The organism is Ferrimonas sp., from assembly GCF_048263965.1.
GTDB lineage: Bacteria > Pseudomonadota > Gammaproteobacteria > Enterobacterales > Shewanellaceae > Ferrimonas.
In genome coordinates this window covers 57,100-114,114 of the sequence record NZ_JBLXDO010000009.1, presented here as the reverse complement: position 1 = coordinate 114,114, position 57,015 = coordinate 57,100, and the positions used below count along the sequence as shown (strand labels likewise).

General features: G+C 58.0%; 49 protein-coding genes, 1 tRNA gene and 1 pseudogene (2 of these 51 cut by a window edge). 33 read left to right on the top strand and 18 right to left on the bottom strand.

Features of this window, described 5'->3' with window-relative positions; translation table 11 throughout:
* Positions 1-1,394: the 5' portion of an acyl-CoA carboxylase subunit beta gene (locus tag ACN0RV_RS10305; RefSeq protein WP_417347519.1), read on the bottom strand. 214 nt of this gene lie to the left of the window's left edge; only the first 1,394 of its 1,608 coding nucleotides appear in the window; the start codon lies at positions 1,392-1,394; its stop codon lies beyond the left edge, outside the window.
* A complete protein-coding gene (locus tag ACN0RV_RS10300) occupies positions 1,381-2,268 on the bottom strand; it encodes an SDR family oxidoreductase (RefSeq protein WP_417347518.1) in 888 nt (295 codons plus the stop codon). Before ACN0RV_RS10300 ends, ACN0RV_RS10305 begins: the two co-directional genes overlap by 14 nt.
* Before the next feature lie 153 nt (positions 2,269-2,421).
* Here ACN0RV_RS10300 and ACN0RV_RS10295 point away from each other — a divergent pair, with 153 nt between their 5' ends.
* Both ACN0RV_RS10295 and ACN0RV_RS10290 read left to right on the top strand, forming a co-directional pair.
* A complete protein-coding gene (locus ACN0RV_RS10295; protein WP_417347517.1) occupies positions 2,422-3,042 on the top strand; it encodes a TetR/AcrR family transcriptional regulator in 621 nt (206 codons plus the stop codon).
* 119 nt (positions 3,043-3,161) lie between these two features.
* Positions 3,162-4,925: an acyl-CoA dehydrogenase family protein gene (locus ACN0RV_RS10290; RefSeq protein WP_417347516.1), complete on the top strand. Its 1,764-nt coding sequence runs from the start codon at positions 3,162-3,164 to the stop codon at positions 4,923-4,925.
* 84 nt (positions 4,926-5,009) lie between these two features.
* Here the strand turns inward: ACN0RV_RS10290 and ACN0RV_RS10285 are convergent, their stop codons facing one another.
* Positions 5,010-6,305 (bottom strand): hypothetical protein, encoded by a 1,296-nt coding sequence (locus tag ACN0RV_RS10285; RefSeq protein ID WP_417347515.1) that lies wholly within the window; start codon positions 6,303-6,305, stop codon positions 5,010-5,012.
* A 160-nt stretch (positions 6,306-6,465) separates the two neighbouring features.
* Between ACN0RV_RS10285 and ACN0RV_RS10280 the strand changes: the two genes are divergently transcribed.
* The 3 genes from ACN0RV_RS10280 to ACN0RV_RS10270 all read left to right on the top strand — a co-directional run bounded on the left by ACN0RV_RS10280 (position 6,466) and on the right by ACN0RV_RS10270 (position 9,566).
* On the top strand, positions 6,466-6,558 hold the full coding sequence (locus tag ACN0RV_RS10280) for a YnhF family membrane protein (RefSeq protein ID WP_417347514.1): 93 nt from the start codon (positions 6,466-6,468) through the stop codon (positions 6,556-6,558).
* 253 nt (positions 6,559-6,811) lie between these two features.
* Positions 6,812-8,152, top strand: coding sequence for a CDP-diacylglycerol--serine O-phosphatidyltransferase (gene pssA, locus ACN0RV_RS10275; RefSeq protein WP_417347554.1), 1,341 nt, complete (start codon positions 6,812-6,814; stop codon positions 8,150-8,152).
* A 220-nt stretch (positions 8,153-8,372) separates the two neighbouring features.
* On the top strand, positions 8,373-9,566 hold the full coding sequence (locus tag ACN0RV_RS10270) for an amino acid aminotransferase (RefSeq protein ID WP_417347553.1): 1,194 nt from the start codon (positions 8,373-8,375) through the stop codon (positions 9,564-9,566).
* A gap of 19 nt (positions 9,567-9,585) precedes the next feature.
* Here ACN0RV_RS10270 and ACN0RV_RS10265 read toward each other — a convergent pair whose 3' ends face one another.
* Positions 9,586-10,500 carry a glycosyltransferase family 2 protein gene (locus tag ACN0RV_RS10265; RefSeq protein ID WP_417347513.1) on the bottom strand — a complete coding sequence of 305 codons (915 nt, stop codon included), beginning with the start codon at positions 10,498-10,500 and terminating at the stop codon, positions 9,586-9,588.
* Between the two features lie 253 nt (positions 10,501-10,753).
* On the opposite strand from ACN0RV_RS10265, the gene ACN0RV_RS10260 reads away from it, so the two are divergent.
* The 14 genes from ACN0RV_RS10260 to ACN0RV_RS10195 all read left to right on the top strand — a co-directional run bounded on the left by ACN0RV_RS10260 (position 10,754) and on the right by ACN0RV_RS10195 (position 26,699).
* Positions 10,754-11,899, top strand: coding sequence for a glycosyltransferase (locus ACN0RV_RS10260; protein ID WP_417347512.1), 1,146 nt, complete (start codon positions 10,754-10,756; stop codon positions 11,897-11,899).
* Entirely contained in the window at positions 11,899-13,248 is a 1,350-nt protein-coding gene (locus ACN0RV_RS10255) for a lipopolysaccharide biosynthesis protein (protein WP_417347511.1), read from the top strand. Before ACN0RV_RS10260 ends, ACN0RV_RS10255 begins: the two co-directional genes overlap by 1 nt.
* Complete coding sequence (locus tag ACN0RV_RS10250) at positions 13,245-14,600, top strand: O-antigen ligase family protein (protein ID WP_417347510.1); 1,356 nt, start codon at positions 13,245-13,247, stop codon at positions 14,598-14,600. The genes ACN0RV_RS10255 and ACN0RV_RS10250 overlap by 4 nt, the downstream gene beginning before the upstream one ends.
* Positions 14,578-15,246: an acyltransferase gene (locus ACN0RV_RS10245; RefSeq protein ID WP_417347509.1), complete on the top strand. Its 669-nt coding sequence runs from the start codon at positions 14,578-14,580 to the stop codon at positions 15,244-15,246. The genes ACN0RV_RS10250 and ACN0RV_RS10245 overlap by 23 nt, the downstream gene beginning before the upstream one ends.
* On the top strand, positions 15,243-16,328 hold the full coding sequence (locus ACN0RV_RS10240) for a glycosyltransferase (protein WP_417347508.1): 1,086 nt from the start codon (positions 15,243-15,245) through the stop codon (positions 16,326-16,328). The genes ACN0RV_RS10245 and ACN0RV_RS10240 overlap by 4 nt, the downstream gene beginning before the upstream one ends.
* Positions 16,329-16,421: 93 nt before the next feature.
* Positions 16,422-16,787: a hypothetical protein gene (locus ACN0RV_RS10235; protein WP_417347507.1), complete on the top strand. Its 366-nt coding sequence runs from the start codon at positions 16,422-16,424 to the stop codon at positions 16,785-16,787.
* A complete protein-coding gene (locus ACN0RV_RS10230) occupies positions 16,777-18,219 on the top strand; it encodes a hypothetical protein (RefSeq protein ID WP_417347506.1) in 1,443 nt (480 codons plus the stop codon). Before ACN0RV_RS10235 ends, ACN0RV_RS10230 begins: the two co-directional genes overlap by 11 nt.
* Complete coding sequence (locus ACN0RV_RS10225; protein ID WP_417347505.1) at positions 18,216-19,295, top strand: glycosyltransferase; 1,080 nt, start codon at positions 18,216-18,218, stop codon at positions 19,293-19,295. The genes ACN0RV_RS10230 and ACN0RV_RS10225 overlap by 4 nt, the downstream gene beginning before the upstream one ends.
* On the top strand, positions 19,292-21,052 hold the full coding sequence (locus tag ACN0RV_RS10220; RefSeq protein WP_417347504.1) for a sugar transferase: 1,761 nt from the start codon (positions 19,292-19,294) through the stop codon (positions 21,050-21,052). The genes ACN0RV_RS10225 and ACN0RV_RS10220 overlap by 4 nt, the downstream gene beginning before the upstream one ends.
* 232 nt (positions 21,053-21,284) lie before the next feature.
* Complete coding sequence (locus tag ACN0RV_RS10215) at positions 21,285-21,605, top strand: STAS domain-containing protein (protein WP_417347503.1); 321 nt, start codon at positions 21,285-21,287, stop codon at positions 21,603-21,605.
* An 8-nt stretch (positions 21,606-21,613) separates the two neighbouring features.
* Positions 21,614-22,429 (top strand): OmpA family protein, encoded by an 816-nt coding sequence (locus ACN0RV_RS10210; RefSeq protein ID WP_417347502.1) that lies wholly within the window; start codon positions 21,614-21,616, stop codon positions 22,427-22,429.
* Positions 22,429-24,516 carry an SLBB domain-containing protein gene (locus tag ACN0RV_RS10205; RefSeq protein ID WP_417347501.1) on the top strand — a complete coding sequence of 696 codons (2,088 nt, stop codon included), beginning with the start codon at positions 22,429-22,431 and terminating at the stop codon, positions 24,514-24,516. Before ACN0RV_RS10210 ends, ACN0RV_RS10205 begins: the two co-directional genes overlap by 1 nt.
* Complete coding sequence (locus tag ACN0RV_RS10200) at positions 24,513-25,157, top strand: hypothetical protein (RefSeq protein WP_417347500.1); 645 nt, start codon at positions 24,513-24,515, stop codon at positions 25,155-25,157. Before ACN0RV_RS10205 ends, ACN0RV_RS10200 begins: the two co-directional genes overlap by 4 nt.
* Positions 25,158-25,271: 114 nt before the next feature.
* The gene (locus ACN0RV_RS10195; protein ID WP_417347499.1) at positions 25,272-26,699 is read left to right on the top strand and encodes a sigma-54-dependent transcriptional regulator; all 1,428 of its coding nucleotides are present in this window, start codon (positions 25,272-25,274) and stop codon (positions 26,697-26,699) included.
* Between the two features lie 7 nt (positions 26,700-26,706).
* On the opposite strand, the gene ACN0RV_RS10190 is transcribed toward ACN0RV_RS10195, so the two are convergent.
* Positions 26,707-27,756, bottom strand: coding sequence for a glycosyltransferase family 4 protein (locus ACN0RV_RS10190; RefSeq protein ID WP_417347498.1), 1,050 nt, complete (start codon positions 27,754-27,756; stop codon positions 26,707-26,709).
* Between the two features lie 100 nt (positions 27,757-27,856).
* On the opposite strand from ACN0RV_RS10190, the gene ACN0RV_RS10185 reads away from it, so the two are divergent.
* Entirely contained in the window at positions 27,857-28,195 is a 339-nt protein-coding gene (locus ACN0RV_RS10185; RefSeq protein ID WP_417347497.1) for an Hpt domain-containing protein, read from the top strand.
* Here ACN0RV_RS10185 and ACN0RV_RS10180 read toward each other — a convergent pair.
* Positions 28,174-29,049 (bottom strand): gluconeogenesis factor YvcK family protein, encoded by an 876-nt coding sequence (locus ACN0RV_RS10180; protein WP_417347496.1) that lies wholly within the window; start codon positions 29,047-29,049, stop codon positions 28,174-28,176. The genes ACN0RV_RS10185 and ACN0RV_RS10180 overlap by 22 nt on opposite strands.
* 147 nt (positions 29,050-29,196) lie before the next feature.
* Here ACN0RV_RS10180 and ACN0RV_RS10175 point away from each other — a divergent pair.
* Positions 29,197-29,270, top strand: a tRNA-Cys gene (locus ACN0RV_RS10175).
* Positions 29,271-29,623: 353 nt separating this feature from the next.
* On the opposite strand, the gene ACN0RV_RS10170 is transcribed toward ACN0RV_RS10175, so the two are convergent.
* Together ACN0RV_RS10170 and ACN0RV_RS10165 are read right to left on the bottom strand one after the other, a co-directional pair.
* Complete coding sequence (locus ACN0RV_RS10170) at positions 29,624-30,139, bottom strand: hypothetical protein (RefSeq protein WP_417347495.1); 516 nt, start codon at positions 30,137-30,139, stop codon at positions 29,624-29,626.
* A complete protein-coding gene (locus ACN0RV_RS10165; RefSeq protein WP_417347494.1) occupies positions 30,132-30,896 on the bottom strand; it encodes a winged helix-turn-helix domain-containing protein in 765 nt (254 codons plus the stop codon). Before ACN0RV_RS10165 ends, ACN0RV_RS10170 begins: the two co-directional genes overlap by 8 nt.
* A 424-nt stretch (positions 30,897-31,320) precedes the next feature.
* Between ACN0RV_RS10165 and ACN0RV_RS10160 the strand changes: the two genes are divergently transcribed.
* The 3 genes from ACN0RV_RS10160 to torR all read left to right on the top strand — a co-directional run bounded on the left by ACN0RV_RS10160 (position 31,321) and on the right by torR (position 33,546).
* Positions 31,321-32,124 (top strand): multiheme c-type cytochrome, encoded by an 804-nt coding sequence (locus ACN0RV_RS10160; RefSeq protein ID WP_417347493.1) that lies wholly within the window; start codon positions 31,321-31,323, stop codon positions 32,122-32,124.
* Positions 32,125-32,153: 29 nt separating this feature from the next.
* The gene (locus tag ACN0RV_RS10155; protein ID WP_417347492.1) at positions 32,154-32,672 is read left to right on the top strand and encodes a hypothetical protein; all 519 of its coding nucleotides are present in this window, start codon (positions 32,154-32,156) and stop codon (positions 32,670-32,672) included.
* A gap of 154 nt (positions 32,673-32,826) precedes the next feature.
* The gene (torR, locus tag ACN0RV_RS10150; RefSeq protein WP_417347491.1) at positions 32,827-33,546 is read left to right on the top strand and encodes a two-component system response regulator TorR; all 720 of its coding nucleotides are present in this window, start codon (positions 32,827-32,829) and stop codon (positions 33,544-33,546) included.
* Here the strand turns inward: torR and torT are convergent.
* Entirely contained in the window at positions 33,516-34,487 is a 972-nt protein-coding gene (gene torT / locus ACN0RV_RS10145; RefSeq protein WP_417347490.1) for a TMAO reductase system periplasmic protein TorT, read from the bottom strand. The two genes, torR and torT, sit on opposite strands and share 31 nt — an antisense overlap.
* Positions 34,488-34,564: 77 nt before the next feature.
* Here torT and torS point away from each other — a divergent pair, with 77 nt between their 5' ends.
* Complete coding sequence (gene torS / locus ACN0RV_RS10140; protein WP_417347489.1) at positions 34,565-37,345, top strand: TMAO reductase system sensor histidine kinase/response regulator TorS; 2,781 nt, start codon at positions 34,565-34,567, stop codon at positions 37,343-37,345.
* A gap of 36 nt (positions 37,346-37,381) precedes the next feature.
* On the opposite strand, the gene ACN0RV_RS10135 is transcribed toward torS, so the two are convergent.
* The 5 genes from ACN0RV_RS10135 to ACN0RV_RS10115 form a co-directional block, all read right to left on the bottom strand.
* The gene (locus tag ACN0RV_RS10135; protein WP_417347488.1) at positions 37,382-38,032 is read right to left on the bottom strand and encodes a TorD/DmsD family molecular chaperone; all 651 of its coding nucleotides are present in this window, start codon (positions 38,030-38,032) and stop codon (positions 37,382-37,384) included.
* A 70-nt stretch (positions 38,033-38,102) separates the two neighbouring features.
* Positions 38,103-38,738 (bottom strand): DMSO/selenate family reductase complex B subunit, encoded by a 636-nt coding sequence (locus ACN0RV_RS10130; protein WP_417347487.1) that lies wholly within the window; start codon positions 38,736-38,738, stop codon positions 38,103-38,105.
* Positions 38,739-38,750: 12 nt separating this feature from the next.
* Positions 38,751-41,171: a DMSO/selenate family reductase complex A subunit gene (locus tag ACN0RV_RS10125; protein WP_417347486.1), complete on the bottom strand. Its 2,421-nt coding sequence runs from the start codon at positions 41,169-41,171 to the stop codon at positions 38,751-38,753.
* Positions 41,172-41,229: 58 nt separating this feature from the next.
* Entirely contained in the window at positions 41,230-43,203 is a 1,974-nt protein-coding gene (locus ACN0RV_RS10120) for an MtrB/PioB family decaheme-associated outer membrane protein (protein WP_417347485.1), read from the bottom strand.
* Between the two features lie 12 nt (positions 43,204-43,215).
* Positions 43,216-44,145, bottom strand: a complete 930-nt coding sequence (locus ACN0RV_RS10115) for a DmsE family decaheme c-type cytochrome (protein WP_417347484.1) — start codon at positions 44,143-44,145, stop codon at positions 43,216-43,218.
* Positions 44,146-44,568: 423 nt separating this feature from the next.
* On the opposite strand from ACN0RV_RS10115, the gene ACN0RV_RS10110 reads away from it, so the two are divergent.
* The 5 genes and pseudogenes from ACN0RV_RS10110 (at position 44,569) to ACN0RV_RS10090 (ending at position 48,441) form a co-directional block, all read left to right on the top strand.
* Positions 44,569-45,114, top strand: a complete 546-nt coding sequence (locus ACN0RV_RS10110; protein WP_417347483.1) for a sugar O-acetyltransferase — start codon at positions 44,569-44,571, stop codon at positions 45,112-45,114.
* Positions 45,115-45,190: 76 nt separating this feature from the next.
* Positions 45,191-46,003 carry a helix-turn-helix domain-containing protein gene (locus tag ACN0RV_RS10105; protein WP_417347482.1) on the top strand — a complete coding sequence of 271 codons (813 nt, stop codon included), beginning with the start codon at positions 45,191-45,193 and terminating at the stop codon, positions 46,001-46,003.
* Complete coding sequence (locus ACN0RV_RS10100) at positions 46,000-46,656, top strand: LysE family translocator (RefSeq protein ID WP_417347481.1); 657 nt, start codon at positions 46,000-46,002, stop codon at positions 46,654-46,656. The genes ACN0RV_RS10105 and ACN0RV_RS10100 overlap by 4 nt, the downstream gene beginning before the upstream one ends.
* A gap of 1,104 nt (positions 46,657-47,760) precedes the next feature.
* A pseudogene (locus tag ACN0RV_RS10095) lies at positions 47,761-48,033 on the top strand (methyl-accepting chemotaxis protein); the annotation flags it as partial.
* Positions 48,034-48,039: 6 nt separating this feature from the next.
* Positions 48,040-48,441 (top strand): CZB domain-containing protein, encoded by a 402-nt coding sequence (locus tag ACN0RV_RS10090; protein WP_417347552.1) that lies wholly within the window; start codon positions 48,040-48,042, stop codon positions 48,439-48,441.
* 42 nt (positions 48,442-48,483) lie between these two features.
* Here the strand turns inward: ACN0RV_RS10090 and ACN0RV_RS10085 are convergent, their stop codons facing one another.
* The 4 genes from ACN0RV_RS10085 to ACN0RV_RS10070 all read right to left on the bottom strand — a co-directional run bounded on the left by ACN0RV_RS10085 (position 48,484) and on the right by ACN0RV_RS10070 (position 52,420).
* Positions 48,484-48,834 carry a DUF2750 domain-containing protein gene (locus ACN0RV_RS10085; protein WP_286342805.1) on the bottom strand — a complete coding sequence of 117 codons (351 nt, stop codon included), beginning with the start codon at positions 48,832-48,834 and terminating at the stop codon, positions 48,484-48,486.
* A 9-nt stretch (positions 48,835-48,843) separates the two neighbouring features.
* A complete protein-coding gene (locus ACN0RV_RS10080) occupies positions 48,844-49,227 on the bottom strand; it encodes a DUF3069 domain-containing protein (protein ID WP_417347480.1) in 384 nt (127 codons plus the stop codon).
* Positions 49,228-49,304: 77 nt separating this feature from the next.
* Positions 49,305-50,792, bottom strand: coding sequence for a VWA domain-containing protein (locus ACN0RV_RS10075; protein ID WP_417347479.1), 1,488 nt, complete (start codon positions 50,790-50,792; stop codon positions 49,305-49,307).
* Positions 50,789-52,420, bottom strand: coding sequence for an AAA family ATPase (locus ACN0RV_RS10070; RefSeq protein ID WP_417347478.1), 1,632 nt, complete (start codon positions 52,418-52,420; stop codon positions 50,789-50,791). The genes ACN0RV_RS10075 and ACN0RV_RS10070 overlap by 4 nt, the downstream gene beginning before the upstream one ends.
* A gap of 149 nt (positions 52,421-52,569) precedes the next feature.
* Between ACN0RV_RS10070 and ACN0RV_RS10065 the strand changes: the two genes are divergently transcribed.
* The 3 genes from ACN0RV_RS10065 to dauA form a co-directional block, all read left to right on the top strand.
* On the top strand, positions 52,570-52,974 hold the full coding sequence (locus ACN0RV_RS10065; RefSeq protein ID WP_417347477.1) for an SWIM zinc finger family protein: 405 nt from the start codon (positions 52,570-52,572) through the stop codon (positions 52,972-52,974).
* Positions 52,975-53,076: 102 nt separating this feature from the next.
* Positions 53,077-56,412 carry an EAL domain-containing protein gene (locus ACN0RV_RS10060; protein WP_417347476.1) on the top strand — a complete coding sequence of 1,112 codons (3,336 nt, stop codon included), beginning with the start codon at positions 53,077-53,079 and terminating at the stop codon, positions 56,410-56,412.
* Between the two features lie 125 nt (positions 56,413-56,537).
* Positions 56,538-57,015: the start of a C4-dicarboxylic acid transporter DauA gene (gene dauA / locus ACN0RV_RS10055; RefSeq protein WP_417347475.1), read on the top strand. Its footprint extends 1,256 nt past the window's final position; the window shows 478 of its 1,734 coding nt (coding positions 1-478); it begins with the start codon at positions 56,538-56,540; its stop codon lies beyond the right edge, outside the window.

Here is a 57,015-nt window from a genome sequence, read left to right as displayed (position 1 = left end):
TTGCCGGCCTTGGCCATACGTGCCTGGGTGACGCTGCGCAGCACCTGGCCTGCCTGTGCCGGGCCCATGACCGCGGTGCGACTGTTGGGCCAGGCCAGGATAAAGCGGGGATCCAGACCACGCCCGCACATGGCGTAGTTGCCTGCGCCATAGGAGCCGCCCACCATCAGGCTGAGTTTGGGGACGGTGGCGTTGGCCACCGCCTGAATCAGTTTGGAACCGTGCTTGATGATGCCGCTTTGTTCCGCATCGGTGCCCACCATGAATCCGGTGGTGTTGTGAATGAACAACAGGGGCAGTCCTGCCTGTTGGCACAGCTGTATGAATTGGGCGGCTTTGCAGGCACCCTTGGCGGTAATGGGACCGTTGTTGCCGATGACGCCCAGCTTCTGCCCTTCGATGGCCATGTGGCCGCACAGGGTCTGGGTGTCGAACTGGGCTTTGAACTCCAGCAGCTCCGAGTCATCTGCCAGACGGGCCAGCAACTCCCTGACGTCATAGGGACGCTTGGGATCCTCAGGCACTATGGCCATCAGATCGTCAACGGGGTAGCAGGGGGGCTTGCCTGAGGGGGGCGGCTCCAGTTCGAATCTCTGGCACAGGGTAGGGAGCAACTCCCTGGCCTGGCGAATGGCATCTCGGTCATCCAGGGCCAGGTATTCACCACTGCCTGCCTGACCCAGGTGCATCTCGGCACCGCCCAGGGTTTCGTCGTCGGCCTCTTCGCCGGTGGCGGCCCTGAGCAGGTGGGGGCCGGCCAGGTACATGGTGGCCTGCTGTTTCACCATTATTACATAGTCGGACAGTCCGGGCTGATAGGCACCGCCGGCGGTGGCTGAGCCGTGGACCAGGGTGATCTGCGGAATGCCGGCGGCGGAGAGCCGCGCCTGGTTGGCAAAGGCCCGTCCCCCTTCGATGAAGGTGTCTGTGGCGTAGTTGAGGTTGGCGCCGCCACTTTGGGCCAGGGTCACCAGGGGCAGTCGGTTCTCCAGGGCGATCTGCTGCATTCTGAGCTTCTTCTTCAGCCCCATTGGCGAGACCGTGCCCCCCTTGACCGCGTAGTTGTCCGCGACCACTACACAGGGTATCCCCTGGATACGGCCCAGGCCGGCGATGCAGCCGCCGCCGGCACCACGGCCATCGCTGTCGTCGTCCATCTTGAAACCGGCCAGGGCGCCCAGTTCCAGGAAGGGGGCGTCCCTGTCCAGCAACAGGGCCAGCCTGTCCCTGGGCAGAAGCATCCCTCTGGCCTGATAACGCTCACGGGCGGACTCCGCCGCGTCTTCCACATGAGCCAGGACCTGCTGTACTTTGGTCAGGGCGTCGGTCATGGCATTGCGGTTGGCATCCGCCTCCTTGCCAGCGAGGCGCAGCCGACTGTCAATCCTGGTCATCCTTGCCTCCCTGCAGCACCTCGGGCGCTTGGGCTCGGTGGAAGCCGTCGAACGCCTGGGTATTGATGGCCTGCTCCCGTCCTATGGGCCAGGTGGCCGAACCCAGGGAGGCGCCGCCGTCCACTTTGAGGGTGGAACCATTAATAAAGGCCGCGCCCGGGGAGAGCAGGAAGGTGACCGCCGCCGAAACCTCTGCCTCGGTGGCCATGCGTTTCAGAGGTACCTGGGCCTGCAGCTTGGGGATCAGCGAGCGCATCGGTTCCTCATAGGTATCCATGCCGCTTGAGGCGACCCAGCCCGGTGCCACAGAGTTGACCCGGACTCCGCTGTGGCCCCACTCCCAGGCGGCGGTTTTACTGAAGTTCTCCATTCCGGCCCGGGCAGCCCCGGAGTGGCCCATGCCGGGCATCCCGTTATGAAAGTCGGCGGTAATGTTCACCACACTGCCGCCAGCCTGTTTCATCCATTGACGGTAGCACTCCCTGGCCATCAGGAACCCTCCAACCAGGTTGGTGTTGACCACGGCACTGAAGCCTTTGAGACTAATCTGCTCCAGGGGAGAGGGGAACTGGCCTCCGGCGTTATTGACCAGGCCGTCGATTCGTCCGTGCGCCTGAAGGATAGCCCCTATGGTCTGGACCACACCGGGTTCATCTCTGATGTCCAGAGCATAGAGGCTGGCCTGGCCGTCATCGTCCCGAATCTCTCCACACACCTTTTCCAGCTTGTGAGTGGTGCGGCCAATGAGAACCACCTGAGCGCCCAGAGAGGCCAACTCGTGGGCAATGCAGCGGCCGATGCCGCTGCCGCCTCCGGTGACCAGTATTACCTGTCCATGGAAAAGCTCTGGGCGGTAGATGCTCTGATAATGCATGGGGACTCCTTGTCCGTCGCTGTCTATGTTGCTGCATTTTTAACCTAGCCTAGCAAGCGCTTGGTTTGCAACTCTGTGACGCCGACGTTACTCTCTGGATAGTAAAACATCGCCTCAGGTGGCGGTTCAGTTGCGAGAAATGCGGAGAGTAAGATGACTCAGGGTGTGGAAAAGTCACTGATAGAGCAGGGGGTGTTGGTGGACCCGGATAGCGCCAGAGGGAGGCTGCTAACCCAGGCTGCAAGGCTTTTCCGGCAAAAAGGGTACCAAAGCACAACAGTCAGGGATCTGGCCAGTGCCGTGGGCATTCTCTCCGGCAGTCTGTTTCATCACTACAAGAATAAGGATGCCATTCTCAAGGCGGTGATGGTGGAGGGGATCCATCACACCATGGCGAGAATGCGTTCTGAACTGGCCGAGGAGCATACCACCCAAGGTCGCCTGCGGGCGCTTATCGCCTGTGAACTGGATGCCCTCAATGGTGACTGGGGGGACGCCATGGCGGTGGTGATCAACGAGTGGCGCTTCCTGTCTGATGGTGGACAGCAGGATATTCTGGCGCTCAGGGAGGAGTACGAACAGATGTGGCTGGAGATCCTCCTACAGGCCAGGAAAGAGAGGCTGATCACAGCATCCCCCAAAGTTCTGCGTAAACTGCTCTACGGTGCCATCACCTGGACCGACAAATGGTTCGACAGCACCGGTGAGCTCAGCTACCAGGAGCTCACCGACGCCATTTTGCAGTTGGCGATCAAACCTGCCTCAGATCCCTGAGGGGTAATGGAGAAATCATTTTGCTCCACAACCCCGAATTACCTTGATCTCCCCGCCATTATCTCTGAAACTAAACGGGTGTTTTAAATTTGTGTTTAATACCCAGTCAGGAAGAAGAGATGCAATACAACGCCCCCCTTACCGAGATGCAGTTTCTGCTCAAGGATGTGTTTAAGGCGTCTGAGGTGTGGCAGTCCGTGCCCGCCTTGAGCGATGCCATCGATATGGATACCGCTGCCGCCATCCTGGAGGAAGGGGCAAAGATCACTCAAAACCTGATTGCGCCGCTCAACCGTGACGGTGATGAAGAGGGCGTGCGCTTCGAACAGGGCATGGTTTACACCCCAAAAGGCTACAAGGAGGCCTACCAGACCTACGCCGAGTCTGGCTGGGTGGGTTTGTCCGGAGAGCCTGAGTATGGCGGCATGGGCATGCCCAAGATGCTGGGCGTCCTGTTCGATGAGATGGTTTACTCCGCCTCCAACGCCTTTGCACTGTACGGCTCACTGACCGCCGGCGCCGCTCTGTGTATCGCGGCTCACGGCGATGAGGCGCTGAAGCAGACCTATCTGCCCAAACTCTACTCTGGGGAGTGGAGCGGTGCCATGGACATGACCGAGCCACAGTCTGGTTCGGATCTGAGCCAGCTGCGCACCAAGGCGGTGTCTCAGGAGGATGGTAGCTACCTGCTGACCGGTTCCAAGATCTTTATTACCGGCGGCGACCACGATCTGACTGAAAACGTGGTACACCTGGTGCTTGCCAAACTGCCCGATGCTCCAGGTGGCAGTCGCGGCATCTCCCTGTTCCTGGTGCCCAAGTTCAAGGTGAACCAGGACGGCAGCGTCGGCGAAGCCAATGGCGTTACCTGTGGTGCGGTAGAGCACAAGATGGGCATCAAGGCCTCGGCTACCTGTGTCATCAACTTCGACAATGCCCAAGGCTACTTGGTGGGCCGGGTGAACCGCGGCCTGATCGCCATGTTCACCATGATGAATTATGAGCGCCTCTCCATCGGCATCCAGGGACTGGGTTGTGGTGAAGCGGCCTATCAGCTGGCGGCCGATTACGCCCGTGAACGCAAGCAAGGCAAAGGCAGTGGCCGCGGATTGGGCGGCGAAGCCGATCCTATCGTAGTTCATGGCGACGTACGCCGGATGCTGCTGGACATCGCCTCGGTAACCGAAGCGGGCCGTGCCCTGTCGGTGTACACCGGCATGCAGCTGGATCTGGCCAAGCATGGTGAGGGTGAAGTTAAGAAGCAGGCTTCGACCCAGGTTGCGCTGCTGACGCCGCTGGCAAAAGCCTTCTTTACCGACAAGGGGCTGGAGTCCACCATCGCTGCGCAGCAGGTGTTTGGTGGCCACGGTTACATCCGGGAATGGGGCGTAGAGCAGTTGGTGCGCGACGCGCGTATCGCTCAGATCTACGAAGGCACCAACGGCATCCAGGCTCTGGATCTTCTGGGTCGTAAGGTGCTGGGTGACAAGGGCCAGGCCCTGTCCGAGCTCAAGCGTCAGGCGGAGCAGGAACTGGAAGGCCTCGGCGCCCAGTGGTTTGGCTATCGCACTCAGCTGCTGGGACTGTTCGACGCACTGCTGGAGAAGGCCGCCGAACTGGTCAACAGCAGCACCCGCAACGATGCGGTCAACAGCGCCGCCACCGATTACCTGCACGCCACAGGCTATGCCATCTATGGCTGGATGTGGCTGAAGATGATCAAGGCGGCGGAAGAGGGTGAGATGGAGGAGTCCTTCGTTGCCCGTAAGGGGATGCTGGCCCGCTACTATTTTGAGCGTCAGCTGCCTCGGGCCGATTATCATCTGCGGGTGATCCATCAGGATCCCGAAGTGATCATGTCCATGCCTAACGACTGGTTCTGATTCAGTTTCTTGTAAAAACGGCGCCCGGGTGGCGCCGTTTTTTATGGCTTAAGCAAAAACCAAGGGCGCCTGCTTGCAGCCAGCCTAAGAGCCCAGCTGAAGGGGGCTGGAGGCCGCCTGAGGCTGCCAGATGGTGGCATGGCTGGCATCAAGTACCTCATCGATGTCACTGTCCCAACTGGTAATAAGCCGGATGCGCAGGTTGTGGTTGATGGGCAGGGCCTCCAGTGGCGGATTCTGTTTCAGTCGGGCATCCACTTTGGCAGCGATGGCGGTCAGTTGGTTTCTGGGCACCTCGCCATGGTGGTCGAAACAGGCGGTCAGCACCACCAGCTGATCACCCAGGCGGCTGACGAAGTCCTCCTTACGCACCACATTTCGTAACTGCTCCGCGCCCCAGCTTAATAATCTGGAGAGGTGATCCTCGCCGATGGGATCCTCTCCCAGGCTGACGAAGTCGACAAACAGTAAGGCGGCGACCTCCTCTTTGCGCTGCAGCCTGGCCAACTCCTGCTCAAGACGGCCAGCCAGCTGCTGAGGCTGCTCCTCCTCGGCAAACAGTGCGTCGGGCAGGGGCGGGGCCACGTTCAGCAGAAAACCCTCGGGCAGACCATGGATGGAGATCACCAGCGCTTCCCTCTGACCATTGCCCAAGGTGCAGATCTGCTGAAGGTGGACAGGCTGTTGACGACTGATGGCCAGGTTGGCGCCACTGACCTGGGGAAACAGCCGATTGATGGGCTGATGGATCATAGCGTTGAGGGGACTGCCCAGCAGGTGACTGAGGCCGGGCGAGGCCCACTCCAGCCGCTGCTGTTCGTCGACAAAGGCCAGGGCGAGGGAGGGGTGCTGGGTGATCTTCTGCAGCCTGACCAGCTCACGATGCTCAGCCTTCTGGCGGATCTCTGCGGCCAGTCGGCGTGCCGAGGTGGCCATCAATGTCTTGGGCAGGCTGTGCTCCTCCACAAGGTTGTTGTGCAGGGCGATCAGGTGATACTGACGATGATCCTGAGTGTCGCTGAGCCTTTGCGCCAGATAGCTTCTGACCGGCAACTGCTGCAGCAGACCCCAGTGGGTAAATCGCCGCATATTGTTGCTGAATACCATGAAGTCGGCATGTTCACCCGAGGGGTAGAGCAGCCGGCAGGGGGCATCTTCAAGGGGGTAACTGAACCCGGCCTTGGGGCTGCCAGCTTCACTGATGGCCAGCAGGTAGACCTGGTTGTCGACAATTTCAGCCAGAGCGACCCAGGGCCAACCCTGGAGCCGGTACAGGCTTAAGCCAATGTGATGAAGCAAGGCTTCGCCTTCGGCAGGCTGAGCCAACCGACGCCAGGCTTCTATCTCCTTTACCTTGTCGTGCAGGAGCTGATTGTCCATCTGCACCCCCGTCCCAATGATCCCTGGGTAATGTCCTAGTATGGTTATTCAACCTCTTGATACCATAAATATTGGCCTCCACATAGCCCCTTCAGCTTGATTCCTTTCGATCCTCTTGCCAATAATGAAACTGAACTCATGAACAAAAAGGAGAGAGACCATGAGTCAGGAGATGAAGTTTGCTCTCATCACCTCGGCAGCTATTTTGGGGGGAATTCTCGCCCTTGGATTGGTGGCCATTACCTACGCCTGAATCGGATGCCGGGTGACGTCCCACCCCAAAGTGGGTCCTGGCATAGCTCAAAATCCGTTTTTTCTGTTCAGTAAATCAACATTTAGGCTTCTGTTGAAACCTCTCCTCTTGCCCGTCAATCAAGGGTTTGCTTTACTACTTGGCTAAATCGGACCTGCGTTTATCCCGATCGGCACCCAGTCACCCACCGGGTGCACGACAATCAGGGATACGCCTATGACCCATGCTATGGAGTACCGTCATTACCATGAAGATGGCGCCCTCACAGACCCCCGCCTGGCTTCTCGAGTTGCCCGGCACGGCGATCAGTGCTGACAATCTCGAGATCCTGCTGGATACCGCCAGTTTTAAGAGTCGACTGCTGGAAGGGATACGAACGGCCAAGACACGCATCTATCTGGCTGCCCTCTATCTTCAGAACGACGAAGCGGGCAGGGAGGTACTGAATGCGTTGTACGAGGCCAAACAGGCGAATCCTGAACTGGATGTTCACGTGCTGGTGGACTTCCACCGCTCTCGCCGTGGCCTGATTGGTAAAGGGCCCCAGGTAGGCAATGACCAGTTCTATCGCGATACGGCGGCTCGTTATACTCACCAAATTGAGATTCACGGTGTTCCAGTGAAGAACCGTGAGTGGATGGGCGTGCTGCACCTCAAGGGCTTCGTCATCGACGATACCGTCTACTACAGCGGCGCCAGCATCAACAACGTCTACCTGCATCAGCAGGAGAAGTACCGCTATGACCGATATCACCTGATCCACAGCCAGCCTCTGGCCGACAGCATGGTGAACTACATCAGAGATAACCTGATCGCCAGCAGTGCGGTGATCTCTCTGCTTTCGCCGCCACTGCCTACTCTCAAGCAGATCAAGAGCTCGGTACGCCAGTTGCGCCTGCGCCTGGCCCGTGCCCGTTATCAGGTTGACGGTCAGCAGAGTGACGGGGCGATGATTTACCCCCTGTCCGGCCTCGGTCGGACGGAAAACCTGCTGAACAAAACCATTGAGCGATTGCTGAGCGAAGCCAGAGAGCGGGTGTTTATCTGCACCCCCTACTTCAATTTGCCCAGGTCACTGATGGCGGCCATCTCCAAGCTGATAAAGCGTGGGGTTAAGGTGGACCTGGTCGTCGGCGACAAGACCGCCAATGACTTCTACATTCCGCCAGGCCAGCCGTTCAGTCCTGTGGGCGCTTTGCCCTATCTGTATGAGCAGAATCTGCGGCGTTTTGCCAAGCGTCATCGCCGGGCGATTGAAGCCGGATTGCTCAACCTTCGCCTGTGGCTGGACGAAGGCAACAGCTACCACCTCAAGGGGATGCAGATTGACGATGATTACTATCTGCTCACCGGCAACAACCTGAACCCCAGAGCCTGGGCGTTGGATCTGGAGAACGGCCTGCTGATCCAGGACCCCAAGGGAGAGCTTACCGACGCCTTTACCCATGAGCGGGAGGCGATCCTGACCCACACCAAACGCCTGAACAGCTATGATGCCCTCGAGAGCCTGGACCATTACCCGGACCCGGTGAAGAAGCTGTTGAAGCGGTTGCGCCGGGTCAGAGCGGACCTGCTGCTCAAGCGGATTCTCTGACTCTTCTGCAGCAGCCAGATGCAGCTGCATAAATAGTCAGTGACGCTCCACAGAGCCTGATCTCCTCCGACCAGAGATGGTCAGGATTTCAAAAAGTTATAGATAACCCATCAAATCCGTTTGATGGGTTGTTTTTTTGGCCCTTCGGCGGTGACGATGGTGCCAAAAATGCAGGTAAGGTGATATAACTTAGGCCACCACTCACCCTCGAAGAAGCTGCATAATGTTTGAGAACATCCCCCAAGCCCCTGCCGACCCCATTCTTGGCCTGAACGAGGCCTTTAAAACCGATCCCAGACCCAATAAGGTGAATCTTGGCGTCGGTGTGTACAAGGACGCTGAAGGTCAGACTCCCGTCCTGAAATGCGTTAAGAAAGCGGAAGCCAGGCTGCTTGAGCAGCAGAAAACCAAGAGTTACCTCTCCATCGATGGTCTGCCTGAGTATGCCGCTGCGGTTCAGGCCCTGCTGTTTGGTGCCCAGAGCGCCATCATCAGCGGTCAACGGGCGCGCACCGCACAGGCTCCAGGAGGCACCGGAGCCCTGAGGGTGGCGGCGGATTTTGCCAAGAACAACCTGGAAGCGCGCAAGGTGTGGATCAGCAACCCCAGCTGGGCCAACCACGCACAGATCTTTGAAGCGGTTGGCTTCGAAGTCGCTCATTACCGCTATTATGACGCCGAGTCCAAGAGCCTGGACTTCGATGGCATGAAGGCGGATCTGCAAGGGATCGATGCTGGCGATCTGGTGATCCTGCACGGTTGTTGTCACAACCCCAGTGGCATCGACCCCACAGAGGCTCAGTGGGCTGAGCTGGCGGACGTGGCCAAGGCGCGCGGCTGGCTGCCGCTGTTCGATTTCGCCTATCAGGGTTTTGCCACTGACGTGGAAGAGGATGCGACCGGTCTGCGCCTGTTTGCCGACCGCCTGCCCGAACTGCTGGTGGCCAGCAGCTTCTCCAAGAACTTCGGCCTCTACAATGAGCGTACCGGCGCCTTTACCCTGGTGGCCTGCGACAGCGATGAGGCCAACCGCGCCTTTTCTCAGGTCAAGAAGGTGATTCGAGCCAACTATTCCAACCCGCCAGCACACGGTGCCATGGTGGTGGCCACCATCCTGGCGGATGAAGAGCTCAAGGGGCTGTGGCTGGAGGAGCTGGCTCAGATGCGTCAGCGCATCAAGGAGATGCGCACTGACTTTGTGGCTCGCCTGAAGCAGGCGGGCGTGGCAGGCGATTTCAGCTTCATCGAGCAGCAGAACGGCATGTTCAGCTTCTCCGGTCTGAACCCAGATCAGGTGGCGGCGCTGAAGGAGGAGTATGCCATCTACATCGTCCGTTCAGGCCGCATCAACGTGGCCGGCATGACCGAGGCAAACATCCAATATCTGGTGGACGCCATCGCCGCAGTGCTCTAACCCCAGGTTAGACCTTCTATCAGGGCCGACTGCTGACCATCTGGATCATCAGTCGGCCTGCTCGTTTTACCCCCCTCTTGTCGTACCGGTTCCAAAGCGCCTTGAGCTGATAGATCAGCGCCCGACCAAACTTCCGCTGCTCCTGATACCACTCTGCGTAGCCCAGGTTGATCCTTGCTACGGCGCTGTGGATGGCTGCGGGGTGTTTGCCAAAATCGGTCTGGTGTCGCTTCAGGATCTCCGCCATGGCGTTAAGTCGTTTGAGTCTGGCCATGGACATGGATCCCGGCCGCATCAGGTAGTCACAGTGACAATCGGGCAGGGCGATGGTGGGGTATGCCTTGGCGATCTTCAGCCAGAGTTCCCAATCCGATGCTGACGCCAACCGGGTGTCAAACCCTCCCACCGCTTCGATGGCTTGACGCCTTGCCATTACCGTGGAGGTGCCCACCACGTTTTCTGCCAGCAACTGTTGCGGGGTGACGTAGTTGGGCAGGACCGGCGTGTAGAGTCGAAAGTCGGGCCAGAAGCTGAAGCAGTCGATGATGGCCTCGCCATCGGGTCTGATGTGCATGTAGTTGGTGAAGCACATCGAGGCCTTCGGCCGATTTGCCAACGCTTGCCACTGATGCCTCAGCTTGTCCGGGCGCCAGGTGTCATCGGCATCCAGGAAGGCCACCCAGTCGCACTGGGTCAGGGCGATGGCCGCGTTCCGGGCGGCGGAGCAGCCCACCCCCTCCAGGCGAATGCTGTGCAATCTGGGGTGGATCATCTTTTGCCGCTGAAGCCACTCAGTGGTGCCATCATCTGAGCCATCGTCTACCACCCATACCTCTCTGGCTGGTAACGATTGTTTCCAAACCGAAGCCAGGGCATGGGGTAAAAAATTCAGACAGTTATGACTGGGTATTACGACACAGATACTGGGTTCCATTTGCAACTCCTGTGGATGGTGGTGCCACTGACTTTGCAGGATGGATGCCACAGAGATTAACCACCTGAATTATGGAGATAAAAACTGACCTCCGTTGTCTAGTTCGCTTTCTTGGCCGGATTCGGAAGGGCTTTTTGCAGAATGCAATGAACCCGGAGGTATCTTAGTAAAACATCGTTAAATCAATATGATAAATATTGGCCCGCTTCTTGTTTGTGTTTGGCTACTGTCCACACACCGCCTGGAGCGGACCATGAAAAGCATCGCCTACGTCATTCCCAGCTTTCCCGTGTTATCGGAAACCTTCGTGGTCAATGAGATGACCGCCATGGCTGAGCTGGGGCACAGGATCCTGCCCATCGCTCTGGAAACCTGCCCCCAGGTGGACAATGATTTGCATCGCCACTGGATGCGCCACCTGGTCACCCCCTGGAGCACCGACTCGCTTTCTTTGATGTCGGTGCTGGTCAAGGCACCTCTCAAGCCAAAACTGTGGCAGTTTCTCGCCAAACAACAGGGTTTCAGCATGCGGAGTTTGTTGCTGTTGGGGGCGCGTATCGCTGCTCAGGCAAAAGGTTGTGATCATATCCATGCTCATTTCGCCCAGCACAGTGCCGCTGCCGCCATAGTTGCAGCCCGGCTTTTGGGTGTGACCGTCTCCTTTGTGGGTCATGGCGCCGATGTCTATCGGGCTCCTGCGGACCTGGAACTGAAGCTTCGCCACAGTGATCTCTCCATAGCCGTGTGCCGGGAGATGCGTGAGATGTTCTCTCCGCACTGTAACGGCATCACTGCCCTGGTGCCTTGCGGTATCGATACCCGGAAGTTCGGCTGCCTTCAGCTTGGCAAGCAGCGCAAGCGCTTGCTGTTCGTGGGACGGCTGGTGGAGAAGAAGGGCCTGGATACCCTGTTGATGGCCATGGCACTGATTGGCGATCCGGATCTGGAGCTGGATGTGGTCGGGGAGGGCCCCCTCAAGGCGCAGTGGCAGGCTCTGGCCAGGGCCATGGGGCTGACCGGGGTGCGATTCCTGGGGGCGCGCCCACAGAGCTGGCTGGCCAGTGAAGGCGGTCACTATCTGGCGATGGTGGCGCCTTACCGGGTCGCTAAAGATGGCGACAGGGATACCGGTCCGCTCATCTGTAAGGAGGCGATGGCCATGGGGCTGCCAGTAATCGCATCCAGTCTGATGGGGCTTAAGGAGTTGGTTTCATCCCGCACCGGGTTTCGGGTGCGTCCCGATGATCCTCAGGCACTGAAACGGGCGATTCGAAGTCTTATGAACCTGTCGGAAGGTCGGCGCCTGAAACTGGGGCTGAAGGGGCGTGAGCGGGTCAGGCGTCACTATGAACTGAGACTGCAGGCACGCCGGCTCTCCTCCCTGGTTGAGGCGCTGTGATGCTGGGGCGCGCCGTTGGCCATTACGCCATTGCCGGCATCAGCCAGAAGGCTGTGGGGCTGGTGCTGATTCCCATCACCGCCCACTTTCTTGGGGCCCAGGGGTATGGCCAGCTGGCGCTGCTGGTGGCCCTGGCCAATCTTGGGAGCATAGTGGCGGCTCTGGGCCTGCCCGAGTACATGCAGCGCTATGCCTATCGCCGTGCCAACTGCCATCAGGGCGCCGTTGTGGGAGCGCGCTGGGCCATGATCCTACTGTTGTTTTCCCCGTTGCTGGCCTGGGCCCTGACCACTTTAATGCCCGGCAACCTGCATTGGAGCTGGGTGCAGTGGCTGCTGGTGAACCTGTCCCTGGGTGCCCTGATGGGCTTGCGTCTGGTCCTGTTGAGGGTGGCCAATCGATCAGGCCGCTATCTGGCCCTGGTCGCCTTACATTCAGGCTGTCACCTGACTCTGACTCTGTTCGCCCTTGGCGCTGATTTGGGGCCAGGTGGCATGATGGCCGCCGGTGCTCTGGCGACCATCCTCGCCCTGGGAGTGGAGGCGGGCAGCTTCTGGTGCCGCCTGGTGTTGCGACCCCTACGCCGGGTAGGCCCCATTCTGGCCTACAGCCTGCCCCTGGCGTTGTCACTGGCGGCCACCTTCGTCCTCAACGGGTACGAACGCCCCTGGTTGGCGCAAGTGCTCTCCCTCGAAGAGCTGGGGGCCTATGCGCTCATTGGTCAGCTGAGCCTGTTGCCTGCCTATGCCATGGAGCCCTTTATGCTCTGGTGGGGTCCCAAGCGGCACGTGCTGGCCAGTCAGAAGGGGTTCGATGAGATTGCCCGCCGGGTGGATCTGGCCTGTGTGGCGCTGATGTTGATGATAGCCCTGGCCGCCCTGGTTTTGCCCTCCCTGGTTAGGCTCCTGTTTGAACCTCAATTTCACTGGGCCATCGAGTTCCTGCCCTGGTTGTTGGCTGCGACGCTGTTCCGTCAGTTATCCGCGATGATGAACCTGGGGTTGTACCACCGAAGTACGGGTAATCTACCACTGTGTCTGAATCTGGTGCTGGTGGTGCCAGCGCTGGCGCTGATCCCCTTTGTGATTCAGCCCTGGGGCGCCCAGGGGTTGGTTTGGCTGCTTGCGGGACTGATGGTCGCCAAGTTTTTGATGACCCTGCTCATTAGCCAGTACCTCTTGAACCTGCCTTACGCCTACCCCTGGTTGTTGGTGACTCTGTTGCCCCTTATGGCCGGGCTGATGGTGTCCCCCTTGTGGTTGGGGCTGGCAGTGTCCCTTTGCCTGTTGATTCTTATCCGGCGACCCAGAGGCCAGGGGGTACTCGCCTTTATGGGAGGGGTAAAATGAACCGTGCCCTTCTCGCCCTGGCCTGCGCCGTTCCCCTGTCTCTGCTGGCCGTGGCGGAACCGCTGATTCTGGCACTGGGCTGGGCTGCGGCCTTCGGGATGCTGGTGATGGCCCGCGTCCCGGTGATCTTCTGCCTGGCCTTTGTATTGCTGTCTACCTTCCGCCTTCATGAGCTGGACCCCAGGCTGGTGTCACTTCGGCTGCCTCAACTGTTGGCGATGGCCTCCCTTGGGGTGCTGATCTGGCAGTTGGTGGTGGTTAAGTCCGCCAAAATGCAGCTGTACTCGGAGGCCTGGTTTCTGCTCGGACTGTTTGCGGTGACCACCGCCGGTATGCTGTTGGCGACCAACTTTGGTCTGGCCTTCGGCTACTGGAGCGGAAACTGGGTCAAGGTGGTAGTGATGTGCCTGGCGATCTCCTGGCTGCTGAAGGATCGCAGACAGCTGGCTATGGCCGGATGGCTGATCATCGCCTCGGGCGCCCTGGTGGCCTCAATGGCGCTGTACAACAGCGCTCACGGGTTGGAGGTGGTCGAGGGCACCCGGGTCACCATTGGCCGCAGTTGGGGCTCCATGCTGGGGGATCCCAATGATCTGGCCCTGGTTTTGCTGCTGCCCATGAGCTTTGCCCTTAACCGTGCGCTGGCACCCTTACCGGGTCGGTGGCCGGCAATCCTTACCCTGACGGCTCTGGTGTTTGCGCTGTTGGCTACCCAGAGCCGTGGTGGCCTGCTGGGGCTTTGCGCCATCACCGGCTGCAGCATGCTGCTTCGTTATCGCCTGCCCAGGTGGGTCTGGTTACTGGCTCCTTTGGCGCTGGTGGTGTTGATGAGCCTGGCTGGCATCAGTGAGCGCCAGAGCGGGGGGGCGGCAGAGAGCGGCATTGATGAGTCTGCCATGGGGAGACTCTATGCCTGGCAGGCGGCCATCTCCATGGGGTTGTCGCACCCGCTGTTTGGTGTGGGTCTGGATAACTTCTACTCCAACTATTTTTTTCACTCTCCCCATTGGGACGGCCGTAACCACGCGGTGCACAGCAGCTGGTTTCAGGTGCTGGCAGAGGCCGGGATCCTGGGGCTACTGCTGTTTGTCGGCTTTGTGTTGGGGCTGATACAACGCGCCCGGCGTCTTCGCCGGGCGCTGGCAGAAGGGGAGGACGCGGATGCCCTCAGCTGGGCTTCGGCGCTCTACTCAGGGCTTATCGGTTTTGCCGTCAGTGCCACCTTTCTCACCCAGGCCTTTACCTGGCCGCTGTATGTCATGGCGGCCCTGGTGTGGGCCGGCTGTCGAATCTACCTGAGCGTTCCTGAACCTTTCCAAGGAGGAAACCATGTTTCTTACCCCTGCGCTTAAACAAAAACTGCGCCCCTGGTATCACAGACTCCGGGGCATTCAGATGCCACCCCTGACCCTGGTCTACCGCCCCCTTGGCTGGCTGCTGGCCATGGCGGGCACCATATGTAGCGAAATGGGGCGTATCATGCTGTGGACCCCACTGTTCAGAGCCAAAATCAGGGGCGGAGAGGGGGTGTTTCTCTACTCGGGTCAACCGCAGATACTGGGCCCTGTCACGGTTGAGCTGGGAAGGGGATGTCGGGTCAGCGGTGTTTCCACCCTGTGTGGCCGTCCCGGTTCGACCCTGAGAGTGGGAGATAACGTGGACATCGGCTGGCAGAACACCATCGCCTGCGGTACCCACGTGGTTCTTGGGGACAACGTTAGGTTGGCGCCCAGGGTCTTACTGGCAGGCTATCCGGGGCATCCTCTGGAGGCGGAAGCCCGGGCGGCCGGGGAGGCGGAGCGTCCGGAGCAGGCGAGGGCCATAGTGCTGGAGCGGGATGTCTGGCTGGGTACAGGGGTCATGGTGATGGCTGGCGTGACCATTGGCCGTGGCACCGTGGTGGCAGCTGGCGCCGTCGTGACTCGAGACCTACCGGAGGGGGTGTTGGCCGGGGGCAATCCTGCACGGGTCATTCGTCAGCTGCAGGAGGCATCATGAAACTAAAGATGCTGATATTTGGCGAGGACTGGGGGCGCCACCCCTCCAGCAGCCAACATCTGGCTCTGGCCATCCGTGACCAGGTGGAGATCACCTGGGTCAACTCCATTGGGCTGCGCCAGCCGGGAATGAGTGACCTGGGGCGCTTGCTGAAAAAAGGGGTGGCTACAGGTCGCCAGAAGGGGGAGAGGGCGCCATTTACTGTGGTAGCGCCCAAGTTGTGGCCTCTGGCTACGCACCCCTGGTTACAAACCCTCAACCGCTCTCTGCTTAAGGCTCAGCTGTCGGAACTGGGTCCGTTTGACTACGTCTGGTGTGCCCTGCCCAGTGCCGTTGAGTACCTGGACCTGTTTCCGGGCAGTCAGGTGATCTACTACTGCGGGGATGACTTTGATGCGTTGTCCGGCGTCGATCATGAAAAAGTCGCGCCGCTGGAGCGACGACTGCTGAATAAAGCCCATCTGGTGTGCTGTGCCTCCGAGGCTCTGCAGCAGAAACTGGGCTGTAAGACCTGCCATGTGCTGCCCCATGGGGTGGACCTGACCCATTTTTCCCACCCCCGGCCGCGCCCTTTGGACCTGCCTGACGGGCCGGTATTGGGGTTCTATGGGGCCCTGGCCCCCTGGCTGGATTACCCACTGCTGGCAGATCTGGCGGATCGGATGCCAGAGTGCAACCTGGTGCTCATCGGTCCTAATCTGGCGTGTCCTGAGGCCTTGCTAGAGAAAACGAACGTTCATTGGCTGGGGCCCAGGTGTCACGATCAGCTCGCAGCCTACGCACAGCACTTCGATGTTGCCCTGCTGCCTTTCAGGGACTGCCCCCAGATCACAGCCTGCAATCCCTTGAAGATGAGAGAGTACCTGGCTGCAGGATGCAGCGTGGTCTCCACCCGGTTTGACGCCGCCATCGAGCAGGCTGGTGTGGATGTGACCTCTGGCCGGGAGGCGTTTATGGAACAGGTGCTGAAGCGGCTTAATCATCCGGCCTCGCGCCTGGATCAGCGCAGGTCGGTTGTTGGGCAGGGGTGGAAAGATCGTGGCAATCAGCTTTTGCGACTGTTGCAGTTTGCAAGCGCATGACAGGCTGGCTATTTATGTCATTGAAAGTAAAGAATAAACAATAGTGGCACGGGGTGTGCACTTCATCGGTATCTCGCCCGGTGGGAGAAACCGATGAAATGGATACCCCTAGTGCTGCTATTGCTCCTTGGAGGCTGTGCATCCACCGCCCCGGAAGGAGGCCAGTTACAGGCACCGTCTGCGCCCAAGGCGATGCTGACCTGGCCAGAGGACGGTCGTGTGCTCCTCTGGTTGCAGGGACAACTTCCCTCAGAACTGTTTCGGGCTCAAAAGATGACGGTGGAACTTGGCCCTTTGCCGGATGCCCCGGCCTGGTACTCCGCGTTTGTGGCTGAGCAGAGGTTGGCTGAGCTGGAGGATGCGCTGCGATCCATGGGTTTCCAGGGCAGGGTAGAGGGCAGCTATCTGCCTTCTGCGAAACCGGATCAGGTCCGGCTTGGAGCCTCCTATGCCTATTGAACAGGCACTGGTCTTCGCTTACCGCTTGCTCTATCAGTTGTGGCAAAAACGTTACCTGGTGGTGGTCCCGGCTTTGGTGACCAGCCTGGTGTTGGCTGTGCATGGGTTTTCAGGTAAGGCGAAGTATCAGAGTCAAACCTCGCTGCTTCTGCAGGAATCCGCCCTGTCCAACCCCTTTCTGAAGGACCTTTCTGTCTCGGTGCGACTCAAGGAGCGCCTCGATGGCCTGAGAGCGCTGTTGCACAGCCGTTATGTGATGGCCGAGGTGGCCGGTGAAGCCGGCTTGACCTCAGACGCCATGGCAGACAGTCAGAAGGAGCTGGTCTACCGCAGGCTGGCGTCAGCCACCCATCTGCAACTCAGCGGTGACTCCCTGGTCACCATCAGGCTGCTTTGGGACACCCCGGAGCAGGCAAAGCATCTGTTGTCCCTGATCAGTGACAGCTTCCAGCAGAGGCTGATGGATCCGGGACAGCGTGCGGTAGACAACTCCGAACGCTTCCTTTCCGAGCAGCTGTCCCTTCAAGAGCGAAGCCTGGCTGAGGTGGAGGGGAAGCTGGCAATGTTCAAGCAGGAGCACGCCAACCTTCTGCCCAATCTGCTTGGGGCAAACAATATGGCCCTGCTGGAGGCCGAGGCGCAGATTCGAAGCAAACTGGTTGAGCTTGAGGGAGCCCGGGCCCAGCTGGTGCAACTGAAGAGCCAGTTAAAGATGGCCAATCCCATCGTCAGCGAGATTGAGAAACAGATCGTGTCGACCCGGGCCCAGCTGGCACTGCTTAAGAGTCGTTACACCGATCGCCATTCCAAGGTGAAAGGGGTGAAGGCCCGGTTGGCTCAACTGCAGCAGGAGAAGCAGCGACTGCTTCAGGAAACCGCCTCGGAAGAGGACAGGCACCTGGAAGAGTTGTGGCAACTGGCCACCACCTTCAAACCGGGGGAGGGAGACAGTCAGGCACCTCTGCTGGTGTCTCAGCTTCAGTCGCTGCAGGAGTCCAGCAATCTGGTGGTGACCCTGGAAGGGGAACTGAAGGTGCTGGAAGACCACAAGGCGTCCATCCTCGCCAGGATGGGCCGCAGTGCCGAAGTGGAGCAGCAGTTGGCGGAGCTGGAGCGCCTGGCCGAAGGAAAGCGCGCCCTCTACAGCGAATTGCTGGAACGCTACGAGAAGGCGCGCGTGACCGGCCAACTGGGCCGATTTGAAGCTCCGGAGAAGGTCAGGGTCATCGACAGGCCCAATTTCCCTTCAGGCGCCATTGGCGCGCCCTGGTGGCTGATGGGGGTGTTGGGCCTGTTTGGGGGGGCCGGCGTTGGGGTGGCATTGGCGGTTCTCGGACTGCTGCTGGACAGACGAATCTATCGACGCGAGCAGATCGAGGCCCTGAGCGGGGCACCCGTGCTGGCGGAGTACCTTGTGGAGGGAGAGAGATGAAAAGACCTGTTTTGGTTCAATTGGTGCAAAAGATGGCCGTGGGTGGCCTGGAGACCATGGCACTGACTTTAGGAGAGCGTCTCGAGGAGCACTTCGAGATCCACTACCTCTCCCTGGAAGGGCAGGCTGAAGCACTGACCCGTCAGTGGCCTCGGCTGTCGCAGCTTAAGCATTTCAGTGCGTTCGACAAAGAGGCAGGCGTTGACAGAAAACTGGTGACGTCACTGCGTCGCTACCTGAAAGAGCACAAGGTGACTCATCTGCACAGTCATCACATAGGTCCCCTCATCTATGGCGGAGCGGCGGCCATGGGCCTGGGTATCGACCATGTTCATACCCATCACGATGGCTGGAGTCTGACACTCGGGCGGCAAAAGCAGTTGACCCGTTTTGCTGAAGCCCTGTTTCGTCCGGCGATGGTGGCCGATGCTGAGACCGTTGCCCGACTCTATCAGCAGCAGGGGTGCAGAATCGAAAAGGTGATTCCCAATGGGGTCGCAGCATCTCGTTTCCTGCCCTCGGATCAGCAGGCGGCGCGACGCCTGTTTGGCCTTCCGGGTCGGGCCTTGCTGATGGGAACGGCCTGCCGCCTGGAGCCGGTAAAGGGGGTTGACCGTCTTATCGCCCTGCTGGCCCAACTCCCCGAGGATGTGCATCTGGTGATCGCCGGGCAGGGCAGTGAGAAGCAAAATCTGGAGGCGATGGCAGAGAGCATGGGTGTGATGAAGCGATGTCATTTCCTCGGGCAGATTGAGAGGATGGAGCAGTGGTATCCGGCCCTGGACCTGTTCTGCCTGGCCAGTCACAGCGAAGGGGCACCCATGTCCTTGCTGGAGGCCCAGGCCTGTGAGGTCCCGGTTATCGCGACAGATGTCGGCAACTGTCGCAATATGGTGTGTACCAATATGGGTCATATTGTAAGTGGCCACCAAGTGGAAAGCTGGATCCGGCCGGTGCGCCGGTTGATGGCATTGAGCCGCCAGAGTCGGGGCGTGTTGAGACGGTTTGTGTTGAACCAGGGTAGCGACACCACCATGGCTCAGCAGTATCTCTCCCTGCTGGAGGAGAAGGCATGATGATACTGTCGCTCTGGATAGTGGTTACTTCATTGTTGGTGATGAATCTGTTGCTCTATCCCAGGTGGATGGGGTGGTTGGCCGCGCGCAAAAATCGAACATTTTCCCCGTTGCGGCGTGTCAGGGTGGAGCGCATTACCCTGGTAATCCCCTGTTATAACGAAGCCCGGGAGCTGGGATTTAAGCTGAACAATCTGCTCAGGCTCACCCACCCCCTGTGCCAGGTTGAGGTGGAAGTGTTGCTCGACGGCTGCCGGGACAACAGTGGGGCTGTGGTTCATCAGTTCCAAGAACGCTTTGCTGAAAAAGGCATGCGCCTGCACAGCAGGGAGTTTGCCGACAATCGCGGTAAGGTTCATCGGCTGAATCAGGCGTTGGCCAGGCTGAAGGGGCGTCCCGGCGAGCTGGTGTTGTTAAGTGACTGCAGTGCGCTGCTGGGTCGTGACACTCTGCAGCTGGCCGAGCAGCGATTTAGCGACCCCCACCTGGGGGCCCTGGCCGGTCGTTACACCCATGGAACCGACAGCCGACTCGCCCGCCATTGGTCAGGGCTCAATCGCTGCCGGGCAGGGGAAGCGGCCTTTGGCGCGGTGATGGGCGGGCCTGGGGCGCTGCTTCTGCTGCGAAGCGAGTGCATCACCGAACTGGCTCCGGATTGCATCAACGATGATTTTGAACTGGTGATGGGGGTATTGAGGCAGGGATATCGCACCGGCTATGACCAGAGAATGCGGGCGGTGGATGTGGCGCCCCGATCGTCAGAGCGCCTTTTCGGCCAGAGGATGCGTATCGCCGCTGGCAACCTGCAGCAGTTGGCTTCACTGATGAAAACCCTGCCCATACTGCCTGTTGGTGCGCGCATGGCCGGCCTGTTGGGCAAGGGGCTTCGTGCCTTCGTTCCCCTGCTGATCCCTCTCTGGGGCCTGCTGACCCTGCTGTTGCCCACCCTGCACCCTGATACCGAGCCTCTGTTCTGGCCCCTGCTGTCGATGGTGTCAGCCGCGGCGCTGTTGGCCATGCTTAAGCCCAAAAGCCAGCTTGGCATCATGATGACCGCCGTCTGCGGTGCGTTTTTGGGGGGCTGGTGCCGACTGACCGGCACCCGTGTGGGTTGGAGCAGCATAGAGGGGGGATTCCAGCCTTTGATGGTTCGGGTCGTTAAGCGAGGCGTCGACCTGCTGGTGGGGGGAGTGTTGCTGTTGCTGTCCTTGCCCCTGTTTCCTCTGGTGGCGCTGATGATCAAGCTGGATTCCCCGGGGCCGGTGTTCTATCGGCAACTTAGAATTGGGGCCAGATATGAAGACAGGACGGAGCTGTGTTACGTAACCAAGTTTCGCTCCATGGTTCACGGGGCCGAAAGCAGGGGAGCTCGTTGGGCAACCAGGGGTGACAGCCGGGTCACCAGGGTGGGCCGTTTTATCCGTGCTACGCGTCTGGATGAGCTGCCTCAGCTGTTTCAGGTGCTCAGTGGCGAACTCTCTCTGGTGGGCCCGCGCCCGGAGCGTCCTCAGATCTGTGGCGAACTGGACGCACAACTGCCTTTCTACCTGGAGCGCACCTTTGAACTTCAGCCCGGGATTACCGGATTGGCCCAGGTGCACCAGGCGGGTGACACCAGCCTGGAGGACGTCAAACAGAAGCTGCTCTATGACCATGCCTACGGCGCGGCTCTGTCGACTCCGGCAACCTACTTTGCCATGGAGTGGCAGGTGCTGAGGAAAACCGTGATGGTGGTACTGGGCGCCAAAGGGCATTGAGGCAGCGTCTCCTGGACTGTCGTTGACGGATCCAGGTCGCGAGGCTATCTGACTGTGAAAAGGGGGCTTTTAGCCCCCATCATTTTGCAAAACCGCCGTTGCAAAACGCATTTGACTCAAGGTGGCCCATGTTAACGCACTGAATAATTTGGAATATTATGGTTGGCACTCTCTTTGCTGAACACTAAGGGTCGGAATTGTTCCGGCCCTTATGTTTATTGGGAGAGTGATCATGGCTATTCAACTGGATCAGACACTGGCACCCACTAAGGTGGCTGCACCCCAACAGTTCGATATCGACCATATCGGCCCCATCAAGGAGAGTTTCGAAGACCTGCTGATGGACAGCAGCCAGCTGGTGGTGGTTGATCTGTCCCTGACCGAATTTATCGACTCGTCCGGCATCGGCGCCATCATCTACCTGTTCAAACGCCTCAAAAGCCAACAACGAGTGCTTCAGCTGCATGGTGTGCACGGACAGCCCAAGCGCATTCTCACCATGCTTCGAGTGGATCGGGCCATCCCTTTCGTGGGCGGTGAGGTGGCCGCATGAGGACGCTGATGCTGGTTGTCTTGCTCAGTGGGTGTGCGCAATGGCCTGAAGAGGGGCAGGGCGGCATGGCGGATGAGAAAACACCCTGGGAGAGTTACCTCTACACGCCGGCGTTTCTTCAGGAGCAGCAGCAGTTGAGGCAGCGCACGGTGGAGGCTCAGATGGGGCTGGATCTACTGCGCCTTCGTGGTTCCATGGCCTGCCTGCCTGCCCGTCAGATGCAGGCGGAACTGTTGCTGGCCCGGGTCAGGGGGGAATTGGCGGAAGGATTGTTTGCCGATGCGACGGAAAACATGTTGATCCTTGAAGATCAGGTTCACCGTCTGGGGGTTCGACTCAACCATGTCACCGCTAAGCTCGGTTGCCATGCCCATCGATCATCAATGGTGGTGGCCTCTAACGCGGGCTTGGATGGCCAGGGAAAGGCAAATGGCCTGCTGTATTCGGAGCAGTTTGCTGATGACCGAACCGAGTTATTGCCCCAGTTTCGTCAAAGGCTGGCCCACTTGGCCCTGGAGATGAAGGCCAACCCCCACTGGCACCTTAAGGTGACCGGACACGCTGACCATCGCGGCAGTGAGGCGTACAACCATAACCTGGCGGAACAACGGGCCCTATCCGTGTCCCAATTCCTTGAGGAACAGGGTGTGCCCCGACATCAGATTACCCTGGAAACCAAAGGGGAGTCTCAGCCGGTCGGAGACAACAGTACCCGTACCGGCCGATTGGCCAATCGCCGAGTCACCCTGGAGCTGTCCACCGGTGAGGCTGATGCTGCCCAGGTAGCCCTGCGTCACTGGGACGATGCGTCGAGGAGAAAGTGATGAGATACCTCTGCCTGCTTGTGATGCTGCTGGTGATTTGTCCTCTTCAGGCCCAGGAGGAGCGCCGCCTTAAGCCGGGTGACAGCCTGATGGTGCTGCTGCCTGGTGAGCCTGACTTTGACCAGCCTTTTCAGTTGGACAATCAGGGAAAGATTCGCCTACCGGAGGCGGGCAGAGTGGCCCTGAGGGGCAAGACCCTGGAGCAGGCCAAGGCCACGGTGAAACTGGCACTCTCCAGTGTGTATCTGAACCTGGACCAGTTTGACCTTGAGCTGGAGGCGCCCCAGTTGCTGATTCGGGTGTTGGGCTATGTGGATGCACCGGGGGAGGTGTTGTTGCCTGCGGACGGCAATGTTCAGATGGCCATAGAGGCAGCCGGTGGCCTGCGCCCCGGTGCGCAGCTGGATCGCTTGCAGGTTCAGCGAGGTGAGCAGACCATCCCCTTCGACTATAAAGCTTATCTGGACAGCGGCGCTGACAGCCTGTTGCCGCCGCTCAAGAGTGAGGACAGGCTGTTTGTGCCCGCTTCGCCCCTGACCGGTAATGTGGAAGTGAATTTTGATGCCCGGTCATTGATTGCTGGTGGCGATGGTGCCGGCAAACGAGAAGCCATTACCCTTTTTGGCGAAGTTCGGAACCCCGGCACCTTCTCCATCAAGGGCGAGATGAATCTGGTGGATGCCCTGATGCGGGCCGAAGGGGTGACCCGCTATGGCGACGTCAGTCACATCCGGGTGATCACCGACAATGTGCCCTACCTGTTCGATCTGAAAAGTTACCTGGATGAAGGGGAGGCTCAGACGCTGCCCCCGGTAGGCCCGGGGACCCTGGTGTATGTGCCCATTCAGGTGGACGTGGTGTCCAACACCCAGCGAACCGTCTATGTGATGGGCGAGGTTCAGCAACCCGGGGCCTATGAAACCGGGGATCAGGTGACTTTCCTGGACCTGCTGGCCAATGCGGGGGGGCCGACCCGCTTCGCCGAGACCCGCAATATCCGTCTGCTGCGTCAGAATCAGAGTGTGGTCGAAGTGGATCTGCTCTCTTACACCGAAAGCCGGCAATCGGCACCGCTACCGAACATCGAGCCTGGCGATGTCATCTTTGTTCCGGAGAAGACCGACGTCAATGAGAAGTCCTGGCTGAAGATCCCGTCCGATCGGGCGATTAAGATCGTCGGTGCCATGAATAAGCCGGGCCGGTATGAGTGGGACGACGCCATGTCCTTCCTGGACCTGTTCGCCCATGCCGAAGGCCCCAAGCAACATGCCAATCTGGCGGAGATCGAGATCCTGAAGGAGAGTGGCGAGAAGCGTCTGTTCGATCTGGACAAGTTCATTAAGCAGGGGGGCAGCTATTCGGCTCTGCCGGACCTGGAAGCCGGGGACACCATCATAGTCAACGAGTTGCCCTGGGATCCCACGGACAATAAATCCTCCTGGATTCGCCAGGGCCCGGACAGTTCCATCTATGTGTTCGGTCAGGTGGCGTCTCCCGGTCGTTACGCCTTTACCAGCCAACTGAGTTTCCTGGATATCCTCGCCGCGGCGGACGGCCCAACCGATGAGGCGGACCTGGGGCAGATACGCATCACTCACAGAGACGGCAGTCAGGCCAGAGTCACCCAGCTCAACCTGGCCCGCTACTTTGAAACCGGCGATGAGAGCGTTTTGCCCAAGGTGCTGCCGGGAGACACCATCTTTCTGCCCCAGCGGGACAGGCAATGGCTGGAGAAGCCGGCCGAACAGGTGGTTCGTCTGATGGGGGCAGTCAACAAGCCGGGGCGTTACAGCTTTGATGACACCATGAATCTGTTGGATCTGCTGGCGGAAGCGGGAGGTCCCAAGGAGAACGCCTACATTGAGAAGATCATCGTGGTCCAGCACAGCTGCTGTGATCCCCAGGCCAGGGTGTTTGATCTCAAGGAGTTTGTCATGAGGCCCAACTATGCGCAGATTCCGGTGTTGCGTCCCGGGGATACTGTGTATGTGCCCAACGAGGAGCAGTCCAACTGGCACGTGTTCATCAATGGAGTGCGGGATGCATTGAGCATAGTCGCGTTGATTGCCCTGGGAGGTGCCATATGACGTTGAAGCGTGACCCTTTCTCTTCTTTGACCACCATGGTGGAAAGCAGGGCGGTATCCAGCCTTGCCATTGCCGATCTCGGCGGGGGCAGTGCCGCCTGGGTTAGTCAGGCTCTGGCATCCCGGCTCCAATCGCTGGGCGGAGAAACCCTGATGGTCGGTTTGGCAGAACAATCCGGGTCTAGCTGGAGCCTGGACGACATCAGTGCGCACACTGCCATTGGCAGCCAATCTGGATTGGCTTACCTTGGCGCTCCCCAGCAAAACAAACCTCTTCAACTTAACAGCCTGGTCCAGGCTCTGCTGAGGTGGCAGCAGGAGTTCCGTACCGTGGTGGTCCATGCTGGTTCGGCCCTGGAGGAGAGAGGTATCCTGGCGATTTCAGGCTGTCAGTGGGTGCTGCTGGTGGTGGATGGAGGCCGCGATGAGGAGGAGAAACTGAAGAAGCTGAAGGTGCGCCTGAGCCACCAGGGGGTCGCTCTGATGGGGGTCGTACTCAATCGCAGTGCGCTGCCTACCTTGGGGCGGGAACTGGCCTGTACGTTGTCGCGGCGACTCCCTCGGCTGTCACACAAAGCCTGGTTTGGCCGTTTGCAGAACTGGTTGAATGAAAACCGCTTTCTCAATGGGCGTTGGAGTTAAGGCGTTGTTGTTTGTGGAGCAGGAAAATTAATCAAAATTTTTAGTTACTTCCTAGTAAAAGCGCCTTTGAGTCACCTACAATTTTATCTGTAGAGGCATCGAGGGAGCTTTGCCATGGCGGACTTACAGCACCGCGTACTGCTGATTGAAGACACCGAGTCTCTGGCTCGGGTGTACCAAGCCTATCTGAAAGAGAGCAGCGTGCGGGTGGAGCATGCCACCACCTTTGCCCAGGCCAAAGAGAGCCTGATCAGACAGCTGCCCTCGCTGGTTCTCCTCGATCTCCACCTTCCCGACCAAGATGGCATTGATCTCCTGAGGATGCTGCACAACAGCGGCTGTACGGTACCGGTGATCGTGATTACTGCCAACAGCTCCGTGGAAACCGCCGTAGAGGCGATGCGGCTTGGCGCCTATGACTTTGTCACCAAGCCGGTGGAAGCGCGGCGACTGCAGGTCACAGTGCACAATGCGCTGAACTACTATGCCCTCAACCGACTGGTTGACCAGCTTGAAAACCGCCAGGCCAGGGCCAGCTTCCACCAGTTTGTGGGGGCCAGCACTTCGATGCAGGCGGTGTATCAGATGATAGAGCGCAGTGCCCGCAGTCGGGCCACGGTGTTTGTACTGGGTGAAAGCGGCACCGGCAAAGAGTTGTGTGCCGAGGCATTGCATCAGGAGTCGGCGAGAAAGGACGCCCCCTTCATTCCCCTGAACTGTGCAGCCATTCCAAAGGAGCTGGTCGAGAGCGAGCTGTTTGGCCATGTAAAGGGGGCTTTTACCGGTGCCCAGAAGGAGCGCCAGGGCGCCGTCATGGCTGCCAACGGTGGCACCCTGTTTCTGGATGAGATCTGCGAGATGGAGCAGGATCTACAGGCAAAATTGCTTCGATTTCTGCAAACCTCGACCATTCAGCCTGTTGGCAGTGACGAACGAATCAAGGTGGATGTCCGCATCGTCTGTGCCAGCAACCGCGACCCCTGGAAGGAGGTGGAGGAGGGCAGATTTCGTGAGGATCTTTACTACCGTCTCCATGTTCTTCCCATTCATCTGCCGCCACTGAGGCAGCGGGGAGACGACATTCTGCTTCTGGCGAAGCGCTTCCTGCAGAGCTATGGGGCCGAGGAGGGCAAGCGCTTCGTCGGTTTCAGTCGACAGGCGGAATGGATCATGAGTAAATTTGGCTGGCCTGGCAATGTTCGGCAGTTGCAGAACCTGATGCGTCAGCTGGCGGTGATGCACCCCGGTGGCAAGGTGGCCAGCGAAGACCTGCCGCCACCTCTTAACCAACTTGCCTGCGAAGAGGGCTCCGAGGGGGCAGCACAGTTCCAATGGGCCCGCCCGGCTCAGCAGGGTGAGGGGGCTCAAGCCGCAGAGACCGCGGTGGAGATCCCGGAGCCGCAGTCGTTGGCGGACATCGAGAGGCAGGCCATTGAGGAGGCGATCGAGCGCTGTAATGGCAACATCACCCAGGCTGCCAATCTGCTGGAGGTAAGCCCTTCGACCATCTACCGAAAAATGCAGGTGTGGCAGCAGGTTTAGTGCCGGTTTACCCCTGTTGGTTTGGGTCGGCGCTATCCTCAGGAAGGCCGGACTCAAGGACGCACTGGCGGTAAAGATCCAGACACAGCCTCAGGCTGTCGTTGCCACTCCAGTGGTGGCTTATACGCTCTCTGGCATTGGCACTCATTCTAAGCAAGTGCTCCCGGGGGCGTTCTGCCATCTGGACGATGGTCCGGCTCATGGCTTGCATATCGCCGGCATCAATCAGCATACCCACCTGACTGTCCACCAGCTGCGACAGGTCACCCACATCGAATGTGATCACCGGAACGCCGCATGCCATGGCTTCCAGCACCACCATGGGCAACCCCTCGTATCTGGAGGGCAACACCAGCGCGTCCAGCTCCACCAGCCGTTGGGGCAGATCGCTGACCTGGCCATGGTGGACTATGCCACTGCCCTCAATCAGGTCGGCCATTTCGCCGTCACCAAAGCTGTGCCAACGGAACTGGGGGTGCGAGCGCGCTAGGGCGACGTAGCGGTCAAACCCCTTGTCGGCGCACAGGCGTCCGGCAAAACCCAGGGTGAAGGGGCGCCCAAAATGGCTTTTACAGAATGCCGGCTGGCTGACCCAGTTGCGGATTAGCCGGCAATCACCGCCAACCCTGGCCTGAATGGCTCTCGAGACCGCCAGGTTAAGACTGAGGGGCGAAGTGATCAGGTCGGCCCAAAGGTAAAGTGCCAGTTTGCCGCTTCCTGGATCGCCATTGTGGAAGGTGGTGACGCAGGGGTATCCACTGCCCAGAGTTGCCAGGCGGCACAGAATGGATGCCTTATAGCCGTGGGCATGAAGTACACCCTGGCTGTGGTGATGTTTCAATTGGGAGAGCTTTTGATGCCAGGGTCCATTAAGTTCAATAAAAGCAACTTTTTGCATCTTGAGTTGCAAAATGAAACTAGACTCTGGGTAGGATGAGATAAGGAGCACTTCAACCTTACAACCCGATCGCTTCAACCCGTGGTATAGCTGGCAGACATGCGCCTCGATACCGCCGTAGTGGCGGCCATCCAGGACCAGTTTGATGGTTGGTAGCATAGGACAATTTCCTGCAAGAGTGGACCAGTAGTGAAACTTCCTGCATTGATAATGCCAAACTGCGGTACAGGAGCGGAAATTGCCGAAACAAGGAGGGATGATGGCAGTGATTCTCAATGAAAACGCCATAAGAAACCTGGCCAGTGACGCCGGCGAGGACTTGCTGGGGGAGCTGATAACGGTGTTTATTGATGAGATGGGTTACCGTAAGACCCAGGTGGAGGAAGCCTGTCTGTTGTATCAATATCAGGAGTTGGCTCACAGCATCAAAGGGTCAGCCCTCACCTTCGGTGCAGAAGCGCTGGCAGAACTGGCTGAGGCCATTGAGCGTCGCGCCAAAGGGGGCGATGACCTGGTGAAGGAGCAACTTCCCGAGCTGGTGGCCTGCCTGATTGAAACCCGTGACCGATACCAGAGTTACCTGGACAGTTTGGATTGAGCCTGAAGGATCTCATGCAGTGCCTGACCCAGTAGCACCGGGCTGTGATACGGGGAGTCCAGAGGCGCCAGGGGTCGATACTGGGTGTGGCTGTCCTGGTTATCTGACTCGCCATTGCACAGCAACAGGTCTACCTCGATGCCGGTCAGCCTGGTTAACAGCGCTCGCTGTTGCTGCGGCGGACACTCCCCGACGGCACCGGACTCAGGTGCCAGGTTTGCGATCATCACCAAAGGCACCTGTCGTTTCAGGAGTGCATGGCGTATCTCAGGCACCAGCAGAGGCGGTGCCAGGCTGGTGATGATGCTGCCGGGTCCTATTACCACCATATCGGCTTGTTGCAGTTGTGCCAGCGCTTCGTCGCAGGCGGGCACTGTGGGGTGGAGGTCGAGTTCTTTGGGGAGTGTGGCAGCGGCATCAATCTCAACTTCACCGACCCTGGTGCTGCCGTCCTGATAGCGGGCTTTCAGCTGGGTGGGCAACTCTGACATCGGGATGAGCGCATGGGGTACCTCGAGCAGTCGACACAGCAGCTCAACGGCATCGCTGGGCCGGACGCAGAGATTATCCAGAGCTTGCAGCATCAGGTTGCCCAGGTTGTGTCCACTCAGGTCAGACTGGTCGTCGAAGCGGTAATCCAGCAGCAGCCTCCCCAGGTGATCTGCGCCCACCAGGCTGCTCAGGCAGTTTCTGATGTCGCCAAAGGCGATGCCGCCGAAGCTCTCTCGCAGGCGTCCGGTTGAGCAGCCATTGTCCGTAGTGGCAATAATGGCGGACAGGTTCATGGGGTAGGGGGAGAGGGCTTGCAATACCCGGCTTAAACCGTGCCCTCCGCCCAGGGCAACAACGTTCATACAGTTGACCGCAGACTAGTCATATATAGTTGAATAATGACGCATATCTGCATGAGTTCAAATTTATTGCCCTAAAATTTCCTAATTGCCTTGAACCCTGGGGCCGGTTCTGATTTAATGCGCTGCGTTCGACGACAGGTCGGATATGGCGCGTTGGCAGAGTGGCTATGCAGCGGATTGCAAATCCGTGGACCTCGGTTCGACTCCGGGACGCGCCTCCACTTCCAAACAGAAAAAGCTACCTTCGGGTGGCTTTTTTTGTTTCTAAGGCGTGTTGCTAAACAGGATTGCAAATCCGTGTACCCTAGTTCTGCCAATCCACTCAACATTGGGACGCGTCCATACGAAGAGAAACGGCCACTGTTGAGTGGCCGTTTTTTTGGGGAGGGGGTTATTGAGTTCGACTTGCGTTTTTAGACCTTGGTCTATACTTATGGGCCGGCCTGAGAAACGGCCCTCATCATTGTTCTGGCAAGGAGGCTCACGATGAACGCACTGCAGTTTTTTCGCTTGTACCTTTTCTCGTTCGCTTTGATGTTGTTGTTTATCTTACTTATTCCCACCCTTAAGTAGATCAGTCTACTATCCGGCAACCACAAACGGCGTTAGAGGGTTGAAAGAAGACTGCGGCGTAGCCCTCATCGTCGTGCCGTTCCAACAATCTGAGTGTCAGGTTGTGGGCGCCAACGTTGGCCAGATTACTCTTGGCAAAGGAATTCAGATACTGCATATGGGGTACAGGCTCAGCCTCGGGCTGATAGTACTCTGTCTTCACCTCATCAATGGCCATCTCAAAAATATTGTCCTTGGCCGAGCCATCTATGATGCGGCCACTCATGGAGATCAACGAGTTGGCATCGCCATCCCGATCAAAATAGCGATAGCTGATGCTGGCCTGGTCATCCTTTAGAACAAAGTCCGCAATCAGGTAGTGCTTGGCATCCTCATTGGCGGTGCGGTCGTAGAGTTCGTTACGGCAGTTCAGCGTCAAATCGGCGCTCATTCCGGCACCCAGTTTATTGGAGACTAGTACTGCCACAAGCAGAAGCAGTACAAACAGATTGATCATTCTGAAATGGGATTTATTCACAAATGGATACCTGCTTTAGCCAACTGGGATTGATGAACTCAGGAGAGGCTCGAAAGTCACTGATCTTCATGTTTCTGATATCGTGACTTTTCCCCGCGCCAAACATGGTGATGTTCAGCATCTGCTGGTCATGGGAGAGTGCCAGCTTGACCTTTTTCCAGGGAGAGTAGACACATCTGGCAAAATGGTTGGTAAGAGAGTCAGAGTACTTCTGCATCGCCTTGATGTTGGCCTGGGAACTGGTGACGATCTCAATTTCGATCATCTGACCAAAGTCATTGTGCACCTCCTGAATGGAGGTTGATATCGGCGGCGTCTGGTAATGATGGCTCAGCGTCTGGTAGAGCAGGGGAATGGACACCAGCAGAACGGCCACCACACTGAGAATCTGCATACTGCGGACAAACTTAGGGGAGAGTCGCTTCCCTTCAGCTTTAACCGGCACGCTTTCGCTCTGGCCCTGGCCCATTGGCACAAACTGATAGCCCTCCTTGGGAACAGTGTGAATGGCACTGGCCGCAGGTTCGCCAAGAGTGTGCCTGATCGTGAAGATCGCTTTTACCACAGCGGATTCGCTGATCAGTGGGGCGTCGCTGTCGCCACAACTGAGCTGATGTTTACTGAGGGTCACCCCAGGGTTATCAATCAACTGGGTCAATACCAGCAGCTCGCTGCGAGTCAGCAACTTTGTTTCGCCAGACTCCAGATGTTGCAGGCAACCCTGATCTGGAATGAATCTGTACTGTCCTAAATCCATAGGGATATCTATATCTATTTAAACAATTGCTTAGGTCATTGTAGGTACCAAGTTTAACAAGGACCGTGATCAGACTCCCTTTCTATTCGGCTCGCTGCTGACTTAGTTCCAAACTGTTAGCGAGCTCAACATAGTCAATCATAACCAGCCGTGATCAATGTCACATCCATTACTCTTATTCTCCGGGAGGTAATCGCCAATTACCGCTAATAAGCAGTGTATTAATTTCCCATCCGGGGTAATGCCAGTGAATTATTGTTCTTTAGCAGATGCTAAAGTTTTGGGAGCCGAAATATTAGTTTGTTCTTAAGTGCCTAGATTACCGGGACCGGGCTCACATTATCAAGGGGCGTAGATTTCTAAAGTTGATACCGAGGCCACTAAAGAGGGCCACACAACTGAAACCTACCAAGAGGTAATGATGATGAGTATGGACCGTAGAAACGCACTGAAAAACATTATTGGTATCACCACCGTAGCCGCTGGCGCGACCCTGGTACCTTCATTCTCCGCTCAAGCTGCTCCTGCACTGGAACCTAAGCAGCGCCTTAAATATGCAAGACTGGATCCTGCTGCCGTCGCTGCTATTGCCTACCGTGAAGACGTTCGCTCCCTGGGCTGCATGTACCAGGTATTCCACGCTATTGTAGAAGCGCTGGCCAACTCCGACAGTGATGATGCAGAGAAATTCGCCAACATTCCAACCGCTCTCTCCGTGTATGGCGGTGGCGGTGTGGCCGGTCAGGGTACTGTCTGTGGTAACAACAACGCCACGGGTATGCTGTACAGTATCCTGAGCATCAATGGTGAAGCACCCAAGTCTTTGGGTAAAGTTTCCGCTTACTATGAGCAGACCATGCTGCCTCGCAACGACGAAGCATTCCTGACTGCAGTAGGTGCTACTAAAGAAGACTTTGATGCGAAAGTTGCTGTTCAAACCGAAGCTCACAGCCTGTTGTGTCACGCCTCTCTGACCCGCTGGTCTGACGCTGCCGGTATCCCAATCTCCGCTAAAGGCATGCGCTGTCAGCTGCTGTCCGCTTCCATCGCTTGGCGCACTGTTGAACTGCTGAACGCTGAGCTGGCCGGTGATGATATCTCAGCTATTCCAGGTGACACTGCGGAAACCTCCGAGTGCCTGGGCTGCCACACCAAGGGCGAGAACCCAATGGGTAACGCCTCTGTAATGGCACACATGGAATGTGATACCTGTCACGGCAACCTGTAATTGTTAGCCATAGCGATAGGAGAATCCTTATGAAAAGAACATTGATCGCATTAACATTGGCTAACCTCGCCCTGGTGGGTTGCGGTAGCGATGACAACAATGAAACTAAACCCATTGATCCGCCACCACCACCACCACCAGCCACTGTGGAAATTGGTGATGCCACTACCATTGCGGTTGCAGATGTAGCTGTAAATGAGGCTAGCGGCGTGGTTACCTTTACCCTGGCTAATGAAGAAGGCACTGCCATCACTGGTTTGGCTGCTGACACTGCAGCACTATCCCTGAAGTATGTGGGACTTCAAGCTCCGGTCGAGTGGAATCACATGGTCGATAAGATGGGATTGATCTCCCACGAATCTCAAGTCTTCGATTGCGCTGGTGAGACCTGCAATATCGCCATCGTCGAGGGCGAGACCAAGGGCAGCTACACTCTGACTCCAGATGGTTTTGAATGGAGTGCAGAACCTCAAAGTGTTAAGAGCTTGATTTCAGTAGCAACCGAGACAGTCACCGTAGACCCCATCCTGGTAGATAGTGGCGCATAATAATCATCATTGCTGAAAACTTTAGCCGACCTTCGGGTCGGCTTTTTTGTGACCAATCGATAATGCCACAACTCCCACTTTCTGCTCTTACCACTTGAATCTGCCAACGTCTGCGATAAAAATCCTTCACAGGATTATCACATTGGACGCCGAAATGAATCAGACAGGGCAACGGATACTGGTGGTGGAGGATGACCCGGTCACCCAGATGCGTCACGCCGGCTACTTCAAGCAGGCCGGGTATCTGGTGGACACCGCTGACAGCGCGGCTCAAATGCGCCAGCGCATGGCAGCAAACCAGTATGACCTGTTGTTGCTTGACGTGAACCTTCCCGATGAGGACGGCATGATGCTGACCCGTATCCTCAGGTCTGAGTCCGATGTCGGCATCATCCTGGTGACCGGTCGCAGTGATTCGGTGGACAAAATCGTTGGCCTGGAGATGGGCGCCGATGACTATGTCACCAAGCCGGTAGAGATGCGCGAGCTGCTGGTCAGGGTTAAGAACCTGTTATGGCGCATGAGTCTGGTGAAGCTGAATGAGCAGCAGCCGGGGGACAGCAGCGAGTGTCATTTCGCCGGTTGGCGGTTCTCAACCGCCAGCCGTCAGTTGTGGCGGGGTGAAGAGCAGGTCAAGCTGACCAAGGCGGAGTTCGAGCTGCTGCATGCCTTCGTCTCTCATCCACAACAGGTACTGCCAAGAGAACGGTTGCTGACTCTGATCTCTCATCGTGTCGATGCCCCTAACGATCGCACCGTGGATGTGCTGGTGCGGCGTTTGCGAGCCAAAATGGAGCAGGGGGAGGGCTATCCAACCCTGTTTGTCACCGTTCACGGTGAAGGTTACCTGTTTGGATCGGCCGTCACCTCGTAGACCGGCATAAAGCCGGGGCTGGAGAGGCTGTCATCCACCAGGTCCAGATGATAGCCGGGAGTCAGGCTGATGATGCTGGGCCCCATCACCCTGGGCAGGGTTTCACCCTTTTGCCAGCGGTGGGCTGCGTCGATGGACATCTTGCCCTGAAGCCGCATCTGATCGGAATTTGCCATCAGAATTTTGCCTCTGAGCAGGGCCCGGTAGACGCCGTGGGTCAGGTAACTGCTCAAGATCCTGGTTTTCCCCTCGGCAAGGGGCTGACGGAGTTCATTTACAGCCACCTCCGTCGACACTGCGCCGCCGATGATCAGTTCCGGAACCGGGTTGTCCGCCAGGTAGTCTTTGAGCAACTGCCGCTGAACGGCGGCACTGTTGCTTCCATAAAGCTCACCAACCACTTCGAGCCTGTCCGGCTCGACGGCGTCACTGACCCCTTTATTGATAAACTGATTGCCTCCCCGTCCGCGGGGACCATACATGATCAGGGTTTTTACCCGGCTGTTTGGTTTAAAGCGGTTATTGATGAACAAGCCCAGGTTCTTACCCATCTCATACCAGGATACACCCACGGTGGCGATTACAGAGTCCGGCTCTACCTGGTTGATGACGGCCAGAGTAGGGGTCTTACTGAACTGGCTCTTGATTCTTGGATCAATCTGATAGCTGACACTGCCCAGCAGAACCAGATCGGCGCCCCAGGCTTGGCATTTGTAGAACTGCTCAACCTGGGTATCCTGATTGGCGTACCCTCCGGCTTCCATCACCTTTAGTGCCATCCCATATTCGTTAGCGCGCTCGGCCATGCCCTGGTTGACGCTGATCCAGTAACTGTCTTTCAGGTGTGGATAGAGGGCACACACCTTAAAGGGAACTGCATATAGCGGTTTGGAGGCAAGAAACAGCGTGGCGAATAGCGCGGCACGGGATGGGGTTAACACAGGCAATTACCTGATTTGGGGTACACTATAGGTAGTGTATCAGAGATGCTGCTGTCACCTTGAAACTCAATCGATTTTTGCCTAGTCGCTCACTCACTGCCAAGTTGTTGCTGGCCTTTCTGGCGCTGGCTTCTTTGTCGGTGCTCTCCTCCCTCGTAGGCTGGCTTTCCCTGTCGGAGCTGAAAACTGGTCATGATGCCCTGGCCCAGCGGGCGGTTCCTCTGTTTAACCAGAGCCGGACCCTGGCGGAACTGGGGGGGCGGATTGTGCTTACCGGCCAGTTCCTGACCCAGGTGGACGACCCCGCCGAACTGATTCGAACCGAACAGCGCCTGAAAAGTGATATGGATGCACTGAATCGCCACATGGCTGAGTTTGGCCAGATTGGCCCAAACAGCCAGGTGAGCGCGCCGCTACTGGCCACCAGCGAGCGGGTCGAGGCCCTGCTCTCTGAGCAGGTACAGCTGGTGGGGGAAAGGCTGGCTCAGGAGCACAATTTTAACCAGGGGTTGGATCGCATTAATCAGGTTGCCCTGGACATGGCCAACCTGGTCGACTCTCAACTGGCCAACGCCGAGACCGCCATCGTGGCCCGCAGTATCGGTCTGTATGAAACCGGGGATGAGAGGGTTCGTCATGCCGACGACCTCATTGAGGTGGATCTGCTTCAACTCAGGCGCATGAGTGAACTCAAATACAACCTGGTGCGTCTTCGTCAGCAGTTGGTGCTGCTGCCTCAGGCCATGGAACAGCAGTCAGTGAAAGCCCTGGGCCAGAAATTTGAGAGCCTGAGTGGTTATCTGCCTTTGATGATCCAAGAGGTGAGGGACCCCGAGCGCCGGAAGGCCATGGAGTCGATGATGACCCGGTTGGCTGAAGGGAGAGAGCTTTATCAGCTCAGAAGCCAGCAACTGACCTTTGCGCCCAGGCTGGTGTCGTTGAGTAGCCAGGTGGAGCAGGAGTTTGCCCGGTTGAACAGCCGTATGGACGACTTATTGCTTAGGGCCAATAACGCCATCAGCGACGCGGGCAAGCAGGCTGATGAAGCGTTTCGCTGGTCTCAAATCACCTTGGTGGTCCTAGGTCTTCTGGCTCTGGGCATCGGCTTGCTGCTGGTCTGGCAGGTGGTGCTCAAGGATGTGGTGGTCCGAATCAACTACTACACCAGTGCGTTGCTCTCTTTGTCCGAGGGCAAGGTGAATGTTGAGGTGACGCCCAAGGGAGAAGATGAACTGAGTCGCCTGGCTGGCGCCATTCGCACCTTCAAGGAGAACGTCATCGCCAGGCGCAAGGCGGAAGCCGAGCTCAGGCACCAGCATAAGGTGCTGGAGCAGACGGTCTCCGAGCGAACCGTTGAGTTGTCTCTGGTAAACCGCAAGCTGGCGGAGCAACTTAAAGTCTCAGCCAAGGCCACTGAGGAAGCCGAGGACGCCAGCCGGGCCAAGAGCAGTTTCCTGGCCACCATCAGCCATGAGATCCGCACCCCGATGAACGGCATCCTCGGCATGGCCCAACTGATGGAGTCGGATAATCTGACCTCGAAGCAGAAGGGGCAGTTGGCGGTGATTCAGCGCTCCGGTGAATCTCTGCTGGAGGTGATCAACGATGTGCTGGATTACTCCAAGATTGAAGCCGGAGAACTGGAATTGGTCGCCGCCCCCTGCGATCTGGTCGGTTTGGCCAGGGAGGTGGTGGATACTCTGGGCTCCGTAGCTTCAGGTAAGGGCCTGGCGCTTGAACTGAGCATTGAGAAGGGAGTGGCTGCCGCTTATCTGTGCGATCGCGCCAAGGTACGCCAGATCATGATGAACCTGGCGTCTAATGGAGTGAAGTTCACCTCCCATGGTCGTGTCGATCTTGCCCTGGCCGTGATGGGTGATCAGCTGTGCTTCCGGGTCTCGGATACCGGGCCTGGTATTGAATCCGACCGCCAGGAAGCGATTTTTGAACCTTTCCGCCAAGCCGATGCACACCACACCCCTGGGGGGACCGGCCTGGGGCTCTCCATCAGTCGCAGGCTGGCTGAGGCGATGGGGGGCACGCTGTCCGTTGAGAGTCAGCCTGGGCAGGGGGCCACCTTTACCCTGATGGTGGATCTGCCGCCTTGCGATGCTCCGGAGGTGGGGGTGAATCAGATAGAGATGCCGCCGCCAGGCTACCTGCTGGTGGTGGAAGACAACCCCACCAACCAGCTGGTGATAGCGGGATTCCTGGAGAAGTTGGGGCAGCGCTATCTGTTGGCGTCTGACGGCAGAGAGGCCCTGGATGCTCTGGGGCAGGGGCCTTTCGATCTGGCCCTGGTGGACATCAACCTGCCGGATATCAGCGGTGAACTGCTTCGGCCCCAGTTGGTTGACAACCATACCCTTGAGTATGGCCAGCCACTTCCCTGTCTGGCGATGACCGCCCATGCTTTCACTGAGCAGGTTGAGGCGTTTATCGCCAGTGGGTTCGACGGTTTTATTGCCAAGCCCCTAAAGTTGGAGGAGCTGGCCCTGGTACTCTGCGGTCAATCCAAAGTCAGCCTGGCCAGGGAGGATCAGGGCAATCATGAACTGCTGAACCGGCAGCAGCTGGAGCAAGACCTGTCCGTCCTCGGAGCCGAGACCCTGGCAACCATGTGTCACCGTTTTCAAGCGGATGCCGAGCAGTTGCTCGCCTGTGAAGATGAGCAGTGGAAAGGGGCGATTCATCGCCTTAAAGGGGGGGCAGGGGCCGTGGGTATGAACGCCTTGGCGCAGGCTTGCGCCGAGCTGGAGCTCTCCGGTGACTGGGGCGAAGCGGCTCGGGAGAAACTGACTCTGCTGAGTGAAGCCAGTGTTGTGGCGTTCGATCTATGGCTGAAGCAAAAAGGCTGACCGGGAAACGGACGACCCGGTCAGCAACGACGCACTCTATTGGAAGAGCTGCAGGGAAAGGGGGGAGATATCCAACTCCTGCTTCAATCCTTCAAGCAGGCTAGAGACCAGCAGGGCAATACCCTGGTAGTAGGGGGTTTGCGCACCTTCAACCATCAATTCACAGAATCGGCCGCTCCAGGGCAACAGGTGTTCGCGGAGCAGGTCTTCGGCGACCTTTACCGGTACGCCATTCTCCTGTTTGAGCTCCTCAGCCAACAGACTGCCCAGGACGGAGAGCATCAAACCAATATGGTCGATGGGCTCTTTGCTTTGGGTCGAGACCTGAATGCCATGGTGCTGGCAAAATGCGGCAAATGCTTCGGTAGAGGGGCCGCACAGCAGCCTTTTTTCATGGAGGTAGGGAGAGCCCCAGGGAATGGCGCTCAGTTCACCCGGGCCCAGAAAAAGTTGCGTATAGTCGATTTTAAGCTGAGGCAGCAGGGCGTCATCAGACTCTGTCAGTGCCTGTTCCAACAACGCTAACCCCCGGCTTCGACAGGATTGCTCTCCGGTTTCCGGCCAGCTCTTCGCAACATCATTCTCTCTGAACTGCCCCAAAAGGAACTCGCTGGGTTCAAAATAGAGCGCGTGGTAGAGGACATTGGCCTGCGCCTGATAGCAGCTCAGTTGTTCCTGATTCAGCATCGCCTTATCTCACTTTGTTTGTAAGGAAAAAAAGGGGAGCCTAAGCTCCCCCTCCTTGGGGTGTAACGTCTTACACTTCCGCTGAATTTAGTACCTCACCTTCACTGCTGCCACTGGGGCGAGTGAGTCGGTTAGGCGTGATCAGCAGGTTGGGTGTAGTGACGTCGGCGGACGGCATGGGCGCAAAGTTTGGAGCCAGTGCTCCAGGATACTTGGCTTTGAGCTCGTCCATTGGGCCGAAGTCCAGGGCACGCATGGGGCAAGACTCCACACAGCTGGGCTGCTTTCCGGCCTTGATGCGGTCGGCACAGCCATCGCACTTGGTCATTACACCCTTGGCGCTGTCGATCTGAGGGGCGTCGTAAGGGCAGGCGCGGGCACAGCTTTCACAACCGATGCAGATGGTTGCGTCCACCATCACCAGACCATCTTCGCGGCGCTTATGCATGGCACCGGTTGGGCAGGCCTTGGTACACACCGGCTCGGAGCAGTGGTTACAGCCCAGAGAGGTGTAGTAGGCGAACACATTCTGGCTGACGGTACCGTCAGCGGATTCACTCCAGGTACCACCGCCATATTCATACACCCGGCGCCAGTTCACGCCTACCGGCAGGTCGGAACGGTCTTTACAGGCGATTTGACAGGTTTTGCAACCGGTGCACTTGCTGGTGTCGACGTGAAAGCCGTATTGAACATTAGTACTCATTGTTAACTCCTATCAAGCCTTACGGATTTCAACCAGGTTGGTGTGCTGGGGGTTACCCTTGGTAATTGCGGTAGTACGGTGGGTGGTCAGTACATTGACACAGCCGCCCTTATCCACGTTTCCGCCCTGGAACCAGGCACCCTGGCCCACAGCTGCCACGCCGACCATGATGCGGGGGGTCACCTTCACCTCTACCTCGATGGTGCCGCGATCGTTGAATACGTGAACCTTATCGCCGGTTTGCAGCCCGCGCTTGTTAGCGTCAATGGGGTTCATCCATACCGCGTCCTGTACCGCCTCGCGCAGCCAGGGGACGTTGTGATAGCTGGAGTGCGCTCGGCCCTTGGTGTGGTAACCGAACAACTGCAGCGGGTAGGTCTTCTTGGTTTCGGTATCCTCATAGCCTTCCCAGGTAGGTACATACTTGGGCAGGGCGGAGATAACGTCTCCCTCTTTGAGCTGCCAGGTTTTGGCTTTTTCGGCCAGACGAGAGGAGTAGATCTCAATCTTGCCGGACGGGGTGCCCAGAGGGTTGGCATCGGGATCCTTACGGAAATCTTCCAGGACAATGTAACTGCCGTTGGGCAGGTACTTACGGTGGATGCCCTGTGTCAGCATCACCTCTTTCTCAGGCAGGTCCGGGGTGGCGGCCTTGGCCTCCGCATAGAACTGGTTCAGCCAGTCTTCCCTTGTTTTGCCTTCGGTGAATTCCGCTTCTACGCCCATGCGCTTGGCCAGATCAACACAGACTTCATAGATGGGGCGGGCTTCGAACATGGGGCCAACACTGGAGCTCATCTGTACCAGGGTAGCGGTGTCGCCGGCGGAGTAGCTCTGGTAGATCAGGTCTTCGGACTCCAGCCAGGAAACATCAGGCAGCAGGATGTCGGCGAACTTGGCGCTCGGGGTCATCCAGTTGTCTACAACCAGGATGAATTCGCACTTGCTCTCATCCGCGATGATCTTGGTGGTCTTGTTGACGTCGGAGTGCTGGTTGATCAGGGCGTTACCGCCGTAGTTGATGATCGCCTTGATGCTGTTGCCCAGCTTGCCATCGCCGTTCTCGTCCAGATCCACACCTTGAACACCGTCGGCCAGTACGGTCATGTTCTCACCGTCTTCGATGGCCTGGGTGAAGGTGAAGAAGGAGATCGCCTTCTTGACAGGGTTGGAGCCGGTGGGCATGAAGGGCGCGGTCAGGTAGGAACCCTTACACAGGCCACCACAGTTGGTGCCTGGCAGACCCAGTTGACCCAACAGAATGGGCAGCATGTAGCCAGCACGGGTGTTGTTTTCACCGGCCGCCTGACGGTTCAGAGAGGCAGCAATCTGGATGAAGGGCGCTTTGGCGTCGGCCAGTTCACGGGCAAGTTCCACGATGATGTGTTCTTCGATACCGGTGATGGCGGAGGCCCAGGCTGGCGTCTTGGCATTGGCACCCGGGGTCAGGTCACCAATGGTGGTGTTGTCCAGGATGTAGGCTTTGTAGCTCTCTTCATAGCCTACGCCTGTGGGCATGGTTTTCTCATCATAGCCGACACAGTACTTGTCCAGGAACGCCTGGTCTACGCGGTTCTTGGTGATCCACTCGAAGGCCAGGGCCTCAAACAGGGCAGCATCAGTACCAGGACGGATGGCGATCCACTGATCTTCTTTACCCACGGCGGAATCGGTGTAGCGCGGATCGATGATGATGGTCTTGAACTGCTTCTGACGCTTCTGCATCAGGAAGTCGTAGGCCTCACCGGAGCCGCTCATGCGGATCTCGGAGGGGTTGTAGCCCACCATCAGCACAAGATCGGAGTTCTGCATCTCAGAGACGCTGCTGCCTTGCCAGCCAGGACCGGCGGAGCCGTATGTCTGGCCCGCGGCTTCATAAATCTGAGACCAGCTGTAATCGCCATAGGCATTCAGGTAACCGCCCTTGAGGTTCATCAGGCGGTACAGACACTGCTTACCGGAGAAGTGATAACGGGCACCGGAGTTGTAGGTGAAGTGGATGGACTCGTTGCCGTAGTTGTCGATGGTGGCCTGCAGTTTTTCCGCGACCAGATCCAGGGCTTCATCCCAGCTGATGCGTTCGAACTGACCGCTGCCGCGGGGGCCGACACGCTTCATGGGGTACTTGAGACGATCCGGAGCATAAACCCGTTTACGCAGGGAACGGCCACGCAGGCAGGCACGGACGTCGTGGTTACCGTACTCGTCTGTGGTGGTGAACTCAGACTCGATGCGGGTGATGATGCCGTCGCGGCTGTACACCTTAACCGGGCAGTTGGAGCCACAGTTCACCAGGCAGGCGCTCCAGTTGAGTTTTTCCTCAACGGGCAGCACTGGCGGTGGCGTGGTTTTGGCGGACTCGGAGCTACAGCCGGTAACGGCGGCTGCGGCACTCATTGCGGCGCTCATTTTTAGAAAATTGCGGCGTTCCATAAGTTACCTCTTTTCTTTATCTGGGGGAGGGGAGCGTTCTCCCCTCCCTCCGGTTCGTTCACAAGGAGATGGAGTAGCTCAGCATCAGCTGATGGGCGTTGTAGTTGTGGTCCAGGTCACCCAGGGTGACCAGGCCATCTACCGCGTCCACGGCTACACTGGCGTAATCTGTGTCGTAATAGCGCTCATAGCGGTAATCCAGGCGCAGGTTGCTGCGCTCGCTCAGACGGTACTTGGCAAACAGCCCTACAGAGTGGCTGTACTGGTAGTAATCGTCGAACTGGCTGTTGGCCGCGCCGCTGTTGCTGGAGCTGCTGTCGCTGTTGGCGAACAGGTAGTCGCCGCCCACAGTCAGCTTGTCCTGAAGCAGACCGGCATATTCGAAGCCCGCGCCCAGGGAGACAAACTCATCGTTTATCTCTGCATTCCAGCTGTCCCCGCTCTGGTCAGCATCGATCCACTGCTGGCCGGCAAAGCCGTACAGGGACAGTTGCTTATTCACCAGGTAGCTGATGGCCAGTTGGTAGCCGTAGTCAGTGGCGCCGGTCAGGCCCAGCTCGGTATCCGTGTAGTCGTCGTCGGCGAACTGAAGATTCAGCTCCACCGAGAGAGACGCCATGGGCTGATGGCGAAGTTTCACTTCGGCTTCGATGCGGTCGCGATCCGCCAGGTGGTACTTGCGCAGCAAGGGGTTCTCTTCGCTGGAGCTGAGATCGTTGGCCTGGTAGCGGCTGCCATCACGCTGGCTGATGCCGCCCTTCAGCTCCACTTTCCACAGGTCCAGGTCGGTGATCTTCATCCCGGCCCACAGCTGATGCTCGTCGGTGGTCTCCCGGGCACTGTGGCTGCGCTCTTTGCGGTCAAACTGGTAGCCAGCATCCAGGCGGTAGCCCTTGGCCAGGCGGTACTGAACCTTGGCGCTGCCACGGGTGTCCTCGCTGTCCAGCAACAGGTTCTCTGAGACCAGGCCCGTGGTGGCATTGAAGTCGTACTGGGGAAACTCGAAGCTGGAGCTTTGGTTGTCCCGCTCGCTGTAGCGGCCAGCAAGCTGAACCCGCAGACGGCTGGTGGCCATCAGGGTGTAGCGGGCGTCCATATCCAGGGTGTCCACCTGACCATCCCAGCTTTGAATCGGGCTGGTCTGGGCATTCACCAGGGCGTTGTCCTGAATCATCCGGCCCAGGGAAACACGGCCATCGAATACGCCGCTTTGGCCTCGGAGATTACCGGACAGGGTGACCTGGTGTGCTTCGTTATCAGGCTCGGGGGCCAGCAGGCTGCCGTAGGTGTTGTGGTACACCTCCTGAGTGTCGTTGTCATAGACGCTGCCCAGGTAGGAGAGGGCGGCCAACCAGTTATCGCCTGCGACACTGGTGGCGGCGGTCAGCTCGTCGGTACGACTGTCTACCGGCTTGGCCAGGTTGACCGGGCTGGGGGTGGCCACAGAGACCACCTTATGGCCTTGCTTATCTTCTGTGCGGTAACCCAGGTCGCCATCGACACTGAAACCGGCCAGATCGGTGGAGGCGCTGATGCCTACTGAGATGCGATTACGCTCGATGCCCAGTACCGGTGAGTAGGGCTGGCCGCTGACCAGCTCATCACTGCTGAAATAGTACGGGGTAGACGCTTTGTCGCTCTCCAGCTTGTTGAGCTGACGGTAGTCGGCATAGAGTTCGACGGTGCCGTTGCTGGTGGAGAGGGCGGCATCGCCGTTGTCCAGACCTAAGTTGTGGGCGGTGGCGGTGGTGCGCCAGCCGTTGTCGCTGTTAGCGGTAACCCGGCCATTGAGGGCGCCAAAGGCACCGTCCTCTTCCTGGCCCAGGGCGTTACCGGCGTGGACATCATCCAGCTCGGTGTAGCCGGCACCAATGGCAATGTCGCCACTGAGGTGGGAAGGCGCGACGCAGCGCTTGCACTGCCACTTTTTGGCGCTGACCTTGTCGGTGTTGGCCTTGGACAGGCTGAAGTCGGCGGCCAGAACCGGTGTGGCGGCGGTCAGTATCGCCAGGGTGATGAGATTAAGTTTCATGAGTCTCTCCCCTTAGCGCTGAAGCGCTTTGCCTTGTGGATGGTTGGAGCCGTGCACCTGGGTGTGGCAGTTCAGGCAGCTGCCGCCGGCGGTAAAGGCAGAGTCGCCTTCGGCGCCATAGGCGCGGCTGGCGTGGACATTGCCACTGTGGCACTGCTGACACAGAAGAGGGGCACGCGCCTTGAGCAGGTTGTCGTTCATGCTGCCGTGAGGGGTATGACAGTTGCTGCAGTCATCGATGACCGGCTCGTGCTCCCACAGCTTGGGACCACGCTTATCGGCGTGACAGCTGTAGCAGGTGTCATTGAGGCTGATGCGATTGAGGTCCGCATCGGTCTGGCTGCCGTGGGGGTTATGACAGTCGCTGCACTGCATCTCATCCCACTTCATCGGGTGGCTGGAGCGCTGATGCATCTGCATCTTCTGCTCGGTGTGGCACTCGGTACACACGCCGTTCTGAGCCGTTTTGTCCAGGATGGGATCGTTGGCCACGTGCACCTGGTGACAGCTGGCGCAGGCCACCTCCTCCAGGTTGTGGGTGGAGGCATGCCAGCTCTGGCGCTCGGCGTCTTCATGACAGCTGAGACAGACGCTGTTCTGAGCCTCGGCGGTGGTCATGGCATCTGGGCCGAAATCGATCATCGGTTCCTTGCCGCCGCGGTTATGCTTGCCCTGAGGGCCGTGGCAGGCTTCACACTGGAGACCGGCCATGGGGCTGTTCCCGGACGTGGCGCCATGGACACCATCGAACAGGGCCATCACCTTGTCGTTTTTCTTGTGGCACATGAGGCAACTGTCTGCACCCTTGGTGGAGTAGTTGCCCTGATTGAACTTATCAATCAGTGTCTCCATTACCGCATCCTGGCTCTGGTCGCTCCAGGGAGCGGCACTGGTACCGAAAGCGGTGGAGACCAACAGTGCGACTAGCAGAGGACGTTTCATCAGTATCACTCTCTTGTCTGCTTGGGAGTTGTGAGCGGAAAACGTACCGCTCATTGGTTTTGTTTATAAGTTCAGAATAGTCGGCGGGTGTGAATAAGTTGGGCAGGGTTATGAAAGATGAAAAATGGCTTGTGAAGAAATATGAACAGACGCCGGGATAGTGTGAGTTAAGCCAAAGTTTTGACGCTTTGGCTGTTTTTTGATTGCCTGACAATGTTCAGAACCGTGAACTACCTCAATAGGAGTAAGTGATCTTTTTTCTGGTAAATAGAGCGGTTAATGGTTGAGTGAGAGGCGTTCTCAGTCAGGAGGCTGCCATCATAAACAATATTAAATCAGTGAGTTAAATCTACTTTGTTCGTGAAGCCTTTCCTCTAAGGTATGATGTTGTTTTTCCAGATGTACTCAGGAGTTAGGACGAGCATGACCGAGTTGGAGAAGATGAGGGCGGGAGAGGTGTACTCTATGTTCGATGATGAGCTGGATCTGATCAGGGCCAAGGCCGAACGGCTGATCTTCCAGTTCAACCATGAGCCGGACCGACAAACACGCCGGGCCTACCTGGAGGAGTTGGGGGTCGATATGCACCCCAGTGCTCATATTCAGCAGCCCTTTACCACCTGTTACGGCTGCCACATCAAACTGGGTGCCAACAGCTTCATCAACTGGGATGCGGTGATCCTCGACCACGGCGGTGTCACCATAGGAGAGCAGGTGCTGATCGGTCCCAAAGTTCAGATCTACACGGTAAACCATGCCCTGGATGCCACGGAGCGAGCTGCCGGTAACGAGCAGGCCCAGCCGGTGGTGATTGGCGATCGTGCCTGGATCGGCGGTGGGGTGATCATCCTGCCCGGTGTCACCATAGGTGAAGAGGCCATAGTGGCTGCCGGTGCCGTGGTAACCCGTGATGTGGCACCGGGGGATCGGGTCGGCGGCAATCCCGCAAAATCATTAGCCAAGAAATAAGAAAGTCAGAAATGTACAAGCCCGGTAGAGATGGTCATGCTGAAATGGGCCGACCAATAAAGATTGAGGGGACAGAGTGAATCGGGTTTGTATCAGGCAAAGCGATATTGAAGGGGTCGGCCTTATCGACGCCAGCTACGGCAACTTTGCCTTTCGCCGTCATTATCATCTGGAGTTTCACATCGGCCTTATCGTCGGCGGAGCCCAGCGTTACCATTGTCGCGGTGCCAGTCATCGGGCAGCGCCGGGTCAGCTGGTGATCATGCCGCCGGACCAGCTCCATGATGGTCAGGCTCATGATGATGGGGGCTACCGTACTAAGGTGTTTACCCTGGGCACGCCCTGGCTTTCTCGTTCGCTGGGGGAACTGACCCATGAGCAGGAGCTGGGGTTTCTGGAGCATCAGGTTGACGACCCTGCGCTGTATCGGGGACTGGTGATGGCCCACCGGATTCTTGGCGACAGCCATCAGGCCAATTTGACTCGAGACTGCCTGCCTCTGGAGATGCTGGAGCAATTGGTGAGCCGTCATGGCTCTGTGCGGCTGCGCCGCTCCCCCAGACTGGGCAGCCGGGATCTGGATGAGATTCGCGATTATATGATGGACAATCTGGATCAGCCCATTCGGCTGGCGGATCTGGCCAAGCAGTGCGGCCTGACGGAAGTGGGATTATCACGTGCCTTTAAGTCCACCACTGGCCTGCCACCTTATGCCTGGCTTTCCCGCTTCCGGTTGGAGAAGGCGATGGAGTGGCTAAAGGCCGGGCGTTGCGTCACACAAGTAGCTCAGTCTGTGGGCTTTTACGATCAGGCCCACTTCTCTAAAGTGTTCAAACAGCAGTTCGGCTTGACTCCGGGTCAGGTACGGGGCCGGGGAGGTGAGCCATGATCGCCTCTGAATCCAGTTTGCTGCTCACCCTGGCAACGGTGCACGCCATCGCTCTGGCCAGCCCCGGGCCGGATGTGGCTCTGGTGGTGCAGAGTGCCACTCGGTACGGTCGGCGCACCGGGTTTCTTATCGCCCTGGGGCTGTCCATGGGGATACTGCTTCACTCCATCTTCAGCCTCACTGGAGTCAGCCTGCTGATTCAGCAGCACCCCTTGTGGTTTGTGATCATCAAGCTCGCCGGTGGCAGTTATCTGCTGTGGCTGGGCGTGGGGGCTCTGGGCTACGTGCTCAGACACAAAGGGGAGGGGCGAAGCCTGGCCAAGGTCGAAGTAGAGAGGGGCCTGGAGGCACCTTTCAAGGCATTCGCCCGTGGGTTTGTCACCAATCTGTTGAACCCCAAGGCGCTGGTGTTTTTTGTGTCGCTGTTTTCCACCCTGGTGCCAGCTGATCTCTCCATTGAAGGCAAGTTAGGCGCCCTGGGGATACTCTGGTCGCTGTCACTGTTCTGGTTTGCTCTTCTGGCTCAGCTGCTTACCTCCAAGGCACTGCAGATGAGGTTGCAAAAGGCGGCTTTGACTCTCGATGGCATCTGTGGCGCAGTGTTTGTGTTGGTGGGCGGCGGTATCCTCTGGAGCACATTGACCTCGTTATAAGAAAACGCTCCCTTGGGAGCGTTTTTTGTAAGAGCACCAGTTTGGGCACCCCTTCAAGCAGTGGGACCTTACTGCTCAGATCTGCCAGACTTGGGGCGACCAGCCTATAAGGGGGTGTCAGCCCCTGCTTTGACAGCAGCCCTAGCCCAGTGGCAGTGGCCAAGGGTGGTGTCCGTGCTCAAGCCAGTGAGCCGATTGCATACGGAGTGCCGGTAGCCAGTTTTCCACGGCGTTGGCCGCTTCCGATCACAGGGTAAACTGATATCGGCCAGGGGCCACACCCCCGACCTTATACTCCGGCGAACCTAACCGCTTCTGCACCCATTGAGAGATTACCTGCGGGGCCAGACTGAGCGTGCGGCTTACCCCTTTATAGGCGGCCTTGACTGTACGTTTTATCTGCTGTCCTTTTACCCGTTTCAGGGAGGTAAGCTCCAGATCGTCCGGTGCCATTACGGGCACGGACAGGGTGAGCTGGATGGGTAACTCGTTTTGCGCTGCAGTAACCCGAGAAAGGCTCTTCTTGTTCAGCGCTCTGGGAGCGTACTTCGTTGAGCGTTGGTTACGATGAGGGATGCATCAAATAATTTACAACTTCCTGAGCTAGCGCTGATTTTGGTTACGAAGATGTATGCATGTGCCCACTTAAGGATATCCTTATATGGAGACTATATTGGGATTAGCCTTATGTTTATGACCGTCAAGCAGCACCGACTAGCCAAAGATGCGGCGGAGTCGACGTTGCAAAAGGAAATTCAACAGAATCAGCAACAGCTGGTTGATCTGGAATCGCGTAACCGTCAGTTGGAAGAAGAGGTTGCCAAGCTCTCTCATGAGAACAACCTTTGTCGCGACCTGATGGCCACCTACCTGAGCAGTGGAGAGATGCTGCAGCAGATCCGCTCCGCTCTGGCCGATAACACCGGCAAGCTCAGGGAGGAGGAGGAGGAGTTGTCCGCCATCGACGCCACCTTCAGTGCAACCCGTGAGGCCATTGGCCGGCTGGATCAGCGCAGTCAGAGGGTGTTGTTGGAATCCCGGCGTAATGTTCAGGCGGTATCGGAACTTGAGAATTCCACGTCTGGCATCAATACCCTGGTGTCCACCATCCAGGAGATCGCCGACCAGACCAACCTGTTGGCCCTGAATGCCGCCATTGAAGCGGCTCGTGCCGGTGAAGCCGGGCGCGGTTTTGCTGTGGTTGCAGATGAAGTCAGAAACCTGGCCGCCAAGGCGTCAGACGCCAGTGGTAAAATTGAAGAACTGCTGCGGGAGGTGCTGGGGCAGAGCCAGCAGCTCAAAGAGAGTGCTGCAGTCAGCCAGGAGTGCATCGAGGAGGTCTCCGCCTCATCGACTCAGATCGGCAAGGTGGTGGATGAGGTGATGAATCAGGCGGCCCATATGAAGCGGGTGATCGGCAATGTCTCCACCACCACCTTCCTGGATACCGTCAAGCTGGATCACGCGGTGTGGAAGCATGGCGTCTATGAGCAGGTGGTTAACGGCCGACTCGATGAGACTCCGTGTAACCATAAGAACTGTCGGTTTGGCTTATGGTACGCAGATGTCGGTCAGCAGAGCCAGTATCGAAACCTGGCTGGCTTCGACCGTGTGGACCTGCCTCATCAAAGGGTGCACCAAACTGGCATCGAAGCGGTCGAAAAGGCCAGGTCCGGGGATCATCAGGCCTATGTATCGGCGCTGTCTCAGATGGAATCTGCCAGTGTCGAGGTGGTCAGAGCCCTGGAACAGATGGCCACGGAGCTAACCGTAAAAGAAGCGTAAAAAAAGAGGGCCTGTGGCCCTCTTTTCATTACAGCGTCTTTATCAGGCCTCGTAGAGCTTGGCCAGCTCCATGGCGTCCAGCTCAGGAGCATCGCCATCCACAGGCCAGTCGCAGCCAACCAGAACATTGTCCTCATTGAGGTCATTGAGCCAAAACTCAAAGAAGTCTTCCAGAGGAATAAAGCTGGCCTGATACTGGGACCAGTCATCCACACAGTGCGCCTTGGCCCCCTCTTCGGTAGACCACAGCGGTAGTACGTCGCTCTCTTCAAACTGGGAAGAGTCGCAGATAACCCACTCATCACCCAGGCTCAGGCCCCAGAATCCTCGGTTTTCAAAGGTGGCGGCAACAAAGGCCTTAACGGACTCCGGGGTGGTGTTCATCTTGATCATACTCTCTCCTTAGCCTTCGAAGGGCTCATTGAGCTGACGTTTCAGTACGGGGTTGCGTCGGGCAGCTTTGATGTTCTTCAACATCAGCTTGATGCCGCGGGCCAGCACACTTTCCAGGTGGGAAGCGCGCTGCTCTTCGGAAATGTCGGCGTCCTGGGTCAGGCGCAGGGTCTCTGCGGTGGCACCGAGCAGGTTGTAGGTGACAGAGGCGTGCAGGCGCTCAAAGTTACCCAGAATGTTCTGGGCGCTGGCGGGCAGACGCTCAAAGTCGTGACGCAGGGGTTGCTCAACCGCCTCGTAGATGGAGCGCAGGCCATCGTAGGCCTCGTTCTCCAGGTTGTAGAAGTCGGCAATCTGCTGAAGCTCGGGCGCCAGATTTTGGGTATCGGTCATCATCTAATCCTGTTTGGGGTTACCCCCTGAAAAATTTGCCGCTGATGGTACCAGAAAGCGAAATTAAATAGCAGGGCTCAGGCAGAGCCCTGAATCCCTTGGGACAATATCGCCGCCTCTGCGGAGATCCGGGTGTCTGCATCCGGGTCTCTGAGCCGTTCGGTAATGGCGCCACTCTCGCCGTCATAGTGCCACTGGCAGTCAAACAGGGACTGGTAGCGATCGTTGCCAACGATCTCGCCAATCACCACAGCATAGAAGCGATTGCCACGCTCTCGCATGGTGCACATGGCCATCTCCTGCTCGCTGGGAAGATTGGCCATCACAAAGTCAGACAGCATCACCAGATCCGCCAGCCTGAAGGCGTTCTCCTCCATCAAGTCTAACGCCGACTCCAGCGCCGGCACCACATCGGTTCCGCCGTAGAAAGATTGTCCCAAAAATCCGAGCAGGGCGGGCAGGGCGTCTCCACTGGAAAGGTTCAAGGTGGCCACCTCGGTGGAGAAGTTAATCAGGTAGCAGGGGCGCTGAGCCGTCTGGGCGGTCAGAGCCAGGTAGAGGCTGACCGCCTTGGCAACCTGTTCCGGAGCCCCCTCCATGGAGAGGCTGGTGTCCACACAGAGGATCATCGGTCCATTGTTCTCCTTAAATCGGACCGCATGTTGCTCCCACACCTCGCAGGTGACGTACTCCCGCTCCCAGCCCCGGCGATCGAAGCAGGCCAGCTGAGACTCCAGGTAACGCAAGTTAAACAGGGTATCGGCCATCTCCTCCCCGACCAGCGACAGTTCACAGGGCAGAGTGAGGGGGATGTCGCGACCACTGCGTATGCCGCTGATGGATTCGGGGGCAGGGGCATTGTCCATCAGCCTGGGCAGCTTACGTTTTACCTTTATCGGCTCCAGCCGTTCACCGAAGCTGGGCTGGCGCATCTTGCCGATGCGTTGACACAGGTCCATCACCTGGGGGTTCTCCCCCAGGTAGTCAGCCCAGCGTTTCAGCTGTTCAATATCCGTGTGCCCCTGCTGGACCGCAGAGAAGTCCACCAGTCGACCCGGATCCAGACCCAGAGGCTCGAAATGGCGACTCAACTCGCTGATCATCTTCAGCCAGGCTTTTAGCTGCTCCAGCATATCCTGGCGGAAACCGCTAAGACGCTGGATCTGCCAGCTGGCCTCCAGCCGCTCCAGTTGCTTTCGCCACTCCATCTGCATCAATTTTCGAACCAGGGTGACCCCTTCCCGCCGGGTGGTTGCCAGTTGCATCTGGCCCTGCCAGAAGCGACCGTTGTCCGGCACCCCCTCCTGGTGAAGCAGTGACTGGAACTGGAGCCACTCCTCTTTCATCGCCTGGCGGTTTTCTCCCTGAACGGCCAGCGACTGAATGGCGGCATCCAGGTTTGCCCTGTGGGGCCGGTAGGGATTCTCCTCCTCGAGTATCCGCTCCGCTTCCAACTCCAGCTTGTCCAGGGTCTGTTGCAGCCTGGCATTGAGGGTGGGGGAGGCGCACAGGACATCACCGTAGCTCTGATACAGCGACTCAGTCAGCTCGCTCTGCAGGGTCACGCCTGCTCCAGGGCCAGGATCTGGCTGCATTTCAGTGCGTGAAGCTCCATATCCGCGATCTGTGCCAGTCGCCCCTCCATGGCGTTGTTTACCTGGGCGGTTGGCACGAAGGGGGTGTCGCAGCAGCTTTGATACTGTTCCAGCTCCTGTTCGGCCAGGGTACGTGATTGCTCCAGGCGCTGCAGAGCCTGTTCAACTTTGGCGGTGACTCTGTCCACGTCGCCGCGGTTTATCTTGTCGCGGCGATCCCCCCTGTGGTGGCGAATGCCGGGCTTAAAGCTGTTGACCACCCAGGCATTGGAGTCGAAGTTGCCATTATCGTTGTAACGAATGGACATGGTGCCGTGTTCATCGAACTGGCACCGTACCAGTTCCATCTCCTTGCCCAGGGTATCCATGGGGTGGAAGGGACGGCGGGTATTCATCTGCTCCTGGTGCACATAAAAGTCCAGGTAGACCGGCTCCTTGCGTGACAGGCCATGCTCATAGGTGGCCATCGCCTTCACATAGAAGAAGCGGTTGCGATCTTTCTGACGCCGCTCCTCTTCGCCACCAAAGAAATACTGCTGGGGGTAGAATTCCACGGTGTCAAAGATGGGTTCCTGATGGAACAGCAGGGTCTGCAGTTGCTCATGCCAGAGATCAATGTCCAGGTAGAGGGACGCCAGGCCCTCCCCTTCGGCGCAGGCGACCTCAAACACCGCCTGCTCCACCAGTTGATACACCTGTTCCCGGTGATCCGGCTCCGACCACAGACAGTGGCGAAGCAGCAGGGCATCGCTGTGGTTGGTTTCACTGCGATCGTTGAAGAACGCCGATGCCTTAAGCAGTAAAGCTGCCCTCTGCCAGCGGCGATCTGACACATAGAGGCTCAGAGACTCGGAGCGTTCTTCCAACTGGCGCCTTAGATGACGGATCACCGCCAAGGTCCCGGGGCTCAGCGTCACCAGGGTCAGTTCGTTCTGCCAGTCTTGCCACTGAGACAGCGGGATGCGGCCCTCAACCTCCAGGGGAGCGCTGAGCGGTGGCTGTTGCAACAGGTGTTCAAAGTTATCCCAACGGCGGGTCGGCCCGACATTCAGTCTGATAAGAAAGCGGTCATAGAGCGCGTCCAGCCCCTGGTCATCCTGAGGGATCTCATTGGACGCAGCCATCAGTGCCATCAGCGGCACCGGTAAGGAGTGCTCTCCGTTTCTGAACAGGCGCTCGTTAATCAGAGTCAGCAAGGTGTTGAGGATGGCCGGGCTGGATTTCCAGATCTCATCGAGGAAGGCGAAACGGGCGGTGGGCAGGTAGCCGTTGATCTGGCGCAGATATCTGTCCTCCTTGAGCTCCTTCAGGGAGACCGGTCCGAACACCTCATCCGGGGTGCTGAAGCGATTCATCAGGCACTCGAAATAGTCGTCTCCCTCAAAGGCTTGGGCTATTCGTCTGGCCATCAGACTCTTGGCGGTTCCCGGGGGACCATAGAGGAAGCTGTTCTGTCCGGTCAGTGCGCCCAGCAGAGCCACGGCAAGGGTTTCCTCCCGTTCCTGCAGGCCGACCACCAACTGGTCGATAAGGGCTTGAATCTGTGATTGTCTGGCATTACCCATGGGGCTCTCCGCCTGGTCAACTCTTTTTACCATACTACCTCCGCCGGGCTTCGCCACTGAGTGTGGGGGCTTTAAGTTGTGAAAAGCGTCACCCTTAGCCTGACCTGGATTCAATTTTCTCCCCGGGTGGTGATTCTTTTCTGGCCTTTTATGGATTAAGCTCCGGAAAAAGGGAGAGTTTTATGGACCTGAATACATTGACCCTATTGGCCGGGGAACGCAGTACCACCCGTGGCCTCAATTACTTCAATGAGGGTAGGGTGGGCAGCCTGACCATCAGCGGCGATCAGGTGGTGGCTCTGGTCGAGGGGCGGGAGCCCTATTCGGTGACTCTGACCATCACTGAATCGACACTGGAGGGGGAGTGCTCCTGTCCCGCTTCAGGGCACAGCGAGTTCTGTAAACACTGTGTCGCCGTTGCCCTGGCCTGGGAACATGAGAAACGTGCGCCCAACTGGCTGGTCAGTCATTTGAAGCGGCTGAAGAAGGAGCAACTTATCGAACATCTGGTGAGACAAATCATGGCCGATGAGGACCTGGCCAACAAGTGGCAGCGCCGCATCACCACAACCAAGCTAAAGAAATAATTACATTCCCTTTTCAGTTTTTATTCAGATCGGTTTTAAATTGTCGCTGGGATGCGCCTTTAGTAGTGTATGGGCAGAATAACAAGAATGAAGGATGCTCAGTTGCCGATATCCCACCGTTTCGGGGAGCGCCAATCCCACTTGGTGCCTGTTGCCATGCGCTGGCTCGCCGGGTTGCTGCTGCTGAGCCTCTCTCTCTGGGTCAGTGCCGACGAAGCGGAATCTCTGCAGGCGCAGAAGATGGAGGCGGTGGCCGAGCAGTTGCAACAGCGAATCAACGGCAAGCGCTACCTGCTTGACGCCGTGGGCCAACTGGTTAGATCCAATCCCGAGATATCCCAACAGCAGTTCGAGCGTGCCGCAGCGGATCTGATGGCCAATCACCAGGATGTGATCGCGGTGCAGTTGGCCCGCGGCTCGGTGATCTCCCATGTTTATCCCCTTTATGGCAATGAAGCGACTTTGGGGCACGATCTGCTGGAAGACCCGCAGCGGCGAGGCCCAATCCAACGCGCCCTTAACGCCAATCAGTCCACTCTGGCCGGTCCCTACCTGCTGAGACAGGGGGGATTGGGCCTGGTAATCCGTTTACCCATTTTTCTGGATCAGGGACAAACCCAGCTTTGGGGTCTAGCCATAGTGGTGCTGGACTGGAATCCCATCGCCGCGCAGGTGGGGTTATCCGACGAAGAGGGGGCGATGCACTATGGCATAAGAAGCCTGCAGAAAGATCCCGCTGCGGTGAGCCTGGGGGACAGTCTGCTGTTCAGTTCCCCTGAAGCGGTGATCAAGGTGCTTCAGTTGCCCAACGCCCAGTGGCAGTTGGCCCTGAAGGCGGAGAGTAACGGGGAGGTTACCGATGGGCTTACCATATTGCTCTCTCTGTTTGCCGGTTTCGGCTTGCTGTTCGGCTTGTTGGCGATGATCTGGCGTCACAGACACAGCTGGCATGCCCCGGCCACACTTTCCGGAGCCCTGATTGCGGTCAGTGTGGCCGCGGTGATCGGATACCATCAGATTGAAAATCGTAATGACCGGCTTCAGGCAGTCAGAGCGGCGGACCACCTTCGCCAGCTGATTTACGAGAGGGTTCAGGATAATCAGAACTACCTGTTCCTGCTCAGTCAGGAGTATCGCCGTGACCAGCTGGACCTGTTGCAGTTTGCCCTGCGCGGTGGCCGTTTTGTCCAGGACCACCCTGAACTGTTAAACCTCAATTGGGTTAGCCGGGATCTGGTCATCGAGGAGGTCACTCCCCGAAAGGACAATGCTCAGATCCTGGGACTGACCATCAGCCTGGATGCGCCTCTGGAAGCGGCCCTGCAGGCCAGGGACAGTCGCAGCCCGGCACACACCAGGTTGTTTAAGAACATTCAGGGCAAGTATTCCTTCGAGACCTGGTATCCGGTCTATAAGGGCAATGAGTTTCATGGGCTTATCGCCGCAGTGTATGACGTTGACCGTCTGGTAGAGGCGGTGGTGCCTGATGCACTGAAGAGCCGTTATCTGATGGCGATCTCCTATGGCCAGGACAATCCGGTCAACGGCCAGGGGGTCGGGCGAGAGCTGGTGGTGCCTGGACATGGCACCCGCCTCTATCTGCAGCCAAAAAATAACTCCCTGAGCCGGGAAAGCCTATTGATGCTGGTTGCCAGCTTTACCCTGGGGTGTGTGCTCTTCTTCGGCATTCGGGTGCTGCAGAGAACCAACCTCAGCCTGTCAAGGCGATTTGATGAGGCAAAAAGCGCCCGGGATGCCCTGTTCCGGGAAAAGGAGTACTCCCAGATCACCCTGAGCTCCATCGCCGACGGTGTCATCACCCTGGACCGCAAGGGACGAATTCAGAGCCTGAATGAACCGGCCAGGCGCCTGCTTGAGGGCAGTGTCGGCACCATTGAGCAGACGCCCCTTCCCCAGCTGTTGCCCCTGGAGCAGTCTCAGGGGGAGCACGCATTGCAACCTCTTATTGCCCGTGTTCTCCTGGGCGAACCCGGTGGCCAACTCTATGGCAGTATCCGCAGACGCGGGGAGCGGCTCTACCTCAACATCAGTGCCAGTTGCATCCTGGTCAATGGTGAGGTGGAGGGTGCCGTGGTGGTGATCCACGATGTCACCGAACTCAATCGCCTGACCGAGGAGCTGGAATACCGGGTGTGTCATGATCCCCTGACCGGCCTCATCAACCGCACCGAGTTTGAAAAGCGTTGCCTGGCGGCGACAGGGAATGGCCAGCACTTCCTGATTTACCTGGACCTGGATCAGTTCAAACTGGTTAACGATACTTGTGGCCATCTGGCCGGCGACAAACTGCTGACAGAGCTGGCTGCGCTGCTGCAAGGCGTTATTCACCCCGGTGATACCCTGGCGAGGCTGGGAGGCGACGAGTTTGGTGTCCTCCTGGCCCATTGCAACTCGGCAGAGGCCCAGGCCAGGGCCGAGCGCATTCGCATTACGGTCAAAGAGTTTCGCTTTGTTCTCGAAGACAAGATCTTCGAGCTGGGGTGCAGCATCGGCCTGGCGGAGCTGCACCCGGATCTGGGGGACTACAACGCCACCCTGGCCAAGGCGGATTTGGCCTGCTACATCGCCAAGGATCTCGGACGCAACCGAATCCACCTGTTTACCAGCGACGATGCCCAGACGACCGCCAGAGAGGGGGAGCTGTCGTGGGCCGCTCAGCTCAACACCGCACTGGAGCAGGGGCGGTTCCAGCTTTATCATCAGCCCATGGTCGCCATCGGCAGTCAGTCCAACGGCAAAACCAATTTCGAAGTGCTGTTGCGCATGGTCGGGCCCAAGGGGGAAAGCATCCCTCCCGGCGCCTTTATGCCGGCGGCAGAGCGCTTTCATATGGTGACCGCGTTGGACAGGTACGTGGTGGAGCACACGCTGCAGTTTCTCGAGCGCAGACCGCAAGTACTGGCAGACCTTGGCATCTGCTCCATCAACCTGTCCGGTCAGTCGGTGGGGGACAGTGCCTTTGTGGACTACCTGTGCCTGAGGCTGGCCAACTCCCCCATTCAGCCGAGCCAGCTTTGCTTCGAGATCACCGAAACCGCCGCCATCGCCAACCTGCACAAGGCCCGCGAGTTTATCGAGCGCTTGAGGTCAAAAGGGGTGAACTTCGCCCTGGATGACTTTGGCTCCGGCATGTCCTCTTTCGGCTACCTTAAGGCGCTGCCGGTGAACTTCCTGAAGATCGATGGCAACTTCGTACGGAACATTGATGAGGATCCTCAGGATCGGGCTTTCGTAGAGGCAATTCAGAAAATCAGCGCCGCCATGGGGATGGCCACGGTGGCCGAGTGTGTGGAAAACCCCCACACCATAGGGCTGCTGGCGGAGATTGGGGTGAACTATGGCCAGGGCTATGGTATCGCCATGCCCCGCCCCCTGTCCGAGCTCAAGCTCAGAAGCGGTCAACCCCTGCCGGCCTGAACTGGGTGACCACCGCCCCATAACTCCAAAAAACGAGATCAGCCTCCCAGAATGGGGTTGGTCTCAACCATTACACTAATGGGCCTTCCGGAATCCGTCGATTCCTGCCAACTGGAACTCCCTGAGTGAAATATCGTCCACACCTCTTCTCGTTGAGACTGGGGCATGCGCTCCGTGCTTCCTGTCTCAATGATGCCTATGGTCGTCCACAGCTGATGCGGGACGTCACCGCCGGCTTAACCGTCGGTGTCATTGCGCTGCCTCTCTCCATGGCACTGGCCATCGCCAGTGGTGTGGCTCCCCAACATGGCCTGTATACGGCGATGATCGCCGGTGTCCTGATTGCCCTGACCGGGGGCAGCCGCTTCAGTGTTTCCGGGCCTACCGCAGCCTTCGTGGTACTGCTGTTACCCATCGCTCAACAATATGGCCTGGGAGGCCTATTGATGGCCACCATGCTCTCTGGCCTGGTCCTGGTGAGCATGGCGCTACTGAGGCTTGGACGCCTGGTGCAGTATGTGCCACCGGCAGTGACCCTGGGTTTCACCTCGGGCATCGCCCTGGTGATTGCGGTGATGCAGTTTAAAGACCTTCTTGGCCTGA

What these genes read in the sequence shown, in the direction of transcription:
- ACN0RV_RS10260 (WP_417347512.1), top strand. Translation starts at nt 10,754, where the DNA reads ATGAAAAGCATCGCCTACGTCATTCCCAGCTTTCCCGTGTTATCGGAA.
- ACN0RV_RS10295 (WP_417347517.1), top strand. Translation starts at nt 2,422, where the DNA reads ATGACTCAGGGTGTGGAAAAGTCACTGATAGAGCAGGGGGTGTTGGTG.
- ACN0RV_RS10255 (WP_417347511.1), top strand. Translation starts at nt 11,899, where the DNA reads ATGCTGGGGCGCGCCGTTGGCCATTACGCCATTGCCGGCATCAGCCAG.
- ACN0RV_RS10220 (WP_417347504.1), top strand. Translation starts at nt 19,292, where the DNA reads ATGATGATACTGTCGCTCTGGATAGTGGTTACTTCATTGTTGGTGATG.
- ACN0RV_RS10065 (WP_417347477.1), top strand. Translation starts at nt 52,570, where the DNA reads ATGGACCTGAATACATTGACCCTATTGGCCGGGGAACGCAGTACCACC.
- ACN0RV_RS10225 (WP_417347505.1), top strand. Translation starts at nt 18,216, where the DNA reads ATGAAAAGACCTGTTTTGGTTCAATTGGTGCAAAAGATGGCCGTGGGT.
- ACN0RV_RS10195 (WP_417347499.1), top strand. Translation starts at nt 25,272, where the DNA reads ATGGCGGACTTACAGCACCGCGTACTGCTGATTGAAGACACCGAGTCT.
- ACN0RV_RS10135 (WP_417347488.1), bottom strand. Translation starts at nt 38,032, where the DNA reads ATGCTGAATCAGGAACAACTGAGCTGCTATCAGGCGCAGGCCAATGTC.
- ACN0RV_RS10245 (WP_417347509.1), top strand. Translation starts at nt 14,578, where the DNA reads ATGTTTCTTACCCCTGCGCTTAAACAAAAACTGCGCCCCTGGTATCAC.
- ACN0RV_RS10215 (WP_417347503.1), top strand. Translation starts at nt 21,285, where the DNA reads ATGGCTATTCAACTGGATCAGACACTGGCACCCACTAAGGTGGCTGCA.
- ACN0RV_RS10235 (WP_417347507.1), top strand. Translation starts at nt 16,422, where the DNA reads ATGAAATGGATACCCCTAGTGCTGCTATTGCTCCTTGGAGGCTGTGCA.
- ACN0RV_RS10090 (WP_417347552.1), top strand. Translation starts at nt 48,040, where the DNA reads ATGAATCAGGCGGCCCATATGAAGCGGGTGATCGGCAATGTCTCCACC.
- ACN0RV_RS10115 (WP_417347484.1), bottom strand. Translation starts at nt 44,145, where the DNA reads ATGAAACGTCCTCTGCTAGTCGCACTGTTGGTCTCCACCGCTTTCGGT.
- ACN0RV_RS10165 (WP_417347494.1), bottom strand. Translation starts at nt 30,896, where the DNA reads ATGGATTTAGGACAGTACAGATTCATTCCAGATCAGGGTTGCCTGCAA.
- ACN0RV_RS10205 (WP_417347501.1), top strand. Translation starts at nt 22,429, where the DNA reads ATGAGATACCTCTGCCTGCTTGTGATGCTGCTGGTGATTTGTCCTCTT.
- ACN0RV_RS10080 (WP_417347480.1), bottom strand. Translation starts at nt 49,227, where the DNA reads ATGACCGATACCCAAAATCTGGCGCCCGAGCTTCAGCAGATTGCCGAC.
- ACN0RV_RS10265 (WP_417347513.1), bottom strand. Translation starts at nt 10,500, where the DNA reads ATGGAACCCAGTATCTGTGTCGTAATACCCAGTCATAACTGTCTGAAT.
- ACN0RV_RS10240 (WP_417347508.1), top strand. Translation starts at nt 15,243, where the DNA reads ATGAAACTAAAGATGCTGATATTTGGCGAGGACTGGGGGCGCCACCCC.
- ACN0RV_RS10155 (WP_417347492.1), top strand. Translation starts at nt 32,154, where the DNA reads ATGAAAAGAACATTGATCGCATTAACATTGGCTAACCTCGCCCTGGTG.
- ACN0RV_RS10250 (WP_417347510.1), top strand. Translation starts at nt 13,245, where the DNA reads ATGAACCGTGCCCTTCTCGCCCTGGCCTGCGCCGTTCCCCTGTCTCTG.
- ACN0RV_RS10200 (WP_417347500.1), top strand. Translation starts at nt 24,513, where the DNA reads ATGACGTTGAAGCGTGACCCTTTCTCTTCTTTGACCACCATGGTGGAA.
- ACN0RV_RS10190 (WP_417347498.1), bottom strand. Translation starts at nt 27,756, where the DNA reads ATGCTACCAACCATCAAACTGGTCCTGGATGGCCGCCACTACGGCGGT.
- ACN0RV_RS10130 (WP_417347487.1), bottom strand. Translation starts at nt 38,738, where the DNA reads ATGAGTACTAATGTTCAATACGGCTTTCACGTCGACACCAGCAAGTGC.
- ACN0RV_RS10290 (WP_417347516.1), top strand. Translation starts at nt 3,162, where the DNA reads ATGCAATACAACGCCCCCCTTACCGAGATGCAGTTTCTGCTCAAGGAT.
- ACN0RV_RS10110 (WP_417347483.1), top strand. Translation starts at nt 44,569, where the DNA reads ATGACCGAGTTGGAGAAGATGAGGGCGGGAGAGGTGTACTCTATGTTC.
- ACN0RV_RS10185 (WP_417347497.1), top strand. Translation starts at nt 27,857, where the DNA reads ATGGCAGTGATTCTCAATGAAAACGCCATAAGAAACCTGGCCAGTGAC.
- ACN0RV_RS10100 (WP_417347481.1), top strand. Translation starts at nt 46,000, where the DNA reads ATGATCGCCTCTGAATCCAGTTTGCTGCTCACCCTGGCAACGGTGCAC.
- ACN0RV_RS10180 (WP_417347496.1), bottom strand. Translation starts at nt 29,049, where the DNA reads ATGAACGTTGTTGCCCTGGGCGGAGGGCACGGTTTAAGCCGGGTATTG.
- ACN0RV_RS10300 (WP_417347518.1), bottom strand. Translation starts at nt 2,268, where the DNA reads ATGCATTATCAGAGCATCTACCGCCCAGAGCTTTTCCATGGACAGGTA.
- ACN0RV_RS10280 (WP_417347514.1), top strand. Translation starts at nt 6,466, where the DNA reads ATGAGTCAGGAGATGAAGTTTGCTCTCATCACCTCGGCAGCTATTTTG.
- ACN0RV_RS10070 (WP_417347478.1), bottom strand. Translation starts at nt 52,420, where the DNA reads ATGGTAAAAAGAGTTGACCAGGCGGAGAGCCCCATGGGTAATGCCAGA.
- ACN0RV_RS10125 (WP_417347486.1), bottom strand. Translation starts at nt 41,171, where the DNA reads ATGGAACGCCGCAATTTTCTAAAAATGAGCGCCGCAATGAGTGCCGCA.
- ACN0RV_RS10120 (WP_417347485.1), bottom strand. Translation starts at nt 43,203, where the DNA reads ATGAAACTTAATCTCATCACCCTGGCGATACTGACCGCCGCCACACCG.
- ACN0RV_RS10285 (WP_417347515.1), bottom strand. Translation starts at nt 6,305, where the DNA reads ATGGACAATCAGCTCCTGCACGACAAGGTAAAGGAGATAGAAGCCTGG.
- ACN0RV_RS10230 (WP_417347506.1), top strand. Translation starts at nt 16,777, where the DNA reads ATGCCTATTGAACAGGCACTGGTCTTCGCTTACCGCTTGCTCTATCAG.
- pssA (WP_417347554.1), top strand. Translation starts at nt 6,812, where the DNA reads ATGGCGCCCTCACAGACCCCCGCCTGGCTTCTCGAGTTGCCCGGCACG.
- ACN0RV_RS10160 (WP_417347493.1), top strand. Translation starts at nt 31,321, where the DNA reads ATGAGTATGGACCGTAGAAACGCACTGAAAAACATTATTGGTATCACC.
- torR (WP_417347491.1), top strand. Translation starts at nt 32,827, where the DNA reads ATGAATCAGACAGGGCAACGGATACTGGTGGTGGAGGATGACCCGGTC.
- ACN0RV_RS10085 (WP_286342805.1), bottom strand. Translation starts at nt 48,834, where the DNA reads ATGATCAAGATGAACACCACCCCGGAGTCCGTTAAGGCCTTTGTTGCC.
- ACN0RV_RS10210 (WP_417347502.1), top strand. Translation starts at nt 21,614, where the DNA reads ATGCTGGTTGTCTTGCTCAGTGGGTGTGCGCAATGGCCTGAAGAGGGG.